General features: G+C 61.1%; 50 protein-coding genes and 2 pseudogenes (2 of these 52 only partly in view). 20 read left to right on the top strand and 32 right to left on the bottom strand.

The features are described 5' to 3' along the window. From RlegSU303_RS26160 to RlegSU303_RS26145, 4 genes are all read left to right on the top strand, one after another. Positions 1 to 493: the 3' portion of a GNAT family N-acetyltransferase gene (locus RlegSU303_RS26160; protein WP_094087998.1), read on the top strand. 17 nt of this gene lie to the left of the window's left edge; only the last 493 of its 510 coding nucleotides appear in the window; its start codon lies beyond the left edge, outside the window; it ends in the stop codon at positions 491 to 493. A gap of 267 nt (positions 494 to 760) precedes the next feature. Further along, positions 761 to 1,672 (top strand): protein-L-isoaspartate O-methyltransferase family protein, encoded by a 912-nt coding sequence (locus RlegSU303_RS26155; RefSeq protein ID WP_131718381.1) that lies wholly within the window; start codon positions 761 to 763, stop codon positions 1,670 to 1,672. Positions 1,673 to 5,043: 3,371 nt separating this feature from the next. Next, entirely contained in the window at positions 5,044 to 6,123 is a 1,080-nt protein-coding gene (locus tag RlegSU303_RS26150; protein WP_131620860.1) for a YihY/virulence factor BrkB family protein, read from the top strand. A 73-nt stretch (positions 6,124 to 6,196) separates the two neighbouring features. Beyond that, entirely contained in the window at positions 6,197 to 7,480 is a 1,284-nt protein-coding gene (locus tag RlegSU303_RS26145; RefSeq protein ID WP_131718382.1) for a cystathionine gamma-synthase family protein, read from the top strand. 45 nt (positions 7,481 to 7,525) lie between these two features. Here the strand turns inward: RlegSU303_RS26145 and RlegSU303_RS26140 are convergent, their stop codons facing one another. Together RlegSU303_RS26140 and RlegSU303_RS26135 are read right to left on the bottom strand one after the other, a co-directional pair. Then, the gene (locus tag RlegSU303_RS26140) at positions 7,526 to 7,939 is read right to left on the bottom strand and encodes a cupin domain-containing protein (protein WP_027664498.1); all 414 of its coding nucleotides are present in this window, start codon (positions 7,937 to 7,939) and stop codon (positions 7,526 to 7,528) included. 49 nt (positions 7,940 to 7,988) lie between these two features. Next, positions 7,989 to 8,753, bottom strand: coding sequence for an SDR family oxidoreductase (locus tag RlegSU303_RS26135; RefSeq protein ID WP_131718383.1), 765 nt, complete (start codon positions 8,751 to 8,753; stop codon positions 7,989 to 7,991). 305 nt (positions 8,754 to 9,058) lie between these two features. Here RlegSU303_RS26135 and RlegSU303_RS26130 point away from each other — a divergent pair. Then, positions 9,059 to 9,308 (top strand): annotated as a pseudogene (locus tag RlegSU303_RS26130) (carboxymuconolactone decarboxylase family protein); the annotation flags it as partial. A 21-nt stretch (positions 9,309 to 9,329) separates the two neighbouring features. Here RlegSU303_RS26130 and RlegSU303_RS26125 read toward each other — a convergent pair. From RlegSU303_RS26125 to RlegSU303_RS26115, 3 genes are read right to left on the bottom strand one after another with little or no spacing between them, the layout of a single operon-like run. Further along, on the bottom strand, positions 9,330 to 10,535 hold the full coding sequence (locus RlegSU303_RS26125; RefSeq protein WP_131718384.1) for a thiolase family protein: 1,206 nt from the start codon (positions 10,533 to 10,535) through the stop codon (positions 9,330 to 9,332). Continuing rightward, positions 10,513 to 12,042: a class I adenylate-forming enzyme family protein gene (locus RlegSU303_RS26120; protein WP_131718385.1), complete on the bottom strand. Its 1,530-nt coding sequence runs from the start codon at positions 12,040 to 12,042 to the stop codon at positions 10,513 to 10,515. The genes RlegSU303_RS26125 and RlegSU303_RS26120 overlap by 23 nt, the downstream gene beginning before the upstream one ends. 29 nt (positions 12,043 to 12,071) lie before the next feature. Continuing rightward, the gene (locus tag RlegSU303_RS26115; protein ID WP_131718386.1) at positions 12,072 to 12,488 is read right to left on the bottom strand and encodes an acyl-CoA thioesterase; all 417 of its coding nucleotides are present in this window, start codon (positions 12,486 to 12,488) and stop codon (positions 12,072 to 12,074) included. 50 nt (positions 12,489 to 12,538) lie between these two features. Between RlegSU303_RS26115 and RlegSU303_RS26110 the strand changes: the two genes are divergently transcribed. Further along, a complete protein-coding gene (locus tag RlegSU303_RS26110) occupies positions 12,539 to 13,513 on the top strand; it encodes a zinc-dependent alcohol dehydrogenase family protein (RefSeq protein ID WP_131718387.1) in 975 nt (324 codons plus the stop codon). 13 nt (positions 13,514 to 13,526) lie between these two features. Here RlegSU303_RS26110 and RlegSU303_RS26105 read toward each other — a convergent pair whose 3' ends face one another. Continuing rightward, positions 13,527 to 13,898, bottom strand: coding sequence for a winged helix-turn-helix transcriptional regulator (locus RlegSU303_RS26105; RefSeq protein ID WP_017957322.1), 372 nt, complete (start codon positions 13,896 to 13,898; stop codon positions 13,527 to 13,529). A 137-nt stretch (positions 13,899 to 14,035) separates the two neighbouring features. Here RlegSU303_RS26105 and RlegSU303_RS26100 point away from each other — a divergent pair, with 137 nt between their 5' ends. Next, entirely contained in the window at positions 14,036 to 14,503 is a 468-nt protein-coding gene (locus tag RlegSU303_RS26100; protein ID WP_017957323.1) for a nuclear transport factor 2 family protein, read from the top strand. Positions 14,504 to 14,554: 51 nt separating this feature from the next. On the opposite strand, the gene RlegSU303_RS26095 is transcribed toward RlegSU303_RS26100, so the two are convergent. The 4 genes from RlegSU303_RS26095 to RlegSU303_RS26080 all read right to left on the bottom strand — a co-directional run bounded on the left by RlegSU303_RS26095 (position 14,555) and on the right by RlegSU303_RS26080 (position 18,797). Then, positions 14,555 to 15,022, bottom strand: coding sequence for a response regulator (locus RlegSU303_RS26095; protein WP_017957324.1), 468 nt, complete (start codon positions 15,020 to 15,022; stop codon positions 14,555 to 14,557). Positions 15,023 to 15,091: 69 nt separating this feature from the next. Continuing rightward, entirely contained in the window at positions 15,092 to 17,014 is a 1,923-nt protein-coding gene (locus tag RlegSU303_RS26090; protein WP_131718388.1) for a sensor histidine kinase, read from the bottom strand. Beyond that, positions 17,011 to 17,673 carry a response regulator gene (locus RlegSU303_RS26085; RefSeq protein WP_131718389.1) on the bottom strand — a complete coding sequence of 221 codons (663 nt, stop codon included), beginning with the start codon at positions 17,671 to 17,673 and terminating at the stop codon, positions 17,011 to 17,013. The genes RlegSU303_RS26090 and RlegSU303_RS26085 overlap by 4 nt, the downstream gene beginning before the upstream one ends. Then, positions 17,670 to 18,797 (bottom strand): sensor histidine kinase, encoded by a 1,128-nt coding sequence (locus RlegSU303_RS26080; RefSeq protein ID WP_131718390.1) that lies wholly within the window; start codon positions 18,795 to 18,797, stop codon positions 17,670 to 17,672. The genes RlegSU303_RS26085 and RlegSU303_RS26080 overlap by 4 nt, the downstream gene beginning before the upstream one ends. Before the next feature lie 191 nt (positions 18,798 to 18,988). On the opposite strand from RlegSU303_RS26080, the gene RlegSU303_RS26075 reads away from it, so the two are divergent. From RlegSU303_RS26075 to RlegSU303_RS26065, 3 genes are all read left to right on the top strand, one after another. Then, positions 18,989 to 19,447 (top strand): SgcJ/EcaC family oxidoreductase, encoded by a 459-nt coding sequence (locus tag RlegSU303_RS26075; RefSeq protein WP_017957328.1) that lies wholly within the window; start codon positions 18,989 to 18,991, stop codon positions 19,445 to 19,447. Positions 19,448 to 19,674: 227 nt separating this feature from the next. Next, complete coding sequence (locus tag RlegSU303_RS26070; RefSeq protein WP_017957329.1) at positions 19,675 to 20,232, top strand: DUF3299 domain-containing protein; 558 nt, start codon at positions 19,675 to 19,677, stop codon at positions 20,230 to 20,232. Between the two features lie 70 nt (positions 20,233 to 20,302). Further along, a complete protein-coding gene (locus tag RlegSU303_RS26065) occupies positions 20,303 to 20,563 on the top strand; it encodes an antitoxin (RefSeq protein WP_131718391.1) in 261 nt (86 codons plus the stop codon). A 98-nt stretch (positions 20,564 to 20,661) separates the two neighbouring features. Here the strand turns inward: RlegSU303_RS26065 and katG are convergent, their stop codons facing one another. Then, on the bottom strand, positions 20,662 to 22,842 hold the full coding sequence (gene katG / locus RlegSU303_RS26060) for a catalase/peroxidase HPI (RefSeq protein WP_131718392.1): 2,181 nt from the start codon (positions 22,840 to 22,842) through the stop codon (positions 20,662 to 20,664). A 143-nt stretch (positions 22,843 to 22,985) separates the two neighbouring features. Between katG and RlegSU303_RS26055 the strand changes: the two genes are divergently transcribed. Next, a complete protein-coding gene (locus RlegSU303_RS26055) occupies positions 22,986 to 23,900 on the top strand; it encodes a hydrogen peroxide-inducible genes activator (RefSeq protein WP_131718393.1) in 915 nt (304 codons plus the stop codon). 21 nt (positions 23,901 to 23,921) lie between these two features. On the opposite strand, the gene panB is transcribed toward RlegSU303_RS26055, so the two are convergent. Next, on the bottom strand, positions 23,922 to 24,743 hold the full coding sequence (gene panB / locus RlegSU303_RS26050) for a 3-methyl-2-oxobutanoate hydroxymethyltransferase (RefSeq protein ID WP_094088012.1): 822 nt from the start codon (positions 24,741 to 24,743) through the stop codon (positions 23,922 to 23,924). Then, positions 24,740 to 25,669, bottom strand: a complete 930-nt coding sequence (panC, locus tag RlegSU303_RS26045) for a pantoate--beta-alanine ligase (protein WP_094088013.1) — start codon at positions 25,667 to 25,669, stop codon at positions 24,740 to 24,742. The genes panB and panC overlap by 4 nt, the downstream gene beginning before the upstream one ends. A 276-nt stretch (positions 25,670 to 25,945) precedes the next feature. Here panC and RlegSU303_RS26040 point away from each other — a divergent pair, with 276 nt between their 5' ends. Next, positions 25,946 to 26,419, top strand: a complete 474-nt coding sequence (locus RlegSU303_RS26040) for a ProQ/FINO family protein (RefSeq protein WP_131718394.1) — start codon at positions 25,946 to 25,948, stop codon at positions 26,417 to 26,419. Positions 26,420 to 26,583: 164 nt separating this feature from the next. Here RlegSU303_RS26040 and RlegSU303_RS26035 read toward each other — a convergent pair whose 3' ends face one another. The 6 genes from RlegSU303_RS26035 to RlegSU303_RS26010 all read right to left on the bottom strand — a co-directional run bounded on the left by RlegSU303_RS26035 (position 26,584) and on the right by RlegSU303_RS26010 (position 32,983). Beyond that, positions 26,584 to 27,645 (bottom strand): ABC transporter ATP-binding protein, encoded by a 1,062-nt coding sequence (locus tag RlegSU303_RS26035; protein ID WP_094088015.1) that lies wholly within the window; start codon positions 27,643 to 27,645, stop codon positions 26,584 to 26,586. A 22-nt stretch (positions 27,646 to 27,667) separates the two neighbouring features. Next, positions 27,668 to 28,522: a sugar phosphate isomerase/epimerase family protein gene (locus tag RlegSU303_RS26030; RefSeq protein WP_131708229.1), complete on the bottom strand. Its 855-nt coding sequence runs from the start codon at positions 28,520 to 28,522 to the stop codon at positions 27,668 to 27,670. 46 nt (positions 28,523 to 28,568) lie between these two features. Continuing rightward, positions 28,569 to 29,807, bottom strand: coding sequence for an ROK family transcriptional regulator (locus tag RlegSU303_RS26025; RefSeq protein ID WP_094088017.1), 1,239 nt, complete (start codon positions 29,805 to 29,807; stop codon positions 28,569 to 28,571). Positions 29,808 to 29,845: 38 nt separating this feature from the next. Next, on the bottom strand, positions 29,846 to 30,688 hold the full coding sequence (locus RlegSU303_RS26020) for a carbohydrate ABC transporter permease (protein ID WP_011649125.1): 843 nt from the start codon (positions 30,686 to 30,688) through the stop codon (positions 29,846 to 29,848). Further along, positions 30,685 to 31,614 carry a carbohydrate ABC transporter permease gene (locus RlegSU303_RS26015; RefSeq protein ID WP_003550501.1) on the bottom strand — a complete coding sequence of 310 codons (930 nt, stop codon included), beginning with the start codon at positions 31,612 to 31,614 and terminating at the stop codon, positions 30,685 to 30,687. The genes RlegSU303_RS26020 and RlegSU303_RS26015 overlap by 4 nt, the downstream gene beginning before the upstream one ends. Before the next feature lie 70 nt (positions 31,615 to 31,684). Beyond that, positions 31,685 to 32,983, bottom strand: coding sequence for an extracellular solute-binding protein (locus RlegSU303_RS26010; RefSeq protein WP_131718395.1), 1,299 nt, complete (start codon positions 32,981 to 32,983; stop codon positions 31,685 to 31,687). Positions 32,984 to 33,350: 367 nt separating this feature from the next. Here RlegSU303_RS26010 and RlegSU303_RS26005 point away from each other — a divergent pair, with 367 nt between their 5' ends. Next, the gene (locus RlegSU303_RS26005; RefSeq protein ID WP_094088019.1) at positions 33,351 to 34,397 is read left to right on the top strand and encodes a Gfo/Idh/MocA family protein; all 1,047 of its coding nucleotides are present in this window, start codon (positions 33,351 to 33,353) and stop codon (positions 34,395 to 34,397) included. An 8-nt stretch (positions 34,398 to 34,405) separates the two neighbouring features. Here RlegSU303_RS26005 and RlegSU303_RS26000 read toward each other — a convergent pair whose 3' ends face one another. Beyond that, on the bottom strand, positions 34,406 to 35,545 hold the full coding sequence (locus tag RlegSU303_RS26000; protein ID WP_094088020.1) for an ROK family transcriptional regulator: 1,140 nt from the start codon (positions 35,543 to 35,545) through the stop codon (positions 34,406 to 34,408). A gap of 210 nt (positions 35,546 to 35,755) precedes the next feature. Continuing rightward, positions 35,756 to 35,944 (bottom strand): hypothetical protein, encoded by a 189-nt coding sequence (locus RlegSU303_RS25995; RefSeq protein WP_094088021.1) that lies wholly within the window; start codon positions 35,942 to 35,944, stop codon positions 35,756 to 35,758. Between the two features lie 337 nt (positions 35,945 to 36,281). Between RlegSU303_RS25995 and RlegSU303_RS25990 the strand changes: the two genes are divergently transcribed. The 3 genes from RlegSU303_RS25990 to RlegSU303_RS25980 all read left to right on the top strand — a co-directional run bounded on the left by RlegSU303_RS25990 (position 36,282) and on the right by RlegSU303_RS25980 (position 40,745). Next, positions 36,282 to 39,308 (top strand): alpha-mannosidase, encoded by a 3,027-nt coding sequence (locus RlegSU303_RS25990; RefSeq protein ID WP_131718397.1) that lies wholly within the window; start codon positions 36,282 to 36,284, stop codon positions 39,306 to 39,308. A 133-nt stretch (positions 39,309 to 39,441) separates the two neighbouring features. Beyond that, positions 39,442 to 40,164, top strand: a complete 723-nt coding sequence (locus tag RlegSU303_RS25985) for an antitoxin Xre/MbcA/ParS-like domain-containing protein (protein ID WP_131718398.1) — start codon at positions 39,442 to 39,444, stop codon at positions 40,162 to 40,164. Further along, a complete protein-coding gene (locus tag RlegSU303_RS25980; protein WP_131627157.1) occupies positions 40,161 to 40,745 on the top strand; it encodes an RES family NAD+ phosphorylase in 585 nt (194 codons plus the stop codon). Before RlegSU303_RS25985 ends, RlegSU303_RS25980 begins: the two co-directional genes overlap by 4 nt. Positions 40,746 to 40,805: 60 nt before the next feature. Here RlegSU303_RS25980 and RlegSU303_RS25975 read toward each other — a convergent pair. Further along, positions 40,806 to 41,107 (bottom strand): annotated as a pseudogene (locus tag RlegSU303_RS25975) (LysR substrate-binding domain-containing protein); the annotation flags it as partial. A gap of 106 nt (positions 41,108 to 41,213) precedes the next feature. Next, on the bottom strand, positions 41,214 to 41,852 hold the full coding sequence (locus RlegSU303_RS25970) for a TetR/AcrR family transcriptional regulator (protein ID WP_094088024.1): 639 nt from the start codon (positions 41,850 to 41,852) through the stop codon (positions 41,214 to 41,216). Positions 41,853 to 42,054: 202 nt separating this feature from the next. Between RlegSU303_RS25970 and RlegSU303_RS25965 the strand changes: the two genes are divergently transcribed. Next, positions 42,055 to 44,538 carry a glycoside hydrolase family 3 C-terminal domain-containing protein gene (locus RlegSU303_RS25965; protein ID WP_231283895.1) on the top strand — a complete coding sequence of 828 codons (2,484 nt, stop codon included), beginning with the start codon at positions 42,055 to 42,057 and terminating at the stop codon, positions 44,536 to 44,538. 76 nt (positions 44,539 to 44,614) lie between these two features. Here RlegSU303_RS25965 and RlegSU303_RS25960 read toward each other — a convergent pair whose 3' ends face one another. Continuing rightward, complete coding sequence (locus RlegSU303_RS25960; protein WP_231283894.1) at positions 44,615 to 45,208, bottom strand: hypothetical protein; 594 nt, start codon at positions 45,206 to 45,208, stop codon at positions 44,615 to 44,617. 23 nt (positions 45,209 to 45,231) lie between these two features. Here RlegSU303_RS25960 and RlegSU303_RS25955 point away from each other — a divergent pair, with 23 nt between their 5' ends. Then, the gene (locus RlegSU303_RS25955; RefSeq protein ID WP_025396923.1) at positions 45,232 to 45,702 is read left to right on the top strand and encodes an Hsp20 family protein; all 471 of its coding nucleotides are present in this window, start codon (positions 45,232 to 45,234) and stop codon (positions 45,700 to 45,702) included. A 313-nt stretch (positions 45,703 to 46,015) separates the two neighbouring features. Here RlegSU303_RS25955 and RlegSU303_RS25950 read toward each other — a convergent pair whose 3' ends face one another. The 3 genes from RlegSU303_RS25950 to RlegSU303_RS25940 form a co-directional block, all read right to left on the bottom strand. Beyond that, positions 46,016 to 46,507 (bottom strand): OmpA family protein, encoded by a 492-nt coding sequence (locus RlegSU303_RS25950; protein WP_205920643.1) that lies wholly within the window; start codon positions 46,505 to 46,507, stop codon positions 46,016 to 46,018. A 59-nt stretch (positions 46,508 to 46,566) separates the two neighbouring features. After that, complete coding sequence (locus tag RlegSU303_RS25945) at positions 46,567 to 47,241, bottom strand: L,D-transpeptidase (RefSeq protein WP_094088026.1); 675 nt, start codon at positions 47,239 to 47,241, stop codon at positions 46,567 to 46,569. A gap of 163 nt (positions 47,242 to 47,404) precedes the next feature. Further along, positions 47,405 to 48,376, bottom strand: coding sequence for an alpha/beta fold hydrolase (locus RlegSU303_RS25940; RefSeq protein WP_017957356.1), 972 nt, complete (start codon positions 48,374 to 48,376; stop codon positions 47,405 to 47,407). 142 nt (positions 48,377 to 48,518) lie between these two features. Between RlegSU303_RS25940 and RlegSU303_RS25935 the strand changes: the two genes are divergently transcribed. Both RlegSU303_RS25935 and RlegSU303_RS25930 read left to right on the top strand, forming a co-directional pair. Further along, positions 48,519 to 49,568: an AI-2E family transporter gene (locus tag RlegSU303_RS25935; RefSeq protein ID WP_017957357.1), complete on the top strand. Its 1,050-nt coding sequence runs from the start codon at positions 48,519 to 48,521 to the stop codon at positions 49,566 to 49,568. A 332-nt stretch (positions 49,569 to 49,900) separates the two neighbouring features. Next, positions 49,901 to 50,326, top strand: coding sequence for a CBS domain-containing protein (locus RlegSU303_RS25930; RefSeq protein ID WP_027664465.1), 426 nt, complete (start codon positions 49,901 to 49,903; stop codon positions 50,324 to 50,326). Between the two features lie 50 nt (positions 50,327 to 50,376). Here the strand turns inward: RlegSU303_RS25930 and RlegSU303_RS25925 are convergent, their stop codons facing one another. The 5 genes from RlegSU303_RS25925 to ggt form a co-directional block, all read right to left on the bottom strand. After that, a complete protein-coding gene (locus RlegSU303_RS25925) occupies positions 50,377 to 51,381 on the bottom strand; it encodes an ABC transporter ATP-binding protein (protein ID WP_131627162.1) in 1,005 nt (334 codons plus the stop codon). Then, positions 51,381 to 52,358 carry an ABC transporter ATP-binding protein gene (locus tag RlegSU303_RS25920; protein ID WP_027664463.1) on the bottom strand — a complete coding sequence of 326 codons (978 nt, stop codon included), beginning with the start codon at positions 52,356 to 52,358 and terminating at the stop codon, positions 51,381 to 51,383. Before RlegSU303_RS25920 ends, RlegSU303_RS25925 begins: the two co-directional genes overlap by 1 nt. Further along, complete coding sequence (locus RlegSU303_RS25915; RefSeq protein ID WP_131627166.1) at positions 52,355 to 53,269, bottom strand: ABC transporter permease; 915 nt, start codon at positions 53,267 to 53,269, stop codon at positions 52,355 to 52,357. The genes RlegSU303_RS25920 and RlegSU303_RS25915 overlap by 4 nt, the downstream gene beginning before the upstream one ends. Positions 53,270 to 53,273: 4 nt before the next feature. Then, the gene (locus RlegSU303_RS25910) at positions 53,274 to 54,248 is read right to left on the bottom strand and encodes an ABC transporter permease (protein WP_072641174.1); all 975 of its coding nucleotides are present in this window, start codon (positions 54,246 to 54,248) and stop codon (positions 53,274 to 53,276) included. Between the two features lie 127 nt (positions 54,249 to 54,375). Beyond that, positions 54,376 to 55,905: the 3' portion of a gamma-glutamyltransferase gene (gene ggt / locus RlegSU303_RS25905; protein WP_131627168.1), read on the bottom strand. The gene runs 81 nt beyond the window's last position; 1,530 of the gene's 1,611 nt are visible here — the last part of the coding sequence; the start codon falls outside the window, past its right edge; the stop codon is at positions 54,376 to 54,378.

Genomic DNA, 55,905 nt, shown 5'->3' with positions numbered 1-55,905 from the left:
CGTCTCCGCCGACGCAGCGGAGCTGAGCAGTCTCCTGAACGAGATCATCCTTGCTGGTGGAACGACCGCACTCGAAACGCCGCTTTCGGCTGCCGAGTTCGCGGACTGGTTCATCGACGGCGAGTTTCCTCTTACCTGCCATGTTGCAGAGCACGATCAGTCACTCGTCGGCTTTCAATCGCTCAGCTTATACGGCGACCCGCCGAAAGGCGTCGCCGACATCGCGACCTTTGCCCGCTTGAACCCAAGAACCCCAGGCGTCGGCAGCGCTCTCTTCCCCGCAACCCGAGCCGCAGCGGAAGAGTTCGGGCTCGAATTCATCAATGCCACCATTCGCGCCGACAATGTCAGCGGCCTTGGCTATTACGCAAAGATGGGCTTCGAGACCTATGACCGGCTGGTCCAGGTTCCGCTTCAGGACGGGACGCCCGTCGACAGGATCAAGAAGCGTTTCAGACTAGACGCCAGACACCTCACGATACCCGACGCCTGAAACGTGTCGATGGCGCTGTGGGAGCGCTTGGCATCCAAGGGCCGGACCGCCTTGCCCAGCGTCGCCTGTTGTAAGGGAACGAGGCCGATACTGCATCGTTGCAGGCCACCCTCGAGTATTAAGCTTGTGAAGTAACAGCGTAATTTTCCACAATGGAAGAGAAGTGAACTTTAACTTCCGTCATGAGTTCCTAGCCGTGAAATCAAGCATTTGGGATAGAGATGGATTTGGAGCCGCAAGGACGTAAAAAGGGAAAAGGTCAAAGCCATGCCCGGAGATTTGTCCATGCCAACTGCGATGTTTACGGCCGACGAACTGGCGGCGATCCGCCGCGCTTACGCCCATCAGGTGGTGGCAACCGCCGCAACCACGAACCCGCGGATCGAAGCCGCCTTTGCCACCGTCCCGCGCGAAAAATTCCTCGGCGCGCCGCCATGGCAGATCGCCAATCTGGGCGGAGGATATCGCCCCCTCCCCTCCTCCGACTTGGTTCTCGCCTATCAGGACGTGCTATTTGCCTTGCAGACCGACAAAGGTGTCAACAATGGCAGTCCCTCACTGCATGCCCGACTCCTGGCAGAGCTGGACATACAAATCGGCGATCGCATCGCCCATATCGGTGCCGGCACCGGCTATTACAGCGCCATTCTTTCGGAGCTTGTCGGCGCTTCCGGTCATGTCTATGCCGTCGAGATGGATCCCGATCTGGCTGCCCACGCTCAAACAGCACTTGCCGATCGCGCCAATGTCAGCGTCATGAACGCCGACGGCAGTCAATGGCCGCAGGAAGAGGTGGATGCGATCTATGTGAATTTCGCCGTCGCGCGGCCCGCGGAACCCTGGATCGAAAGGCTGCGGCCTGGAGGGCGGCTCGTGCTGCCACTCGGCGTACCGCGCCAGGACCGACCGCCGAAAGGCGGCCGTCATGCATCCCATGGTGCTGCACTTCGGATTGAGCGCGGCGAGGATGGATTTGCGGCGCGTTGGATCGGCACAGCCTATTTCGTCTGCGCCAATGGTGGATTGTCAATCGACGATAACGAGATCGAGGCGCTGACAGCCGCGTTCAGGCGCGGCGGCATCGAGTTCGTCAAAAGTCTGCTCTGGAAGACGGAGCCGCGGATAGGACGTTGCTGGTATATCGCCGACCAATGGGCGCTTTGCTACGACGACGTCTGAACCATCCACGCCGGTTCCGCGAAAGCCGACCGCCTGACCTGAGCGAGCAACATAGCGCGCCGTGGCACCGAAGAGCTCGACGTCCTCGACACCATCCTCCTTTCGACCGGCGCGATCAGTTCGCCGCACATCCGACCGACGATGAGTCGCCACGCTCAAACATCCGGGGGCAGCCATGGGCGATAACAAGCTCAGGGGCGCCGACATCAGATCTAGCCATCTCAAAGCTTAGTGCAGACTCCCCACCGGCGCCCCTCCCCTGTCCGACACCGAAAAGCCTGCTGTTGAAATTTTCTGCCCATCATCATTGATGTCGGACCAAGCCTGCCAAGGATCCGAGCGCGGCCATGCCGACTGAGATGAGGCAGGATTACGCACCACCGGCTTATCGAAATCAGTGATACGCATGAGCCGGACAGGCCGCGCCGTCGGGTGACCTGCTGGCCGATCCGAACTTGCCGGCGCGATCCCCTCCGGCATTCGACGCCCCCTCCTGGACGGCGGCACTCAGACTGGCGGTGAAGACCTGCAAGCGACGGCCCTCGATTGGCGGCGTTTTCGGCTCGCGGTTCCTCTGAGGCGGCAGCACGGCAGCAGCGACACAGATTGGCGACGCACGCAATTAATCGCCGCCGCCGGCGTCCAAAATTGCCGACACACCTCGCTTGAGGACCAGAGCGATAGGAATGAAGGACAGGGAGACGTTCCCTGCCCGGCGGCGACAGTGGGTCGCCGAGACGACAAAAGCCCGGCGCGGGAGAGATGCGCCGGGCTTCGATAGTGACCGACAGCTTGGGAGGAGAAGTGCTGTCCGTCGGACCGAAGCGGCTAGGAGGGGAAAGCGCTTCGGTTCATCACGAGGTAATGCCGCAATGCGGCAAATTCAAGCCTGGCGGTTGCCGTGGATGTCGCAGACGAGGGTCAGGCACATGCAGCCTTCTCACGTACGGGACCGGGGCTAGGCGCAGGGTTGTCCGCGGACAACCTGCCGAGCAGCGATCCCAGCGGAGGGAGATCTCCAGCTTTCAGCGGGCCGGTCTACCCACCGCAAAGTGATTAATGAGGGCAGGGGACCGCACCGCTGATGCGCCAAGAGCCGGACGCGCGAATGGAGATTGCCTCATGATCGACGACGATCCACTCTGGATCTGCCCGCCCCTTCGCCCGAGGCCGTGGCCTTGCTTATCCCCACCTGACTGAAGGCAGAATTGCCCGGGATATCGAGCAGGGCCATCACCAAACTGACCGACCTGCCGCAAAGCACCAACGACGGCGACAACATCCAACCATCCGCCCCCACATGCGGACGCTGCCGCGGCTTCCAACCATCCGCAGTATCACTCGAGGCTTCGGCCTTTGACCTGCAAAAACTCAAGAAGGAAGACCAATCGGCATAGCTTGGACGTATGAACCGATCGATGCAGCGCAAGCTGACAGGACATTGGATTCGCCGCCGTTACGTGCCACTCCTTTTAGTCTCGCCCGGAGATGCCCGCAGGGGCCTCGAAGGAAGGGGCTTATCACTTCCGCCCGATCAACTGAGTTAAACGGACCAACGAAGTCACCTGATCTGAGATTGCCGCCGAAGCGCTGCCGCTGGCCATGCAGCCTCCCGCCGAGCGACGGACGACCTCGTTGCCGCCTAGCCTAGGAGACGCGAGAGCGGCGAGGATGACGGCGTCGCGAGCACCCCGCCATCCGTTGCCGCGCACCCTTTTCGATGAGCGAAGCCGCAGCGCCAGCAGCCCCCCAGCTTCTTCGAATGCATTCAGCTCCCCCTTAATTGGGGACCCGGTTTCGGCATTACTGACCTGTCGACAGACCTGACGAGGCTCTTCGGCCTTTGGAGCCGGCGGCGTCCACGCCCGTTCGGCAAGGGGCACGAAACCGCTGCGCTGCGACCCCAGGCAGAGCCATCGAGGCGGCAGCAATACCGCAAGTCCATAGCATCCATCAGCAGGGCGAGATCAGGGATGTTTTCCCGGCGATGCGAACCGATTGCTGCAGGGATCGGTACATGTGCAAACGGCCTGCCGGCTACCATGTTGATCATCCGGTTGTCCGCGGACAACGGCACGATCAGGCAACATTCGGCGCGCAACTGCGGCTCACGGATACGCCTGGGAAGGCCGCAGGGCCAGCTGCCCATCGCCACTGAAGCCAGCTCCTGTGGCGATGGCCGGCCGACACAACGCGGCCTCACTGCCACCGCATTCGGCTCCTCCTGCGACCGATCCGAAGGATGACGCGACGGGGGAGGGGCTGCCTTTCGATCCGAGAGCATTGGCAGTTCACAGCCGAGGCTCGCGGGCGCGCCAGCCCATTGCGACGGGTGGCCGCTGATATCGACCGATCGTCCGTCAACGCACGTGACACATCAGCGGCTGTTGCTGATTGCCTGCGGCAGCGAGCCGAGCGCGTGCCGGAACGGCAGCATCGGGTCCGCTCTATCCTGGGGTAGCCGACCGCGGCGGCAAGGCCGCACCGTCACGTCAGATGGGTGGCGCCGTCATCGATGCACGCTATTCGATGACGAGCTGCTCCTCGCTCTCTGGCGATGTGGAAGGCCTGTTTATCCCGGCCGAAATGCCAGGAGATAATCCCACGCCTTTGGCAGTGCGCCGGAGATGCCCAGCACTGAATGGCCGGAGCAGCGCCTCCAGTGACGGTCGGGGAAGGGCCGCTTGGTCGGTATCTGGAGCAGCGCGCATCCTGTCGCCGCCTCCTTGCTGCGCAGTTGCTTTCGTGTGGCGACCTGGTCGATTGCGACGCGTGTTCTGTCGATTGCCGAGACGCCATCAAGCAACCGCCGAGGCCATCGAGATCGCGTCCGCAGACCGGTAGTGTCTCGGTCCTTGACGGCGCTTGGTCATGAGGTACGCCGAGCTAAGGCAATGGACCCATCAGGCACCGGTATTGCCCGTTGATAACGTAAACGGCTATTGCAGGCCATTGTCACCGGCGCTATTGTTTTGTCAGGCTTACTGCACAGCGCGTCGCCTGCAGGCACCCGCATCGGATCGCAGCAGGTGGAATTCAGATCCAAGCCGCGCCTCAGATACGGGCTGCGCAGCAATCTACCGCTTCGCGGCTGCCAAGCCGCCCATCGGTAGACTTGTTGAAAAGACCCCCAGCACTGCAGTAACGAAACTAAAGTCCGGATTTGCTTCCGTAGCAGGATGTGACTGCAGTTATATCAATAGCTTACGGGCGTAGCGGCGGCGCGACTCAATCGTTCCAATCCCTGCTTCCTGACCCGATTGGAGAAGCGGGCGACCTCGGCCCTGCATCAAATGTCCGCGAGAAAGCAACGGCTTGCATCCTTTAGCGGCACCCTGCGTTATCTCCGCACCAGATCGGAGAACATCCTCATGCCAGATGTACTTCACCTCAAGAGATTCCCCATTGCGGCGACAATGATGGCCGCAGCGATTGGCGCACTTGTCTTGATGCAGGCAACTGAGCGCAGGTCGGTCGCCCCGTCTGCGGATACCGGCCGCGCAGGTGACGATCATGGCCGCAGCGCCAGCACGCCCGAGGCTATCCCTTTCAGCGGTCTTCGCGACGTGTTCTGGCGCGTCTTCCACGAAGTCCTCGCCGACCGGGTCACTTTGATTGCCGCGGGCGTGACGTTTTATCTGCTGCTGGCGCTGTTTCCCGCCATGGCGGCTTTGGTGTCACTCTACGGGCTGGTTGCAGATCCGGCCACCATATCTGAACATCTTCGCGAATTGGCCGGCCTCATGCCATCAGGAGCGTTCGATCTTCTTGCCGACCAGATCAAGGAGCTCGTCGAGCGGCGCGACGCGACGCTCGGCATCACCTTCTTCGTCGGCCTCGGCATCGCCCTCTGGAGCACGCATAGCGGCACGCTGGCGATCTTCGACGCGATGAACGTGGCCTATGAGGAAGACGAGAAGCGGGGGCTCGTCCGGTTGAACCTGATCGGCCTCTGCTTCACCTTGTGCGCGATGCTTTTCACGGTTGTCATGGTGGCGCTCGTCGGGGTCATGCCGGTTGTTCTCTCTTACCTCTGGCTCGATCAGTTCAAGGAGCACATGGCCCTTCTCATGCGATGGCCGCTGCTTCTGCTGATCGTCGCAGTGGCCGTTACATCGGTCTACCGCTTCGGCCCCAGCCGCGAGCCTGCTAAGCTCCGGTGGATGACGTGGGGGGCGGTTCTGACCACGATCGCCTGGGTCGCCATGTCCCTCGGCTTCTCTTTCTATCTGGATCATTTCGCCAACTACAACGCGACATACGGCACGCTCGGCGCGCTGATCGGCTTTCTCGTCTGGATCTGGCTTTCCGTCGTCATTCTCATCGTAGGAGGAGAACTCAACGCCGAACTGGAGCATCAGACCGCGAGGGACACGACGACGGGAACGCCGCTGCCGATGGGATCGCGCGGGGCCTATGTCGCGGACACTCTGGGCAAGACTATGAGCTGACCGCGATGATTGCTCCTCTCATATGGTTTTGATGTATTCTGCCACTTCTGCAGTCCCGACACAGGAGACGATGATGACCGCCCCGCATCCTTCCAAAACTCATATCGGCAATCATGCGCTGCATCCCGAGACGCAGATGCTGAACTACGGCTACGATCCCGAACTTTCGGAAGGGGCGGTCAAGCCACCGGTGTTTCTCACCTCCACCTTCGTTTTCAATACAGCCGAGGATGGCCGCGACTTCTTTGATTACGTGTCGGGCCGCCGCGAGCCGCCCGAAGGCAAGGGGGCGGGCCTCGTCTACTCGCGCTTCAACCATCCGAACAGCGAGATCGTCGAAGACAGGCTCGCCGTCTACGAACGGACGGAAAGCGGCGTGCTGTTTTCATCCGGCATGGCGGCGATCGCCACGACTCTGTTCGCCTTCGTCCGGCCGGGCGATGCGATCCTGCATTCGCAGCCGCTCTACGGGGGAACCGAAACGTTGCTGGCAAAGACTTTTCTGAACTTCGGCGTCGCCGCTATTGGGTTTGCCGACGGCGTCAGCGAGGGATCGGTGCAAAAGGCGGCAGAAGAGGCGATGGCCAAGGGTCGCGTCTCTGTCCTCCTGATCGAGACGCCTGCCAATCCGACCAACAGCCTGGTCGATGTCGCGATGATCCGACGCGTGGCCGACATGATCGGTACAAGACAGGGCCATATGCCGATCATCGTCTGCGACAACACCCTGCTCGGACCGGTCTTCCAGCGGCCGATCGAGCACGGCGCCGATATCTCGCTCTATTCGCTGACGAAGTATGTCGGCGGCCATTCGGATCTGATCGCCGGCGCCGTTCTTGGCCGCAAGGCGGTGATCAAGCAGATCAAGGCCCTGCGCGGCGCGATCGGCACCCAGCTCGATCCGCATTCCTGCTGGATGCTCGGCCGTTCGCTGGAAACGCTGCAGCTCCGCATGGAACGGGCAAACAGCAACGCGCGTGCCGTCGCCGACTATCTGCGCGATCACCCGAAAGTCGAGAAGGTCCACTATCTGCCCTACCACGATCCGGAATCGCCGGCCGGCCGGACCTTCATCGCGCAATGCACCGGCGCCGGCTCCACCTTTTCTTTCGACATTCGCGGCGGTCAGCCAGCCTCGTTCAAATTCCTGAACGCGCTGCAGATCTTCAAGCTCGCGGTCAGCCTCGGCGGCACGGAATCGCTTGCGAGCCATCCTGCCACCATGACGCATTCTGGCGTGCCCGCCGATGTCCGTCAGCGCATCGGCGTTCTGGAATCGACGATCCGTCTTTCGATCGGCATCGAGCATCCGGACGATCTGATCGCCGACCTGGAGATAGCGCTGCAGGCTGCGTGATCGGGGGGAAACGATGCCCGGCGGCGCCGGGCATCGTGTACTACGTTATTTGTCGTCGATCGTCAGTTCCGTCTCGTCCGTGTCAAGCACGAAGACCGCAAGCAGGCGCGCCGGCTTGGTGTCGCTGGCGTTTGCGCTGACGCTGTGGTGATCGCCGGGAAATTCGGCGAAGCTTTCTCCGGCCTTATACGTTTTCACCGGGCCGTCGTTCACCGCGCTGCGGATCGCCCCTTCGAGAACGGTGGCGTAGATGAAGGCCGAATCCGGATGGGTATGGCCAGGCGACATGCCGCCGGGCTCATATTCCACCATCACAGCCTTCATGCTCTTGCCGGGAACATTGGGAAGCTTCTGGTCGAAAACGACGCTTATCTTCGCTTTCCCACCTCCGGCGTGAGCTTGAGTGCCGGCGGCAAGGACAAGCGCGAATGCCGCTGCCGAGATCATTTTCCTGAGCATGTCTGGTCTCCTCAGTTGATAGAATGGGTCGACGGGCGCAGCCTCGCTGTCAGGCGCTCTTTTTCTGCGGCGGCTGTCGGCTGAGCCAATCGTCGAAGCGGATCTGGCCAAGCCGCGCCTTGGCGCCGGCCACGAGCGAATTGTCCTCGAGCTCGACGCCGAAATAGCGGGCGTGCGGATCGGCGACCACCTCGCGCGGATCGTTCGTCGCCTTGAAGAGACGCGTCACGATTTCGGTGAGGCGGACTTTCTCCGGTCCGCCGATCTCGATCGTGCCGTTCACGGGCGTACCGAGCGCCACCTCGGCCATGACGTCGGCGACGTCATCCGAGGCGATCGGCTGTACGTAGGCCGGCGACAGATGCACGGTCTGACCGACGGTGCCTGACTGGGCGATGCCAGCCATGAATTCATGGAACTGCGTTGAGTGCACGATGGTGTAGGGTATGCCGGACGTCTTGATCAGCTCTTCCTGGGCCATCTTGGCACGCATGTAGCCGCTGCCCTGCAGGCGCTCCATGCCGACGATCGACAGCGCGATATGATGCTTGACGCCGGCGGCAGCCCCTGCCTTGAGCAGATTGCGGCCCGACGTCTGGAAGAATTCCAGGACGGCCTTGTCCTCGAACGAGGGCGAGTTTGCGAGATCGAGAACCACCTGCGCGCCAGCGAGCGCTTCGGCCACGCCCTTGCCGGTGATCGTGTCGACGCCCGAATTCGGCGAAGCCGCCAAGACGTCGTGCCCCTTGTTGCGCAATCTTTCCACGGTCTTCGAACCGATGAGGCCGGTGCCGCCGATAACGACGATTTTCATGGATAGTCTCCTTGTCCTTTACGAGGAGTTTCCTCTGTTGACCTGAAAGCGAGCAGGCAACTGCTCGGCATGCCCCCGCGCCCTCGATGAGCGAAGCGACTTCATCGGGACCGTTGCCGGTGCGGCCGGTGTAACCGATGGGCAGGAGGATGCGCCGGATCGCGGGCCCAAACTATTCTTCCTCAGTCGCTGTCACCCTATGCGAACGTAGTAGGCGAGCTGGCTCTGCGGTCGAGGCAGTCGGCCGAAATGGGGAACACGACGTCGACAGGCATCGGCCCGAGGGTGATTTCGGCCACCGTTAGGACGCGCTGAGGCTCGGCGAAACGGATGATCGCCTGCTGCTTCTGACGTGTGGCGGGAGTCGCAGCTTTTCGGCATGCGGGAGCGGGCCGCGCTAGCCTGGGCTGAGGCGCTCACTCACATAGCGAAAAGCCATGCGCCGGATGATGTCTATGAAGAGGCGAATGCCAACTTTTCGGATGACAAGCTCGTGGCGCTCTCGATCGGCTTCCGTCTTCAAGGGCCGCGGATCACAAACGCGCCGCCGCCTGATGGTTCGGCGCCTTCGGCAGGTCAGGAAAGCTCAATAGCCTCGAACATGGCAGTCAGCCCAATGCCTCCGCCGATACCGATCATGGCCAGGCCGGTCGCGCCGGGCGCCCAGCCTTCCTCGGTGTTGCGGATCAGCTGGCTGTATAGTCGGGTAACGAGGATTGCGCCGGACGCCCCGAACGGATGGCCCAAGGCAATCGCTCCACCGTTCCTGTTGATCGTGTCGGCAGGGATCTCGAGCTGGTCCAGCGATGCCAGAACCTGGGCCGCAAAAGCCTCGTTGAATTCGATGGTATTGATCTTGGAAAGCGAGAGCGCGGGCTGACGCTGCAGCAGCCTCCTGGTCGAGGCGACCGGACCGATGCCGAGCAGGTTGGGGTCGACGCCGGCAGCGGCGCTGTCGATGAAGGCAAGGCCCTTTTCGAAGCCCAGGCTTTTCGCCATGCCGCGGCTCATAACAAGCACCAGGCAGGCGCCGTCGTTCAGCGGGCAGGCATTGCCTGCTGTCACCGAACCATCGGCCAGGAAGACCGGCCGGAGGTTTGCGAGAGCCTCGAGGGATGTGGACTGGCGCGGGCATTCGTCCCGTTGAACCAGCCCGTGGCCGGTGGAAATGTCAACGATCTCTGGCCGAAAGATGCCTGCCTCGGCCGCCGCTACGGCGAGCCTATGGCTGCGCAGGGCGAATTCATCCTGTCTCTGCCGCGATATGCCGAATTGACGGGCGACGTTTTCGGCGGCAATCCCCATTTCCGGGTCGCCGACCGTGTCAGGCGAAAACCGGGCGCGCCCGTAAAAGCGCGGCAGCGTCCCATTCGCCTTTGGTCTTTCGACGCGCCATGGCGCGGTGCTCACGCTCTCCACGCCGCCGGCCAGAAAACACGAACCGGCTTTCGCTTGGATCAGCCGGGCTGCCATGATGATCGCTTCCAGGCCCGAGCCGCATTGCCGATCGATGGTCACGCCCGGAACCGCCATGGGCAGACCTGCGGTCAGCGCCGCCAGCCGCGCGATGTTTCCGCCGCCGCCCGCCGCATTGCCCACCAGAACGTCGTCTATGGTGTCGGGCGCAATTCCCGTTTCGGAAAGGATCCGATGAATGATCGGCACAAGCAGGTCTTCCGCCGCGACAGTTGCAAGCGATCCGAACGCCCGGCCGATCGGCGACCGGTAGGCGGCAACCACGACTGGCTGCCAATCCTCGTCAGGCTGAAAGGCGTAGGACAAGATCGTCTCCAGAAACCACGGCCCGCTCCACTTGCCCCCTCGAGATCTTGCCGCTGCTCGTCATCGGCCAGGACCTTATATGGTAGAATTGCTTGGGGATCTTGTACTTCCCGAGCATCTGCGCGCAATGATCAGCCAGGATTTTCGGGTCCATCGTCTCTCCCGAGACGACGGCGACGATCCGCTGACCGAAATAGGCGTCCGGCAGCCCGAAGACAACAGCATCCTCTACCCCGGGGCAGGCTTTGAGCGCGCTCTCGACTTCGGCGGGATAGATGTTGTTGCCGCCTGATATCATCATGCCGCCGGCCCTGCCGATCACCCGCAGCATGCCATTGGCATCGAGTTCGCCGAGATCTCCGACCGTGGCTCCAACTTCAGTGACCCGGAAGGCCTGACCGTCATCGCCCCAGAGATATCCATCCGCGATCAGGTCGCTCCTGACGAATATGGTTCCCGGCACATCGGTCCCAACGTCGTTTTCATCGGGATCGCGAATGGAAATTTCCACGCCGAGATAGGCTTGCCCCACCCGGTCGATCGGAAAATCGATCTCGCCGCCGACAAGGGTCGAGACCGTCATGAAACCGATCTCGGATGCACCGTAATATTCCCGGATGCGCGCCTTCGGGAAAAGGCGGCGCATGGATTCCACCCCGTTCACATCGAGCTTGGCGCCAGCAGTCAGGACATCGCGCAGGGAGGCCAGGGCAGGTTCGCCCGTCCAGGCCCTTGCAATGCCGGCTATATGGGTGGGTACGGCAACCAGCCGTTCGACTCTTTCGGAAGAGAGCGTGCGTGCGGCCGCGCCCGGATCCCATTTCCGGACCGAATGAAAGGTTGCCCCGACATCAACAGCTTCGACCAATGCATAAAGCGCCAGGCCATGAGCCAAGGCTCCTGGGCACATTGTCGACGGCGCGTCTTCAAGCTCGAAAACGACGCGCCCGCGATCGAGGCTCCGGCGCCACTGCTCACGCGAGCGATAGTAGGCCTTCGGCTCGGCGGTGGTTCCCGAGGTGAAGCCGATCAGAAAGATCTTGTCAGTATCGGCCGGCAGCTCGGCTTCCTCTCCCGCCGCGGCGAGGTCGAAAGCCTCTGCTCCGGCGGTGACGACGGGAATGCCGAATCTCCGGGCAATTTCAGCACTCGGCCCGGCATCGTCGTCGACGATCAGAACGTCAGGCGCCAGGCGCTCGATGATGCGTTCGATTCTTTCCGCCGGCATCATCGGGTCGATGACCGCGCAGGCATTCGGGGAGGCGGTCGCCGCCGCAAAATACTCGGCAAAGCCGATATGGTTGCCAAGGCTGAGAGCGGCAAGTTTCTCCACGCCGGGCAGGTCGAGCATGCGGCAGTTCGAGCGGGGCAGATCTTGGAGAAACCGATAAATTGCCTTGGCGCGCAAATAGAGCTCGCCATAGCTGAGCGAGTGCCCGTCGATTACCAGCGCCGGCTTGTCCGGTGTCTCCGTTGCATGTCGAAGAAGCTGCGCATGGATCGGCATGGACACCCGCTGGTTTGAATGATCGGCCGTCAGCCGGGAGACAGAGCGGCTCTGGTCGCTTCGGGAATCGGCGTCGGGCGGCTGTCGGAGAGGCCGACGCAGACCCAGACGAAATGCGTCGAAGCGCAATGGGCGCGATCGCGCTGGCGAAAGAGTTCTATGGCAAAGGATAGGCTCGTGCGCCCGATTTTTTCCACGTCCACCTTTGCCTCGACAACATCGTCGAGGTCGATCGGGCTGTGAAAGGTAATCTCCGCCTTCTTCACGTGATAGGCAACGCCGGAGGAAGTGTGACGGAAATGGCTGAGAATTTGCCGTTGCCGCAGGAACTCGACGACCGCATCCTCGCAATAGTCGAGATAACGGGAATTGTGGACATGACCATAGATGTCGATGTCTCGCATCGAGACCCGGAACGATGCTAAAGGCCTGCCGTCAACGCTCATTCGATCACCAATTCGACGGGGTGATCTAACCGCAGTGTGTGGGGGATGCAATGCAATATCAGGCGGTCGTGCGAAAATTCGGCCCGGCTCAGGATGTCGTCGAGCTCGAGCGGGCTGCGCTGCCGCCGCTGCGGCGTGACCAGGTGAGGGTGCGCCTGCTGGCGCGGGCGATCAACCCGTCCGATATCATCACCATATCAGGAGCCTATAGCGGACGCACGACATTGCCCTTCATTCCCGGCTTCGAAGCGTTCGGCGTAGTCGAACGGTGCGGCGAGGAGGTTCATGGGCTTTCCCCGGGAACACGCGTGCTGCCAGTGCGCAGTGCCGGTGGCTGGCAGGAATTCAAGGATACCGATCCCGATTGGTGCCTTCGTGTTCCAGACGATCTCACCGACTTCGAAGCTGCAACGAGCTACGTCAATCCGATGACGGCCTGGTTGATGCTGCATGCCAAGATCGGGCTGAGGCCGGGCATGCGCATCGCCATCAACGCCGCCGCCTCTTCGATCGGAGCGATATTGATCAGTCTCGCCAATGCCGCAGGCGTGGAGCCGGTCGCCATCGTCCGCAGCGAAGGATCGCTTGAGCGCCTGCGCGGTCGGCTCGAGGCTGTCATCATCGATAGGGAAGAAAGCGAAAGTTATCTGGTTGCCCAGCTCGCCGGCCGGCATGGGCTCGACGCGGTGCTCGATTGCGTCGGAGGTGCGCGCGCCGCAGTCCTCGCCGATGCGCTGCGGCCGGGCGGACGCTTCGTGCATTACGGCCTGCTTTCGGGCCAAAGCATTCCGAATTCATTCTGGGCGTCCCATCCCGATATTTCCTTTTCCTATTTTCACCTCAGGGAATGGGTTCATTCCGAAGCTATTGACGACGTGCAGCACGCCTATTCCAAGGTCGCGGCGCACATCGTTTCGAAGGTCATCGCGACCGAGGTGCGGGAGGTATTCCCCTTGGAAAAGGTCCGGCAAGCCCTGCAGTCCGCGCTTCCCTTGCGAACGGGCGGCAAGGTGCTCTTGGCCTGACAGGGCTTCGCCGCTAGGCGTTTTCGTGTCGTTGCCGCGCACTGGTAATTGCCGGGTGGTTCTGCTCGGCCCATCCGATCAGGGTTTTCATGGGAATGAGGAAGGATTGCCCCAGTTCCGTCAGCTCATATTCCACGCGAGGCGGAACCTGCGGATAGACGGTGCGCCGCACGAAGCCGTCCTGCTCCAGATGCCTCAACGTCTTGGAGAGCATCTGTTTCGAGATGTCCCCGATCTCGCGCATCAGCTCGTTGAAGCGTTTCTTTCCGCCTTCCAGTGCCTCGAGGGTGAGCAGGCTCCATTGATCGCCGATACGATCGAGCACGCCTCTGATCGGGCATCCCGCCCCGGGCTGTTGTTTCGGCTCGTCCGTTTCCTTGGGCATGCTCCGTCCTCGGTCATCGTCGGCTGACCTTGCCACTAAAACCTGCCTTCTTGCTCGGCATGCCCAGGTTTCATAGACCAGCTCTCATAGTCTGCTTTCTAGACTAGATCGCGAATCCATACCAAGGAGCTTGATGCATGACATTCGGGAAATCGCTTTTCGCACTCGTCATTTTGGCAGGCGTCGCCGCGCCGGCCGGCGCTTTTGCTGAATCGGCCTCGCGGGATTTGAAGATCGAGGAAGCCAACCGGAAGCTGGTGGTGGAATTCTACGACAGGTTCTTCAACAAGCACGATATCGAGGCCGCCTCGGTCGTCGCTGACGACTACCGGCAGCACAATCCCCAAGTTCCCGACGGGAAGAAGCCCTTGATTTCCTTCTTCACCGGCTTCTTCAAGGACAATGCCCAATCGAAGGCTGAGATCGTCCGCAGCGCCGCCGATGGCGATCTCGTCTGGCTGCATGTGCACGCGACGAACGGCGCCGATGACCGCGGCCAGGCGATCGTCGATATTTTCCGCGTCAAGGACGGCAAGATCGTCGAGCACTGGGACGTGATCCAGGCCGTTCCGAAAGAGGCGGCAAACAAGAACACCATGTTCTGAGTTGTGTGGGGCCGGCGTCATGGCTGGCCCCCATTGTCGGCGCGATCCGCATCAATCAATCCGGGGACGCTCCGATTTCGGCGTTGCCAGCCCGTGTTTGGCAAGTTCCAGGGTCAGGATGCGGGTTTCCAGAAGGTTGAAGATGCGCAGAATGGCCTCGATCGCATCGAAGGGCTTCGTCAGAAAATCCTTCGCGCCGAGAGAAAGCGCCCGCCGGCGCGTCGGCAAGGTCGCATCGGCAGTGAGCACCAGGATCGGCAGATAGCTGTTTTCGGGAATGAGCCTCGCAAAGGTCTCGAGCAGGGCGAAACCGTCCAGATCGGGCATCATCAGATCGAGAAGAACAAGATCTACAGGATGTTCGCGAAAGAGCCGCAAGGCCTCGCGCGGTTCGGTGGTGCTGATCAGCGCCGTAAAGCCTTCGCGCTTGAGGATACGCTCCAGCAGCGAGACATTGGCGGGCTCGTCGTCGACGATCAGGATCGTCGATCGGCGCACGATATCGGTGGAATCTGTCATGGACCCAATATTTCGTTGAAGCGATGCCGAACTGATATCAAGCGGCGCGGCCAAATCAAAGGCGATGCCTTACGGCGGGCTTCCCATCGCAACCGGTCTTGCCTCTGCCGCTGCAGGCGCGCGCGGCAGATCGACGTAGAAAGTGGCGCCGCCTTCCCGATTGCTGAAGCCGAGCGTTCCGCCCATTGCGTCGGTCAGATGTTTCGACAGCGCGAGCCCGAGACCGGTTCCATCCTGGCTGATCCGTTCCGCTCCCAGCCGATCGAACGGGGTGAAAAGCCGGGAGACGCGTTCGGTCGGAATGCCGGGACCGGTATCGCTGACCTCGATGCGGATACGGCCGCCATCCATCGCGCGGTGGCTGACTGTTACGCTTCCCTGGGGGCGATTGTATTTCACTCCATTGGAGAGGAGGTTGAGAAACACCTGCAGCAGACGCCGTCGGTCGGCGAGCACCGAAATATCCGGCTCGGCCGGCTCGACGACCTCGATCGTGATCTGCTGCTTGCCGCAGAGCGGTCTCGCAAGCGACACGGCTTCATCGATCACCTCGGCGACGGGCTGTGCTTCGACAGCGAGATCCATGTGCCCGGCCTCGATCCTCGCCATGTCGAGAACCTCGTCGATGAGGCTGAGCAAATGCCGGCCGGCCCTCAAGATCTGCGCGACGCTCTCCCTGGACTCGGTATCGGTGACGTCCATTTCCAGAAGCTGCGCGAAACCGAGCACGGAATTCAGCGGCGTGCGCAGTTCGTGGCTCATGCGCGACAGAAATTCGCTCTTGGCGTTGCTCGCGCGGATCGCATCCTCACGGGCGCCAAGCAGGGCCTCTTCGATTTGCTTGCGCTCGGTTATATCGCGCGTGATCTTGGAAAAGCCGCGCAACCGCCCCGTCTCGTCATGGAGTGCGGTCACGACGACGTGCGACCAGAATTGCGAGCCGTCCTTGCGAAGGCGCCAGCCTTCCGCTTCGGTGCGTCCGTGAAGAGCTGCTTCGGCAAGCTCTTCTGCCGGAAATGTGTCCCTGGTTTCCGTGGGATAGAAGCGGGAAAAATGCTGCCCGACGATCTCCTCGGCGCCATAACCGGTGATCCGCTCGGCCCCTGCATTCCAGCTTATCACCCGCCCTGAAGTATCGAGCCCGAAGATGCCGTAGTCGCTGACGCCTTCGACCAGTTGCCGAAAACGCTCCTCGCTCTCGGTCAGATCAGCCTCGCGTTTTTTCAGAAGCACGCTCGCATCTTCGAGCGCCTGTCCGAGGCTTCCGAGTTCATCGCGGAAGGGATCCGCCACCGTGACGACCTCGCCTTGCGACAGCCGATGCGCCTCGGCTTTCAGCGCATGCACACGGCGCACGATGCTTGCCGAAAACAGGAAGACGGCGACGAGCGCGCCGGCAAACCCAAGAAAGCCGGCGGCGATCATCAGGCTTCGCGACAGAGTGCGAACCCGCTCCGCGGCCTCGGTCCTCGCGTGAAGCAGATCGGCCTCCCGCCGGCTCATCGCGTCGATTTCCTGTCTCAGCACATCGAGGACCTGCTTGCCCTCGATGAGCTTGGCCGCAAGGTCCTCGCGTCCGCCGGCGCGCAGGATGTCGGCCTGTTTCAGGAGTTGGAGACGATCGACTTTCGCGATGACGAGGGTGCGGATGCGTTTGAGGCGGCTCTTTTGCTCGTCATCCCGCAACCGGCGACCGACTTCATCGAGCACGACGGGCAGCCTGTCTTCGGCCCGGTTGAAGGGATCGAGAAAGTCGGCTCTGCCGGTCAGCAGATAACCGCGCATCGCGGTGGCCGCTTCGGCGATCGAGGCATGGATCTCCTGAATGCCCGACTGGATCTCGAGCGTGACCCGCACCTGATCCTCGGCAATCCGGCTTTGCCGGTCGGCCACGAAGACGGAGGCGAGAGCCGCAAGCAGCAGCGCCAGCGGCACGGTGATGATGATGATGCCCTTCGCCCTCAGCGGCAGATCGGCGAACCGCAGGGTCATGGCTCTTCTTCCCGGGATGCTGCGACGAGCCCGCCGCGAACGGCCATGACCGCGGCCTGCGTCCGGTCGCCGGCGCCCAGCTTGCCGATGATGCGCTCGACGTGGATCTTCACGGTACCGGGCGAGATCTTCAGGGTCCTGGCGATCTCCTTGTTCGTCAGACCCTCGGCCACCTTCGACAGGACTTCGCGCTCCCGGATCGTCAGCGTCTCCAGGGCGCTGTTGTTGGTCTGCGGCTTGGTGGCGGCGCGGCGCAACAGCTTGGCGACGAGCGGACCGTCGAAGAAGGCGTCGCCCTGAAGGACGCGGCGGATCGTGCGGAGAATGTCTTCCCGGCTGGCGTCCTTGAGCAGATAGCCCGTGGCGCCTGCTTCGATCGCCGCTTCCAGATAATCGAGGCTGTCATGCATCGTGATGATCATGACACGTGTTCCCGGCGACACGCGCCGGATCTCCCTCGTCGCGGCGAGGCCGTCCATGCGCGGCATACGGATGTCGAGCAGTGCCAGATCCGGCTTGTGGTGAGCCGCGGCTTCCACCGCTTCGACGCCATCGCGCACATCTAAGGCGACATGGAAATCGTTCTGACCGCCGATCATGGCGATAAGACCTGCGCGGGCGATGTCGTGATCGTCGGCGACAAGGATCGATGCCGTCATTCTGATGTCGTCTCCTGCGCAAGCGGGGCGGCGGCGCGGACATGCGTGCCGCCCGAAGACCCGGCCTCGATCTCGATCCGGCCACCGAGCAGCGCCAGCCGTTCCCGCATGCCGACGATACCGAGTTGCCCGCCCCGCATCTGGGGATGTTGCAACTCGCCGATGCCTTTGCCATCATCGATCACTTCGAGATGCGCTTCGCCCTTGCCGTCCTCGAATAGCCGAACGACCAGGCGGCTCGCCTCGGCGTGCTTGATCACATTGGTGATCGCTTCCTGCGCGATGCGATAGAAGATAATCCCGGTCGATGCCGGCCAGCGGTCGGAGGCGGCATCGAGGTCGGCGATCACTTCGAGACCGTCGATCGCATCGAGACGCGTGCGCAGGGCCGCGGCGACACCGAGATCATCGAGTTCGGGCGGGCGAAGGTCGGCGATGGCCGCCCTGAGATCGGCAACGGAATGGCGCGCCAGTGCAGCGAGTTGGTCGATCTCGGGCTTCAGGACATGCGCCTCGCCGATGCGCGCCGCGAGGTCCTGCAGGCGATAGCTGAGGCCTGCGGCCAGCTGCGCCGAGCCGTCGTGAAGATCGAGCGCCACCCGCTGCCGCTCCTGTTCCTGCGCCCGGATCAATTGCGCGACAAGGGCCGCGAGTTCACTTCGCTGCCGCTGGAGATCGCCGAGAAGCGCTTGGTTTTCCGCTGCCTGCCGATTGAGATTGTAGGCGTCGGCGAGCTGCCCCGCCACCACCTCCAATGTCTGCCGGTCGTCGGGATCCATGGCGCGCCCTCCCGGCGATCCGATAAGCATCAAGCGAAGATTGGAACCGGCTTGCGAGGTAAACAAGATGCTGTCGCTTCCGGGGCTCGTCGACTTGCCCACCGTCATCTGCACAGGCAGCTCTTCTTGTGAGGACGGGAAAACGAGCTCGGCAAAAGATGCTCCCGCGAAGTCGGCGAGACGGGACAGAACCTCCTGAGCAGCCCCTTCGAAAGTTTGTGCGTCAAGCAGGTTTCGCGCCTCGATGATGAAGCGCAGACGAGCCGCGCGCGCTTCCGCTGCCCGGTAAAGGGCCTTCAATTCCGTTACGTTCGGCGAATGCGTCGCGCCTGTATCGTGGTTCATGCCTGACGGGACTGCTCCGATATGAATGACGCCGGCACGATAGTCATTCCGGCGGGAATGTCATCTATGCCGTTCGGCAGACCCGATCGGAGCCACCCGGCAGATGGGGCGGCGGCACTGGGCACCTTAGATGTCGGTCATGCGGTCGACCGATGCGATGTCCGCCGGAACCGCCACATAGGAAAGTCAAAATGCGTACCATCATTGCTGCCGCCCTCATTCTCGGTTTCGTTCAGGTCCAGTCAGCCGCGGCGGCTGCCGAAACCGCAACCTGTGCGCCGACAAGCGAGGCGGAAATCGCCAAGCTCTTCGACCGCTGGAATACCTCACTCGCGACGCTGAGCCCCCAAGAGGTCGCCAAGAACTACAGTGAGGACTCCGTGCTGCTCGCGACGCTGTCGAACAAGCCCCGCCTCACCCAGGCCGAACGGATCGATTATTTCGAGCACTTCCTGGCAAATGAGCCCAAGGGCCATGTCGACAGCCGCGACATCAAGATCGGCTGCAACTGGGCCGTCGACCTCGGCACCTACACCTTTACCATGAAAAACGGTTCGAAGGTTCCCGCCCGCTACACCTATACCTATGAGTTCAAGGACGGGAACTGGCTGATCACCTCGCACCACTCTTCGATGATGCCGGAGAAGTAAGGCTTCACCAGCCCGCCGGTCCGGCAGGGAGATCCCGCGTTCACCCCACGCGGGGTCTCTTAACTGCCAACCAATCGGTTCGCCATTTCCCCGCGCTATCGCTCCGGTCGATGGCACTTGCTGAACAGCAGGACGGGCTCAAAGCTTTGACGGCTAAGCGGGATCGGGAGTAGCATCCATGCGGCAGCTGCAGGGTAGTAAAAAGCGGCCGGCCCGATGGAGATGCAATGATGAAACACAAACCTTTCCTCCTGACGTTCGCGGCGCTGGCATTTTATTCCGCATGGCCAATTTCTAACGCCTTCGCTGCCGCGCAGCCTATCTTCTGGAGTGCTTTGCGGCCGGCCGATCAGGCCAAAGCGACGGTGCCGCTGTCGGGCAAGGGGGTGAGCGGCCCACAGGGCGAAACACTCGCCTGGCATGGCGAGGGGCATCCGATCGAATTGACGGGCTTCGTTCTGCCGATCGACCAGGATGGCGATCTTGTCTACGAATTCATGCTGGTGCCTTGGGCCGGAGCCTGCAGCCACATGCCTTCCCCTCCGCCCAACCAACTGGTTCGTGTCGTTCCGGAAGAGCCTTTGCACCTGGCAAGAATGTACGAGACCGTCACCGTGACGGGTACCCTGCGGCCCGGCCTGGATCAGGCGCAATTTTTCATGATCGACGGTGACCGCGTCCTCACCTACGGCTACAGCATAAACCATGCCCAAGTAGCGACAGTAACGGCGACGACGGATCCCGATCTGCTGTCACTTTCGCCTTTCGGCATCCAGCCTCGCTAGTGGAAGTCTCAGAGACGGTTTCTGGCATGGATGCCGCCAACTACGGCATATATAAGCTGCGGAGGTTCTCATGCCGCAATATGCGCGCGTATTCCAATCCGGCAATTCGCAGGCCGTCCGGCTGCCGAAGGAGTTCCGCTTCGACGTGGACCAGGTGGAGGTGACTCGGGAAGGGGATGCTGTGATCTTTCGGCCACGGGCAGATCGCGGCGTGCGGTGGGCATCGTTGCATAGCGCCTTGGAGCGCGGCCTCAGCGACGATTTCATGGCGGAAGGGCGAGAGCAGCCGAAGGGGCAAGAGAGGCCTGGTCTTCAGGATCTGTTCAAGTGATACCCATCTCATCGACTGGACGGTCGGGCGGTAGGTCCGGTCTCCGATGAAAAATGCCCGGGCGCAGCCGAAACTGCGCCCGGGCAAAATGCTGCCGATCAGACGAGATCGAAACGATCGGCGTTCATGACCTTGGTCCAGGCCGCGACGAAGTCCCTCACGAACTTCTCCTTGGTATCGGCCTGGCCATAGACTTCGGCAAAGGCGCGCAGCTGCGAGTGCGAGCCGAAGATCAGGTCGACGCGGGTGCCGGTCCACTTGACTTCGTTGGTCTTGCGATCACGCCCTTCGTAAACGCCGTCCTTGCCGGCAGCGGGCGACCACTGCGTGGCCATGTCGAGCAGGTTGACGAAGAAGTCGTTGGTCAGTGTTTCCGGACGGGAGGTGAAGACGCCATGTTCGGGCGCGCCGGCCTTCAGCACACGCAGGCCGCCGACGAGAACGGTCATTTCAGGTCCGGTCAGCGTCAGCAGTTGGGCACGGTCCACCAGGGCTTCTTCCGGCTTCATGAACTGCCGGCCGCCGATGTAGTTGCGGAAACCATCAGCACGGGGTTTCAGCGCCGCGAAGGAATGCGCGTCGGTCTGTGCCTCGGAGGCGTCCATGCGGCCCGGCGTGAACGGCACGCTGACGGCATGACCGCCGGCCGCTGCCGCTTTCTCGACGCCGGCTGCACCACCCAGAACGATCAGGTCGGCGAGCGAGATCTTCTTCGCCCCGGTCTGGGCGGCGTTGAAGTTTTTCTGGATGCCTTCGAGAACGCCGAGGACCTTGGCGAGCTGCGCCGGCTGATTGACTTCCCAGTCCTTCTGCGGGGCAAGGCGGATACGCGCGCCATTGGCGCCGCCACGCTTGTCGGAGCCGCGGAAGGTCGAGGCGGACGCCCAGGCGGTCGAAACCAGTTCCTGCACGGTGAGGCCCGTTGCGAGCACCTTTGCCTTGAGGTCGGCGATATCCTTGTCGTCGACAAGCGGATGATCGACGGCCGGGATCACGTCCTGCCAGATCAGGTCTTCGGCCGGAACCTCCGGACCGAGGTAGCGCACCTTCGGTCCCATGTCGCGGTGGGTCAGCTTGAACCATGCGCGGGCGAAGGCATCGGCGAACTCGGCAGGGTTTTCCAGGAAGCGGCGCGAGATCTTTTCGTAGATGGGATCGAAACGCAGTGCCAGGTCGCTGGTCAGCATGGTCGGCAGATGCTTCTTCGATGCATCATAGGCATCCGGAATGGAGGCATCGGCGTTCTTGGCCTGCCACTGATGCGCGCCGCCCGGGCTCTTGGTCAGCTCCCATTCGAAAGCGAACAGGTTTTCGAAGAAGTAGTTGCTCCACTGGGTCGGCGTCTGGGTCCAGGTCACTTCGAGGCCGCTGCCGATGGCATCGCGACCGACGCCTGTGTTGAACTTGCTGGTCCAACCCAGGCCCTGAGCTTCGAGCTCGCCGCCTTCCGGGTCGACACCGACAAACGACGGATCGCCAGCGCCATGGGTCTTGCCGAAGGTATGCCCGCCGGCGATCAGCGCCACGGTTTCTTCGTCGTTCATCGCCATACGGGCGAAGGTTTCACGAATGTCGCGGGCAGACGCCAGCGGATCCGGAGTGCCGGTAGGGCCTTCCGGGTTGACATAGATGAGGCCCATCTGCACGGCGCCAAGCGGCTCTGCCAGCTCGCGTTCGCCGCTGTAGCGCTCGTCACCCAGCCAGGTACCCTCAGGACCCCAGTAGAGTTCTTCCGGCTCCCAGACATCGGCGCGGCCGCCGGCGAAACCGAACGTCTTGAAACCCATGGATTCGAGCGCGACGTTGCCGGTGAGTATCAACAGGTCAGCCCAGGAGATCCTGTTGCCGTATTTCTGCTTGATCGGCCACAGCAGGCGGCGGGCCTTGTCGAGGTTCACGTTGTCAGGCCAGCTGTTGAGCGGCGCAAAACGCTGCTGGCCGGCCCCGGCGCCGCCGCGGCCATCCGTGATGCGGTATGTGCCGGCGCTGTGCCAGGCCATGCGGATGAACAGGCCGCCATAATGACCGAAATCGGCTGGCCACCAGTCCTGCGAATCCGTCATCAGCGCGTGAAGATCCTTCTTGAGGCCGTCGAGATCGAGCTTCTTGAACTCCTCGGCATAATCGAAGGCCTGGCCGAGCGGGTCGGCTCGGCCGGAATTCTGGTGAAGAATCTGCACGTTCAACTGATTGGGCCACCAGTCGCGGTTGGATCTGCCGCGAGGCGTATTGCCATGTGCAACAGGACATTTGCCTGCGCTGTCAGTGGGGTTGTCCATGATCGTCTCCTTGATTGCTTGATCTGTCTGCGGTCCAAAAAGATGAGCCGAGCTGGCGCCCCACTCTCTCCCTGCAGTCTTCATATCGGAAGCGCTTCATAAATTTAAGTTTGATTTACTGATCGTTGCGATAAGCTAAGGTTATGAAGAACCTTACCCTGAAACAGCTACGTTATTTTGAAGCACTGGCAAGAGATGGCCGCTTCCGACGTGCCGCCGACGCCTGTGCGATCTCCCAGCCGGCATTGTCAATGCAGATCAAAGAACTTGAGCAAGAGTTGGGCGGTGAGCTTTTCGAACGCAACGCACGCGAGGTGAAGCTGACCGCCTTCGGTCAGACCGTCGCTCTCAGGATCCGCGATATCCTGCGTGGCGTGGACGAACTGGCGGAACTGGCGCGCGCCGCGCGCGATCCTTTTCTGACGCGGCTGCGCATCGGCATCATCCCGACGATTGCGCCCTATCTGTTGCCGGCAATCATCAACGATCTGAACAGGAGCTTTGCAGGCATTCAGATCGAAGTGCGCGAAACGCAGACGTCGAAGCTGGTTCAGGAGCTGGCGCAAGGTCAGCTCGACACGGCAATCGTTGCCTTGCCCGTGTCGGAACCCTCCCTGGCAGAACTCGAGCTCTTCAAGGAAGAGTTCGTGCTGGTTCGGCGGCCCGAAGACGAGGGTAAGCCGGTGCCCGAACGCGAGGCGCTGCGCGAAATGCGATTGCTGCTGCTCGAGGAAGGCCATTGCTTCCGCGATCAGGCCTTGTCGTTCTGCAAGATAGGGCAGGCCCGTCCCCGGGAAGTCATGGAAGGCAGTTCTCTCTCCACCCTGGTTCAGATGGTCAGCGCCGGTATCGGCATCACCTTGATTCCCGAGATGGCCGTTCCCCTCGAAACGCGCTCGGCGCATGTTTCGATTTCGCGCTTCCAATCTCCGCAGCCGTCGCGAACGATCGGCATGATCTGGCGCAATTCGACGCCCATGGCCAATCAGCTCCAGCAGGTTTCCGAGGCGGTTCGCCGATCAGCCGACAGCATGCGCGAACAGTATATCGCGCGGTGATGGAGCTCACATCGCCTCGCCTCAGGATCGCCGTTTGAACGTATGCTCCGCTGCCGGAAACTGTCGCGATCGGACCTCGTCGGCATAGGCGGCAGCCGCGGCCGAAATCCTCTTGCCGAGTTCGTCGTAGCGCTTGACGAAGCGCGGGGTGAAATCGCTGAAGAGCCCCAGAATATCGTCGGAAACCAGAACCTGACCGTCGCAGGCGGAAGAAGCGCCGATGCCGATGGTCGGGACGTGCATGGCGGACGTCACCTCCCGGGCGAGCGGCTCCACCGTGCCCTCGATGACGACGGCAAAGGCGCCCGAGCCGCCAACGGCGTGGGCATCGCGGCGGATCTTCGACGTCTCGTGTTCGGAATGGCCGACAGATCGATAACCGCCTGCGGTTTGGACCTGCTGCGGCATCAGGCCGATATGGCCCATAACCGGAATCCCCCGCTTGGTCAGAAAGGCGATGGTCTCGGCCATCTCCTCGCCGCCCTCCAGCTTGACGGCATCGCAGCCGGTTTCCTGCAGGATGCGGACAGCATTGCGAAAGGCGATCTCCTTGGATTCCTGATAGCTGCCGAACGGCATGTCGACGACAACGCAGGCCTTGCCGACACCGCGCATCACCGCCTTGCCGTGCGCGATCATCATGTCGAGCGTCACGCCGATGGTGGACTCCATGCCGTAGAGCACCATGCCAAGCGAATCCCCGACCAGCAGGAGGTCGCAATGCTCATCAAGCAGCCGCGCCATGGGCGTCGTATAGGCGGTCAGGCAGACGATCGGCTTGCCGCCCTTCATGGCTGAGATGCGCGGTGGCGTAATGCGCTTCTGAATTCCGGCCGCGCTCATCTGGTCACTCCCTTTCCCGGCAAGCTCTGCCCGCCGATAACCCTTTTGTTCCCGACAACCCGGTTGTCTCCGACAACTCGGTTGTTACTGACGACCCTGTTGTCGAGCAGTCGTGTCGAGCCGACCCGAACGAAGAGCGCCACGACGACAGGCTCTGCGATCGATGTGATCGGCTGCAGCGTTGCGGCATCCCTGACGGCGACGACCTCGGGCTTTGCCAGAGGCTCGCGATTGAGAAATGCCGTGAGCTTTGCCTCGAGCTCCACCGGATCGGTCAGGCCGCCGGCGACCAGACGCTCGGCCTCGTCAAGGGTCTGAGGGACGATCACCGCGGCATGCCGCTCCGCCTCGCTGAGATAGACGTTGCGCGACGACAATGCGACGCCGTCGCTGTCTCTGACCGTCGGCACCGATATCACGCGCACCGGCACAGCCAGATCGTCCACCATGCGTTTGATGATGACGACCTGCTGATAATCCTTCTCTCCGAAATAGGCGGTCTGCGGCTGCACGATGTTGAAAAGCTTGCAGATAACCGTGGCGACGCCGGCAAAATGCCCGGGCCGTACCGCCCCTTCGAGTTCGCGCCCGAGATCGGGAATGTCGACGACGGTCAACATCGGGCGGGAATACATGTCCTCGACACCAGGCGAAAAAAGGAAATTGACGCCGGCCTGTCTCAGCATGGCGGCATCGCGTTCGAGATCGCGCGGATATTTGCTGAGGTCTTCCGCCGGGCCGAACTGCAGCGGATTGACGAAAATCGAGACGACGACGATGTCGTTCTCGGCTCGAGCGCGCGAGACGAGCTCCATATGACCGGCATGAAGATAGCCCATCGTCGGAACAAGGCCGACGGTTCGCCCCTGCCGCCTCAGCGCGTCGAGCGTGTGGCGCAGTTCGTCAATGCTCGAGAAAATCCGCATATATCCTCCCCTGGCCGGTCACTCCATCTTGGGCGCGGATAAGAAGTGTAATCGATGCGGCAGGTCAATGCATTTTCCTCGATAAAAACGATTAGATGAAACGCCAGCCGATGACACCGGACCATATCGGCCCTGGGGAACGGATTTTCGTCACTTGGCTCCTGTTGCGCGTCTCACCTGCTTGCAGTGGAACCGACGATGTGCGACTTCCGTTACTCGCCCTGTCCGTCAAGATACCATCACAGTCGATCGCTATGGACGTTACATGGAGGACGCATGGACAAGCCCTGGAAGATCAGCCGTGGACCGATTGCGGCAACCGAGCTCGACGTGGAGAAGGCAAACGCGATCAATGTGCTGTTGATCCGGCCGGTCGGCGTCCTTCCGGCCAAGGCGGGAGATCCGATCCTTCCTTTTGCCGTCGGCCTTTTCAATGAACTCCGTCCGCTCCTGAAGCCCGAGGCCGGCGTCACGACGCTCAGACGAGCGACCGCGGCCTATGTCCACGGCCGGCGCTACTATTTCGCCAGCGCCCAACCCGATTCCATGCGCCACAGTCTTAACGGTGAACCTGTCGAACCACTGTCGTCCGAAGACCGGCTGGTCGCGCAAAAACGCTTTCTGAGCCTCAAGCAGACCACCGGTAAGACAGACGCGTCCGAGCAGACGGCACCGGTCCCCGCTCCCCTGTTGAGCAAAAGCGAACAGATCCGCGCAGCCCTCCTCGGCAAAAGGAACGCCGCCAGCTAGAGCGAGATGACATCAGCGTCTCGCTTGCAGTCATTGTGCGGTCTTGGTTGTGCGACCGCCATTCACAAGGGCGACGTAGTCGCTCTCTGCGTTTGGCCGCATCGGGGGCGCGGAAAACGCGCCCCCGGCCGGCGCCGACCGAAGGGGAGGGGCAATCGGCCGGGTTAGTTCAACGGTGCTTCGCCTGATGTGATCCGCTGCTCGTCCGCGCCAAACAGATGGACGGTATCGTGGATCGGCGCGATCCTCAGGACCTCACCGGGGGCTGCCCTGATCCGTTCCCTGAAGACGCAGGTCAGCGTCTGTGCCCCCAGCCGGACGATGACGAGCGTTTCCGAACCCGTCGGCTCGACGACCACCGTCGTGACCTCGATGCCGCCCGGGTCCAACCGGATATGTTCGGGACGAATGCCGTAGATGACGGCATCTGCCGGACGGCGCTCGCTCGGCAGGAGCAGGCCGTCGGCGGTTCGAAACCCATCTTCCGTCATGTTGCCGCTGATGAAATTCATCGCCGGGGAGCCGATGAAGCCGGCGACGAAAAGGTTGTTCGGGCGATCGTACAATTCCAGCGGAGAGCCCGACTGCTCGATCAGGCCGTCCTTCATGACGACGATCTTGTCGGCCATGGTCATGGCTTCGATCTGGTCATGGGTGACATAGATGGTCGTCGTCTGCAGCCGTTGATGCAGTTCCTTGATCTCAGAGCGCATCTGCACCCTGAGCTTGGCGTCAAGGTTCGACAGAGGCTCGTCGAAGAGAAAGACGGCGGGGTCGCGCACGATCGCCCGCCCCATCGCCACACGCTGCCTCTGGCCGCCCGACAGTTGCTTGGGATATCTCTCCAGGAGACTTTCGAGACCGAGGATCTTCGCGGCATTGCCGACCCGCTGATCGATCTCCGTCCTCGGCATCCGTTTCAGCCGCAGCGAAAAACCCATGTTCTTGGCAACGGTCATATGCGGGTAGAGCGCATAATTCTGGAACACCATCGCGATATCCCGGTCCTTGGGGGCAAGCTCGTTGACGATATGCTTGCCGATCTGGATCTGCCCCGAAGTGATGCCCTCGAGGCCCGCAATCATCCTCAAGAGCGTGGATTTGCCGCAGCCCGAAGGGCCGACCAGAACGACGAACTCGCCGTCGCCGATATCGACCGATACGCCTTTAATGGCTTTGAACGCGCCGTAATCCTTGCGCGCATTGTTGACCGAAACATGGGCCATTGCCGTCCTCCCGAAATCGCTGTCAAAGTCCGCTCAGGACATTTCTCAAATAATCGAGGCCGAGGCGCTCGCCGTCTTTGCGAGCGGCTAAGTCCTTGCCCGGCCAGCCAAAGGCCGCATCCTCATGTTCGATCGACAGCGTGCCATCGAAGCCAGCCCCGCGGGCCTGGCGCAGAAACCTCGGCCAATCGATGAGGCCGAGCCCGGGCAGCTTGTATTGCCACCAGCCCTTGCCGTGATAGCCGACAGCCTGCAGGCTCTCCGGATCGATCGCCGTGTCCTTGGCATGAAGGATGGCGATGCGATCCTTCACTGCCTCCATCGCCTCATAGGGATCGACGCCAATGCGGATGAGGTGCGAAGGATCGAATTCCAGCCCGAAGCGGGGATCCGGGATCCTCTGAAAAAGCTCCTGCCATCCTTTGGGCGTCGTTCCAATGAAATTGTCCTTCGGACCCGGCCAGTTCTCGATTGCGAAGGTGAGGCCATAGGGCTGCGTCTGCGCGATCAGCTCATTGGCGAAATCGGCGAAGTCATCATAGTTGGCTTCGTCGCTTGCGGTGTCGTCCCGGCCCGGGAAGATCACGAAGATCGGGACGCCGGCTTGCCCGATCGCGCCGGCAAATTCGGCAGTCTTCGCCCGAAGTGCATCACGCTTTGCCCGGTCAGCATCGAGCTGATTGCCAAAATAGGTGATCGACGACACGAAGAGGTTGCGGCTACGTGCAAGTGCGACGGCGGCTTCCACCCGATCCGGCGTCTTGATATGACCGCCGACATCGATCTCGATGGCGTCGAAACCGGCCGATGCGGCGAAATCGACCACCTCCTCCAGGGGGCGATCGTTGAATGTCGAGGTGTAAAAGCCGATCTTCACCCAAATCCTCCCATCTTCATCAAATCCCTGAGGCCATACGGCCGTTTCAACTGTTCAGACGGTCCATGTTCTTGAGTGGCGAACGTATGCGTTGAGCCGGGTCCGCCGACGCGAGCATGAGGGCCGCCGCCATCGGCATGACCGCCGCGCCCATGGCAGAGGCATCCTCTCCGAGCGAGGCGCGATGAAGTGAGGGAAGGTTGGTGTCCTCGGGATCGAGATGCTCGTGCACATAGCGCAGCAACTCGTCGACGATGCGGATCGGCAATCTGCCGCCGACGAGGACGGCGTCTGGGTCGACGACCATGCCGATATGCTTGACGGCGACTGCCAGATGCGCGCTCATTTCCTTCAGCCACTGCGACACGAGGCGCCTGCCATGCGCATCCAACGTCAGGAGATCGTGGGGAACACTCACCTCGACGCCGTGCCGCGCGAGGAAATCATAGAGGAAGAACAACGAGAATATCTCGCCGAGAAGCTGGACCTTATGGACCTTCCCGTCCCCGCCGTCGGCGATCGGCAGCCAGCCGATTTCACCGCTGAGGCCCATGGCGCCACGATGACCGTTGCCGTCGAGCACGAGGCCGCCACCCGGGCATGGATTGATGGCGATGTAGAAGAAGCTGCTGCTTTCAGCGCCCAATCCGTAGTCGAGTTCGGCAAGGGCTGCGGCATTGGCTTCGTTTTCGATGAAGACGGGATGCTGCGTCAGGTTCTCCAGTGCGGCGCGCACATCGAATGCCGTCCATTCCTGATAAGCCTCGGGCTTGCCGAGGAGCGAAATTTCGCCAAGCCAATCCGGCATCGCCAGACCGATGCCGGCGAGGCGCGCGTCGTCGATGAGCCGGCTGCGCTGGAAATGCGAAATCGCATCGGCCGTGAGCTGCAGGAATTCCGCCGGCAGGATGAAGCGTTTCTCGTGGTGCACGCGGGCGCGGACATTGCCGACGGCATCGACGGCCAGGATCGTCAGATGGTCGCGATCAATGTTGATGCCGATGGCAAAGCAGGCATCCGGATTGATTTCGAGTTCGATCGCCGGCTGGCCTCTGAGCCCATGCCGCCGGCGGGCTTCCATGATCAGGCCCTCGTCCAGCAGGCGGTCGACGATCCGGGCGATCGCCGGTTTGGTAAAGCCCGTCCGCCTGGCGATTTCGGCTCTCGAAATCGGCGCCTGGCGATGAATGCAGCGCAGGACGACGGCCCTGTTGTGCTCACCTGCATCTTCGACATTGGCGCCCGTCAGATCCGGGGACAGCCTGGCGCCGAGTGTCTGGTTCATGCTCGAAATCCTTCCTTGCGCATAGCCTGAACCGCTCGTCATCCCTTGACCGCGCCGCTGGTCATTGCCCCGAGGATCAGCCGCTGGAGCGACAGGAAGGCGACGATCGCCGGAACGACCGCGATCAGGCAGGCGGCGGCAAGCAACTGAATGGACGAGTCGGTCTGCATGCCGCGGAAGTTAAAGATCCCGACGCCGATCGGCATCAGGTCATTTTTCGTGAGCAACAGAAAAGGCACCAGAAATTGCGACCAGCCGGCAATCACGGTGATGATGAAGACGGAGGCGATGCCCGGCGCCGATAGTGGCAGAATGATGCGCCAGAAGACCGAAAATCGATTGCAGCCATCGATCATCGCCGCTTCGTCGAGGCTGCGCGGGATGCCGTCGACCGAACTCTTCAGAAGCCAGGTCGCCAGCGGAACGCCAAGCGCGATATAGACCATGACGACGGCAAAATGCGTATCCAGCAGGCCGAGGCGATTCATGTAGCGGTAGAGCGGCACCATGATGACAAGCGGCGAGATCATCTGGAAGAGCAGCAAACCCATCATCGACAGGCCCTTGCCCCGGAATTGAAAGCGGGAAAAAGCGTAAGCCGCGGGCAGCGCGACGATCAGAACGCCCAGCCCGCTGAGGGCAGCAAGTTTGAGGCCGTTCCACAGATAGATCGGAAAATAGCTGTTGTTCAAAACGGTGATGAAATTGTCGATGGTGGGATTGTTTGGAATATATCGCGCCGCGCCGCGATAGATCTCGCGCTTGTCGCGCATCGCCATCGACAGGAGATAGGTGAGGGGGCCGGCGAAGAACACGAACATTACCAGCATGAACAGATAGCTCATGGCATCGCCGAGGCGCGTTCCGGTCCGTCCACTCATTGCTCTTCCTCCTTCGGCAGGAACGACGCATAGATAAAGGCCAGCCCGAGGCTGATGATCAGCATGAGCACGGAGAGCACGCTGCCGCCGGACAGGTCGTAGTTTCTAAAGACGATATTGAAGACGTAGAGCGAGATGACCTCGGTCGCACGCCCCGGACCGCCGCCCGTCAGCGTGATGATCGCATCGAAGGTATTCACCGTCTGGATCGTAATGAGGATCATATTGACCAGGATCGCCGCGCGCAGCTGCGGCAGCGTGACGAAGAAAAACTGCTGTGATGCCGTCGCACCGTCGACCTCGGCCGCTTCATAGAGCGAGGGATCGATCGACTTCAGCGCCGCATACATGACGACCATCGAAAATGCCGTGCCGCGCCATATGTTGGAGATGAGGGTGGACCACGGTGCGATCGCGGGGTCGGAGAGCCAGGCGACAACAGGCATGTGCATCAACCTCAGAATGCTGTTCAGCGCACCATAAGGCGCTTCGGAAAAGAGCATCTGCCAGATGATGCCACCGGCAATTCCGGGGACGACCCAGGCAACCAGCGCCGTCGTTCTGAGTATGGTGGTGCCGAACAGGCCGCGCTTTTCGCCGCGGATGACCACGACGGCGACCGCAAGACCTAAAATTTGCTGGCCGATGACGCTGCCGCCGACGAAGATCAGGGTCGCCCATAAAATGTCGGGTAGCTGCGGCGAGCTCAACGCATTGGTGATCGACCCCAGCGTATAATCCTGATTGTCGCCGATCAGCGTGGCATTGGTGAATGAAAGCCTGAAAACGTCGATGACGGGGTAAAGGTAGAAGATGCCGATGACGACGATCACGGGCATGATCCAGGGCAGGGGCGCACCGGCGAAACGGCGCATGAACGTTCTGCTTTGAGGCGGGCTGTCAGCCTCGATGGCAATGGGGCTCATTGGCTTCTCTGTGCGGGGTTTCGCAATGTCGACGGCGCCCGGCGGGCAGGCGCCGTCACGGTCGGAAGCACTAGAGACGCTTGTAGGCCTCCAGCGCCGCATTGAAGGCGGCATTCAAGGCGTCTTCCGGCTTTTTGGTCCCCGAGAGCACGTCGCCCATCATGATCTGGATCTGGTTGGAGATTTCAGGATAGATCGGCACACCCGGGCGTGCCTGTCCATCGACCAGAGCCGCGGCGAAGGTCTTGTTGGCTTCGGTGGAGAAGACCTCATATTTGTCGAACAGCGACTTCCTGGTCGGCAACTGCTGCTGCAGCGCATTTGCCGGCCCCATATAGACCTCGCGTGCGAGGTTGGCGCACATCTCGATCTTGTCCTTGTCCTTGCTGAAGGAGGCGATCGTCCAGCCACCGGTGCCGGTCGAACGCTGATCGGCGCTGGGGCCGGGGATCGGCGAGAAGGTCCAGTTGTTGAACTCGTCCTCGTCGAGCGTGGCCTTCAGCTGCGCATATTGCCAGTTGCCGCCGATGAAGAGCGCCGTCGTCGCCGCGGCGGCCGCGGCATTCATATCGTCGTAATTCGCGATCGTGCTGACGCGCTTCGGCGCGGCACCCGAATCGACGAGATCCTTGAAATAATTCAGCGCCTTCAGGAATTTCTCCTTGTTCTCGCCTTCGCCGAATACCGGCTTGCCCGAGTCGTCGACGAGCTTGCCGCCGAGTGCCCAATAATTCGCGAGCCAGTCAAATGTCGTCCCCTCCCAGCGCCCGCCATTGAAGAGAACGCCTTCCATGCCTTCCTTGGTGGAGGCGAGCGCGGCCTTTTTCAGGTCGTCCCATGTCTGCGGCGCATCCGCAACGATCGACTTGTTGCGGTAGAGCACACGAAGGTCCGTATCCCACCACCAGGCGCGGACCTTCTGGTCCTGATCGGTGATGCCGCTGCGGATGAAGGGGAACAGGTCATCCACTTCCTCCTTCGAAAAATACGGCGTGAAGTCCGCAAGAACATTATTGACCATGAACTGCGAGAGGACGAAGGAGTCGACGGCAGCGCAGTCAGGCGCATTACCGGCCTTGGCCTGCTCCAGCATCTTGGCCTGTTCGGTGCCGATGTCCGAGGACATGAATTGCAGCTGCAATTTCCAGTCCGGATGCTTCTTGATGAAATCGACGAAGAGCTTCTGATAGCCCTCGGCGATCGCCGGATCCGAATTGTTGGGACTATCGTTCGTCAAACGGACGACGAGGGATTTCGGCGCATCGGCAAGGCCGATCCTGTCCTTTGTGGCAAGTTCCTGGGCAAATGAAACGGATGCTGAAAATAACATTGTGCTCAGCGCAAATGCGCTGACGGTGGCGCTCTTCATGATGGGTCTCCTCCCCATTTTGAACGGATACAGCCTGGCGGTCAGTTGACCTCTCCTCATTTCCGTGCTGCATTAATTAGATTAAGTTACTTTGATTTGATGTCAAGCCACAGCTTGGAAGGCCAGACATGGGAGGTTGGGATGCTGGCGACAATCAACAGCAGCTAGCGCACAGTTCCGGAAAATCGAGATCGATTTCCGCAAAAGAACATGCGCCATGAAAGTGATGGAGCGTCCCGCAGCACGCGCGGCGCATCCACCGCAATTTCCCGAAGAAGGGCACGAGGCAATCGCGGATGGCTGCGATGGTGCGAGTGCGGTTTTGCCCGACTGAACTGCCGCGGGCAGTAATTCCATGGAGGATAGGATGCGTCTACTCATTCTCGGTACCGGCGGAATGGCCAACCAGCATGCCGCCAACTTCAAGGCGATCGAAGGCGTCAGTGTCGTGGGCGGCGTCGATGTCGTCCCGGAAAGGCTCGCCGCCTTTTGCACCGAACATGGCATCGCCAATCATTTCACGACCCTCGAGGAGGCTCTCGCCTGGGGCGAGTTCGACGCAGTGGCAAACGTCACGCCGGACCGCATTCACCACCCGACGACGCTGCAGGCGATCGAAGCCGGCAAGCACGTCTTCTGCGAAAAGCCGCTCGCCACCGATGCCGTCAAGGCCATGGAGATGACCGAGGCCATCGAGCGATCGGGCAAGGTCGGCATGGTCAATTTCACCTATCGCAATTCGCCTGCTCTTCAGAAAGGCCGGCAGATGGTGCTCGCCGGCGAAATCGGGGAGACCAGGCACGTCGAGGCCTCCCACCTGCAAAGCTGGCTGGTCGGCCGCCATTGGGGCGACTGGAAGAGCGAGAGCAAATGGCTGTGGCGGCTGAGCAAGAAGCACGGATCCAACGGCGCGCTGGGCGATATCGGCATCCACATCGTCGATTTCGCATCATACGGCTCCGGGCTCGACGTTGCACATGTCTTCGCGCGGCTGAAGACCTTCGACAAGGCGCCGGGACACAAGATCGGCGAGTATGATCTCGATGCGAATGACAGCTTTACGATGAATGTCGATTTCGCCAATGGCGCGATCGGGACGATCCAGGCGACGCGCACGGCGGCCGGACAGATGGATCAGCTGCGCCTCAGGGTCTATGGCGAAACCGGCTCGATCGAGATGATCTACGATACCGGAAAATCGTCACTTCGCGCCTGTCTTGGAGAAGACGTGCACACGGCGACCTGGCGTGACGTCCCGTTCGATCCGGTCGAGACGAACTACCAGCGTTTCGTCCAGGCTGTGCGGGCGGGCAGGACCCAGGAACCCTCGTTCCGGCGGGCGGCCAATATCCAGAAAGTCCTGGACAAGGCGCTGGCCTCCGATCTCAGCCACGCCGATGAAGCGCTCGCCTGACCCGGCCATCAGGCCGAAGCCGGCGGCAGCAGCAAAGTGTTGAGGAAGGGTAGGAGCGCTGCACCGAGCGCAACGCCGCCGCCGCTGAAGCTCGCGGGTTTCATCGGCGAAATCCAGGGTGTCAGCAATGGTCTCGTCGAGGTGTCGCGCCGCTCGATGGAAAGCTGATGGATCAGCGCTTCGATCACGCCCTGCGGCAGATCGCTGCCGATCATGACAACGCTCGGAGCAAGGAAGCCAGCCATGGCGATGATCGGGTCGAGCAGATGGCCGGCGGCTTCCCGTATCCATTGCGACAATAGTGGCGAGGAGATTTCCTCGCCCTTCAGCAGGCGGGTGAAGTCCCGGTCGCCGATCCGTGATCGCAGGGATTCGAAACCGACGACGGTGTTCAATTGGACATTGTCCGGGCCTGTCAACATTTCGCCGATGCTGCCCGCCCGGCCATGGACGCCGGAATAGGGAATACCGCGAATGAGAAAGCCGGCCTGAACATCGTCGTCGATGATGATCATCGCAAGTCCGCCTTCCCTGCCGGAACTGCCGATCGTGCGTTCGGCGAGAAGGCTCGCCGTGCACTCGTTCTCGACATAGGGGCGCGCGATCGTCGACATCGCGGCGATCTGATCGCTTTGCTCCTCTGTCCAGTCGTTGGCGGCGATGCCAAGGCCGATGATCGGCAAGGCGGCGTGGCGATCGACCATATCCCTGACGGCCGCATGCAGCAGGCCGACTTTGTCAGCGGGGTCCAGCTCGATATAGACCCGGTCATGGACCTGGCCACTCAGATCGATGAGCACAGCCTCACCACGCCTTTGGCGAAGCTTGACGCCGATCGAGAAGGCGCCTTCCGGGCGCAAGGCAAATTCGGTCGCGGTCGCACCGCCGCCAGGGCCAGTGCGACGGTTGGAGGTGACAAGCTTTTCGTCAGCCAATCGGCGTAGAATATTGGTAATGCCGGGGCCGGTCAGGCCGCAATGCCGGCCAAGCTCCATCCGCGTCAACGGGCCATGGCGGCGGATGGCTTCCAGAATGACGCGAATGTTTCGATCGGCGATTTCGCCGGACCGCAGGCCGACCGTTTTGGCGCGCTGGGCGCCCATCTCCTGAGTGTGAAGCCGACGCGGCCCTGACCGAAGATACCGCATGACTGTCTTTCCTAGAGCACCATCTCGGTTGTGTACTTCATCCACGGGCTATGGGAAAGCCGGGCTTAGCGGCCGCTTTTTGGGCTGAATGTCCTATCAACCGGGATCAGCGCCATCAAGGCGCTGACGACGCGCGGCGGGGCGAATGCCGCGCAATGCGTCAACAGATCGTCGAAACGACATGGCAATAGGAGCTCACTCTATCGATCGTTAGTAGCTGCAAGGATGATCGTTGCCGAATCCATCGCGGCAGGCAGGTCTGAGCGAATAGTCGGTGCCGGTATATCCAACCGAGCCGGTTTGCATCGAGCCATTCGAGGTTGTCGTGCAGGATGACGACGATACGGCAACCACGATGACGGCTGTGGCGGCTGTCAATAATTTGCGGACTTGAAGCATCCCAACCTCCCCAGCGCTGCCTGAAATCTGCCATATCAGTGCAATTCTCGGTCAAATAGGGCCGACGGGAGTTTCGATAACTGTTGTTGTCGATCAAGATCTCGTTATTCGGTGAAGGTCCAATCACCGTTTCCGATCGGGAACGGCTGGGACTCCCGCAAACCCGGAGTGGTTCACTTCATTCGCACTTGACGGCAAATCAAAGTTACTTAATCTAAGCGCCAGTAGGACCCACTGGGAGGAGGAGCCGGCAAAACGCGATCCTTGTCGCACCATCTTCATCTCCCAAAGCGATGACTCCGGATCGTTCTCCGTCGATTTTTCAACAGGATAAGCCATGCCTCTGACCATTGCCCAGCGCCTCGATCGTCTGAAAGTTCGCATTGCCGAGTTGGCGCATTGGCGAGATCGACAAAGTGCTGCGATCGACGGCTGGACTTTCGAGGGCGAGCCGATTGGCCATCACCAGGATTGGCCGCACCGCCAGGGAGTGGTGCATTTTGCCGCGACCGCTGAAGCGCCGGAGGCGTGGCCTCTCGACGATATTCGCCTGCAGCTCGACCTCGGCGGAGAGAGCCTGATCACTCTCAGCTACCCCGACGGTGAGACGGAAACATTCGGTCTCGATCCCTATCATCAGGAATTCCCCGTGAGGGGCCGCCGCTTTTCGATCGCGACGGAAACCGTCGCCCGCTTTCCGTTCGGCGAGCCCAATCGAGCGCCCAAGCTCAACAAGGCCCGGTTTATCTGGCTCGACAGTCCCGCTCACCGTCTGCATCTTCTGTTGAAGCAGGTTGCCGAGGCGATCGATGCGCTCGGCGAGCATGAAGTTGTGCCGCACCTGATGGATGCCGCCGAGCATGCCTTGCGCAGCCTCGACTGGCCGTCGGATACGGCAGCCTATATCTCCCGCACATCGAGCGCCGTCATGCAGCAGAAGATCTGGGAACTGCCGGAGCTTGAGGTTAATCCGGCAGGACTCACGGATGAGCAGAGCGGCTCGGCAGCCACGGCCTTCGAGGCTCTGACGGCGCGGTTGAAGGAGCTTCAGAAGCGCTTCCCGCCGAATGGAGAACTGCTGCTGACGGGCCATGCGCATATCGATCTCGCCTGGCTTTGGCCTTATCGCGAGACGCGGCGGAAAATGCGGCGCACCTTCAATACGGCGCTGTCGCTGATGGAACGCTCCGACGATTTCCGCTTCAATCAATCGACCGCCCATTATTACGCGCAGATGGAAGAGGAAGACCCGGAGCTTCTCGAGCGCATCAAGAAGAAGGTCGCGGACGGAAAGTGGGAAACCGTCGGAGGCATGTGGGTTGAGCCCGACACCAACATGCCGACCGGCGAAAGCCTCGCCCGTCAGGTTCTCTATGGCCAGCGTTATTTCGAAAAGACTTTCGGCACACGCCATACGGTCTGCTGGCTGCCCGATTGCTTCGGCTTTTCAGGCGCGCTGCCGCAAATCCTGAGACAGGGCGGCATCGACAGCTTCTTCACGATCAAGGTCAATTGGAGCGAGACCAACCATATCCCCTCCGATCTCTTCTGGTGGAAGGGCCTCGATGGCAGCCGGGTGCTGACCCACACGTTCGACAATCCGATGCAGGGTTATAACGGCTTCGTGCAACCCGATTGCTACGTGCCGACATGGAAGAATTTCCGCGGCAAGACCCAGCACGATACTTCGCTGCTGGCTGTCGGTTACGGAGACGGCGGCGGGGGCGTCACGCCCGAGATGGTCGAGCGCGAAGTGCAGTTGCGCGATTTCCCGGCAATCCCGCAGGCGCGATGGGGCACCGTCAAAAGCTATTACGAGCAGGCCCACCGTACCGCATCGAAAAAGAACCTTCCGGTGTGGGATGGTGAAATCTATCTCGAACTGCACCGCGCCACGCTGACGTCGCAAAGCGGCGTCAAGCGCAAGCACCGCCAGGCCGAACGGGCGCTGATCACCGCCGAAACCATCGCTTCGCTGGCGCATATGCTCGGAGCAGACAGGCCCCGAAACCTCGAAGCGGATTGGCGCGTTGTTCTGAAGAACGAGTTTCACGACATTCTGCCGGGCTCGAGCATCCGTGAAGTCTATCAGGATGCGGAGCAGGAACTGGGCGGCGTCATCGAACATGCCAAGGCCGAGCAGGCAAAGTCATTGCAGGCGCTGTCGGCCAAGCTGCCGAAGGGCGGCGTTGGCGGCGCCCTCGTCGTCGTCAATCCGTCGCTTTCGCCGAGGCCGCTCAGCGCGACACTCTCTGACGGCACGGTCATTGCGGCCGCCGATCTCGTCGCGCCCTTGTCCGTCGCAGTCTTCGACAAGGGCTCGCTCAAGCCGGCGGGCGGGCTGAAGGCCGGTCCCGACCGTCTCGAAAACGAGCACCTCTCGGTCTCCATCGGCAGGGACGGGGCGGTTGCAAGCCTCGTTCACAAGGCCACAGGCCGGGAGGCGGTCGACGGCTCGGCAAATCAGCTCTGGGTCTATCCGGCCGACAAGCCGCGCAACTGGGACGCCTGGGATATCGACGCGGATTATGCAGAAAAGGCCGTCCGCCTCGACGCGCCGGACAGTATCACCCTCGTTGAAGAAGGGCCGCACCGCGCGGCGATCCGCGTCGTTTACCGCTACCGGAATTCGAGCGTCACGCAGACCTATGTACTGACGGCCAACGCCAGGCGGCTCGACATTGAAACGACGATCGACTGGCATGACCGCCGCACCCTTCTACGCACGCTGAACCCGGTCGCCGCGCAGGCCCGCAAGGCGACGTTCGAATGCGCCTTCGGCATCGTCGAGCGGGCAACGCACACGAATACGTCCTGGGAGCAGGCGATGTTCGAGGCCGTCGCGCACCGCTTCGTCGATATCAGCGAGCCGGACTTCGGGGTCGCGCTGCTCAACAATGCCAAATACGGCCACAGCGCGCGCGGCAACGTGATCGGCATGAGCCTCGTGCGCGGGCCGATCTATCCCGATCCGCTGGCAGATGAAGGCGAGCAGAGCTTCACCTATGCGCTGATGCCGCATGAAGGCGCCTGGCATGAAGGCGGCGTTCTCGACGAGGCGATTGATCTCAACCAACCGCTCGTCTCGGCTGAATCCAGCAGTCTCTCCGCCGGCACTTTCGCGCCGCTTGCGGTCACCGGCATCCCTGTCGCGTTCTCAGGCCTGAAGCCGGCGGAAGAGGGCGACGGCCTCATCCTGCGCCTTTATGAACCGGCCGGCCGGCGCGGCAGGCTCGCCCTCAACTTGCCTTCCGGATGGGCAGCATCGCAGCCGCTGAACATTCTGGAAGAGCCGATGGAGCGGAAAGGGCCCGCCGATATCATGCCGTTCGAAATCCGGACGTGGAAGCTGCAAAGAGCCTGATGTTCATTTCCGGGCAGACCGCGCCTCGCCACTTCGATGCCGCGGGGCGCTATGGACTCACCAGAAATGAGACAAACTGGACAAATGGGTGATTTGAGACTATATCAGCTCCTGTAAGAATGGAGATTGTTTCATGGCTGGTTCCCATGTGCATTTGGATCGCGCTCGTCAGGCACAAGTCGCCGATCGTGTTGCCGCCAAAGTCGCCGATGTCCTGAAAGCCGACGCTGCATTCGAGTCCGGCTCGGTTGCCCTGTCCGCCAGAATTGCGGGAGCGGCGGCCGCGGCCATTGTCGATCTTCCCGTTAGCGTGCGACGCGAACTCAGCAAGCGACAGGGCGAACTTGCCCGCCGCATTCGCGGTCTGGTGGAGACCTTCAGCGATGCACCTGATGGCGGCAAGATCGCGCTTGAAATTCCGAAGGCCGTGGATCCCTCCAAAGGCGAAGGGCTTGGGAAGATTGCCACGGCGGAGGAAGGCGAGCGATTGCTGGGCGAGCTTGCGGTTGCCCGCAAGCTCGAGGAATGGGCGGGGCCGGTCGCCGGCGCAAACGAACTCCTGCGCGATTTCGGAATAGCGCGCTCCACCCTCAATCGCTGGCAGCATGCCGGCGAGGTCATCGCACTGCTGAAAGGAACGAGGAAGCATGTCTATCCGATCGAACAATTCATCGACGGGCGTCCGGTAAAGGGCATTGGAACGATTGCCGCTCTCGTTTCCAATCAGCGGGTGGCATGGCTGTGGCTCAGCCAGCCGAACCCCATGCTGGGCGGGCGCAGACCCATAAACCTCTTGAAACAGGATCATGCGGACGAGGTCGTCGACGCGGCCCAGACCTATTTCGCCGCGCAATGACGCTCGACAAGGCCGTCCTGCAGCGCCTCGCCGTTCGCGCCGACGTCACCGGCTATGTCAGAATCATCTCGCGCGCTCACGCCGCGACGCCTCTCGGTATGGGCTTCGGCAAGACGCGGTTTTCGAGCCCGAGGGATAAGTTCCGGTTGCTCTATCTCGCTCAGGATCCCGCGACGGCGATCGCCGAGACGATCGTTCGTGACCGGTTTCAAGGCAAGGCCGAGCGATTGATACTGCGGGAGGAGTTCGACCGCTATTCGATCGCCGTTATCCGAAACCCCAATCCGCTTTTCCTGCTGGACCTGCGCTATGAAGGCGCAAACCTGCTCGGGGTCTCGACAGATGCCATTCGAGCCAGAGCACAGACCAGCGGACGCCGACTCAGTCAGGAAATCTACGATCGCACCGATTTTGACGGCATTCTCTACATGTCCCGGATTACCAACAAGCAGTGCGTTGCCATCTATGATCGCGCTACGGCCAGCATTGAGGCCGACAGCCCCGCATGGGATCTCATCCGCTTGTCCGCGCTCGGCTCCATACTCGATGCCTTGCACCTTACGGTCGTAGATAGGGAATGATGTCCCATCGGTGAGAAGGACGCGCGGCGCTGTCGTGCTTCGGCATTCGGCCGATCTCGATCATCGCGACAAACTTGGCGCCGGCCGGAAAGCGTCGGGGTCCGGCGGCAAAGTTTTTGACCACGAAATCCACGAAAGCGCGCACTTTCGGTGGCCAGACGAGCGAGAGGGCGCCGAACGGCATCGTCAAGGAGGTGAGGACGGGGACCAGAGTTCCGGCTCGCATGTGCGACTCTGCGACGTAGACCGGGCAAATGCGCGAGGCCGAGACCATCTTGGGCTAGCCGCAGCCCTGCATCCGTATTGTTGAATGTAAGACTTCTCGGCAGAAGCAGCCGCTCGTATGGCTTGCTGGTCGGCCAAAGATATCACGAAGCCGTAAACCGCATCATGATCTGGTTGGCCCGCTTTGACGGGTGCTAGATCTCTCTTCTAACGAGGCGTCGACTGGAAGCCGCAAGCCGAAGCTCAACCGTCGAAACCAAGGCTCGCCAGCAGGCGGCTGACATAGGCTTCCAACCCGCCGACCATGTCGAAGCGGGTGGGATCGCGCAGCCAGAGCATCTGAAGGCCGTCCATCACGGCGATCAGCTCGGCCGCCATCGCCTTGCCATTAATCTTGCCGTCGATCGAGCCATCGGCGACGGCCTGCTCGAAGGTGGCGGCGATGTCGTTCTGCAGCTGGGTGGCACGATCGAGAAACCATGCCTTGGCCGGGTGATCCTTCATAAGGCTCTCGGCGTTCAGGATGGCGAAGGCCCTGACGACCTCGATCATTTCGGCGTTGCGGCGGAAGACCTCGACCATGCCCTTGAGCAGGCCGCGGAGGTCGGAACGATAGGGCCCGATGAAGCTTTCGCTTTCGAGATCGCGCTTGTCCAGAATGGCGAGCAGCAGATCAACCTTGGTCGGGAAATGGTGCAGCAGGCCGGGCAGCGACAGGCCGACGTCGCGGGCAACATCCGCGATGGCGGCACTCTGGTAGCCGTCTTCGGCGAAGCGCCGCATCGCAGCCGTCAGGATCTCCGCGCGGCGCGCTTCGCCCTTGCGGGATCTGCGTCGTCGCTTTTCGTCCTGTCCGGTCTCCGATTCGAATAACTCTGCCATCGTCTCTCCCGTCGATTTCTCCGGCGCTCTTTATCCATACATCAGGCTTCGCCAGTTGACATCTTAAAAATACCGAGTAATCGGTAGGTTTAAGAACTGCCTTGCGTGCTGAGAAGGCCGCGTTTGCCGCCGGTTGAGTTAGCACCGCGTATGCTCCGGTAATACTTCGCAGCACCCGAATTCCATTGAAGGGGAGGTTTGCATGATAGATTCCATTCTCGACAAGATGACGCTCGAGGAGCAGGTCTCCCTGCTGTCCGGCGCCGACTTCTGGACGACGGTTCCCGTCGAGCGTCTGGATGTGCCGAAGATCAAGGTGACGGACGGGCCGAATGGGGCTCGCGGCGCGGGTTCGCTGGTTGGCGGCGTCAAGGCGACCTGTTTTCCAGTCGCCATCGCGCTCGGCGCCACCTGGAATCCCGATCTCGTCGAGCGCATGGGCGTGGCCCTTGCCCACCAGGCAAAGAGCAAGGGTGCCGCCGTGCTGCTCGCGCCCACGGTGAATATCCATCGTTCCGGCCTCAACGGCCGGAATTTCGAGTGTTATTCCGAGGATCCGATACTGACCGCGGAACTCGCTGTCGCCTATATCAAGGGCGTGCAGAGCCAGGGGATCGCTGCGACGATCAAGCACTTCGCCGGCAACGAATCCGAGATCGAGCGGCAGACCATGTCTTCCGATATCGACGAGCGGATACTGCGCGAAATCTACTTTCCGCCCTTCGAACAGGCGATCCGCCGCGCCGGCGTGATGGCCGTCATGTCTTCCTATAACCGCCTCAACGGCACCTATACGAGCGAGCATGCGTGGCTGCTGACCACGGTGCTGCGCGAGGAATGGGGGTTCGACGGCATCGTCATGTCCGACTGGTTCGGTTCGCATTCGACGGCCGAGACGATCAATGCCGGTCTTGATCTCGAAATGCCCGGTCCGGCGCGCGATCGCGGCGAGAAGCTGGTTGCCGCCGTGCGCGAGGGCAGGGTCGAAGCCGCAACCGTGCGCGCGGCGGCGCGACGAATCCTGCTGCTGCTCGAGCGGGTCGGCGCGTTCGAAAAGAGGCCCGACCTCACGGAGCAGGCAGTCGACCTGCCGGAAGACCGGGCGCTGATCCGGCGTCTCGGCGCAGAGGGCGCGGTCCTCTTGAAGAACGACGGCATCCTACCGCTTGCCAAAACGTCGCTCGACCGGATCGCCGTCATCGGACCCAACGCCGCGAGCGCGCGCGTTATGGGCGGCGGCAGCGCGCACATCGCCGCCCATTACACAGTCAGCCCGCTCGAAGGGATTCGAGCCGCTCTTTCCAATGCCAACAGCGTCAGCCACGCCGTCGGCTGCCGCCACAACCGTCTGATCGAGGTGGCGAAGGGAAAGATCACCGTCGAATATTTCAAGGGGCGTGGTTGCCAGGGCACACCGCTTCATGTCGAAACCGTCGACAAGGGTGAGTTCTTCTGGTTCGAGCTGCCATCGGCCGAGCTCGATCCCACCGATTTCTCGGCTCGGATGACGATGCAATTTGTGCCCGAGGAGAGCGGCGATCATGTCTTCGGCATGACCAATGCCGGACTGGCGCGGCTCTTCGTCGATGGCAAGCTGACGGTTGACGGCCGTGACGGCTGGACACGCGGCGAAAACTATTTCGGCACCGCCAATGACGAACAGCGCGGCACGGTGGCGCTCGATGCGGGCAAGGCCCGTACCGTCACCGTCGAGTACGACACACCGGTGGCGAACGGGGAGGGGATCAACCTCACGGCCATTCGCTTCGGCGTCGAAAAGCCCTTGGGCGAGGCCGATATGCGGGAAGCCGTCGACACGGCGCTGAATGCCGATGTGACGTTTCTCTTCGTCGGCCGCGACGGCGAATGGGATACCGAGGGTTTGGACCTGCCCGACATGCGGCTTCCGGGCCGGCAGGAAGAGCTGATCGAGCGGGTTGCAGCCGTCAACGCCAACACCGTGGTCGTCCTGCAGACCGGCGGCCCGGTGGAAATGCCCTGGCTCGGCAAGGTTCGCGCCGTGTTGCAGATCTGGTATCCCGGGCAGGAGCTGGGCAATGCCGTCGCCGATGTCCTGTTCGGCGATGTCGAGCCCGGCGGACGCCTGCCGCAGACCTTCCCGAAGGCGCTTGCCGACAATTCCGCCATGACGGGCGATCCAGCCGTCTATCCGGGTAAGGATGGGCATGTGCGCTATGCCGAGGGCGTGTTCGTAGGCTACCGGCACCACGATACACGCGCCGTCGAGCCGCTCTTCCCCTTTGGTTTCGGCCTTGGCTATACGCGCTTCGGCTGGGGCGAGCCGCGCCTGTCGGCCAGCGACATGGGTGCCGAAGGCGTGACCGTCAGCGTCGATCTGACCAATATCGGCGACCGGGCCGGGTCGGAACTAGTCCAACTCTATGTGCGTTCGCCAAAGTCCAAGGTGGAGCGGCCGGACAAGGAACTGCGCGCCTTCGCAAAGCTTTCGCTGCTGCCCGGTGAAACAGGGACAGCCGTGATGAAGATCCTGCCACGTGATCTCGCTTATTTCGACGTTGAGGCCGGCGCCTTCCGCGCCGAGCCCGGCGACTACCAGCTGGTCGTTGCGGCAAATGCCGCGGACATCAGGTTCATCATCGATCTGTCGTCACCGCTCGACACCCTGTTGCCGCCTGCATACGCACCGGCCAGCGTCATCGGGTAGCTCGCTGCCTCGACTATGCCGACTATTCGACCGGCGAGGTGCGCGCTCGACAGGGCAGTTCGGGCGCGACGATCTCTCACCGGAATTTCAACCGGCTTGGACCCTGGACGTCACCCAGGGAAGCGAGCGTCGCAGTCCCTTGCCTAAGGTGATCCGCGGTAGCGCCTTCGTCATCAAGGGCTTTGAGCGCCGCGAGGATGTCGGCATAACGCACCGGGGATGGTACGCCAGGCGGCTGCCGTAGAGCCGGAACGGACTCTACCGCATAGAGATCTGAAGCCCACGACGCCAGGATCGCTCTCTTCTCCTGCGCGGAGATGTCGGCGGCAAGAACTTCGTTCGGAGAGGTGAAATGAAGATGGGGATGAAGAATGTGCGAGGCGGAGATCGCCTCGATAACGCCATCCGGAGGGGTCGTGCTGATGCTTTTGCCGGTCATGAACTTCTCCCAGAAAATTCCACGCAAGCGAAGAACATCTTCAGGCACCATTCGATTTAGGTGAAGGAAAACAGCGTTCAAGAGGCTTGCGGTCTGCCGGAAGCGTCGACCAAAAAATTTTTTAGATGTCCTCTTGAATCGAAAAACGCTCGAAACCAGATCATTTTCGTCGACAGCGCAAAGGCGGGTCGACCAGACCGGAGACGCGTTTTCGACGCGTCTCCATTCCATGTTGCTTTACGGAGGATATGGCTATGAGAAACGAACTTGACTTCGCACCCCTTTACCGGTCCAGCATCGGCTTCGACCGGGTCTTCAACCTCTTGAACAATGCGCAGCGGCTGCAGGCGATCGAGACCTGGCCACCCTATGACATCGTCAAGACGAGCGAAGACGACTATCGTATCCAGATGGCAGTCGCCGGTTTCGCCGAGGCCGATCTCGAAATCACCCAGGAGCGGAACGTGCTCGTGGTGAAAGGCCAGAAGGCCGAAGGGAAGGATGGCGAATATCTGCATCGCGGCATTGCCGGGCGGGCGTTTGAACGTCGCTTCGAACTGGCGGACCACGTCAGGGTCGAGAATGCGTCCCTGACGAACGGTATTCTCTCGATCGCGCTGAAGCGTGAGGTGCCGGAAGCCATGAAGCCGCGCAAGATCGCAATTGGAGACGGCTCCTTTCAGCAGGCGCCTCTTCAGATCGAAGCCGAGCGCCAGGTGGCTTAAGGAGGGCTTCTCGATGAAGTCCCGGAAAAAGCCGTTCACGGTCGAAATCAGGAAACGCCGCGGGGCAAGTGCAAAGGACGCGGGAAAGCGTGTGCTCTCGAAGCTTCTTGACAAGCTCCGCTCCGGAGCCTCGGTTCCGGTAGCGCGATCCTGAATTGAGTTGGATGCAGGAGGGCCGGCTTGGTGGCCGGCCCTTTGTCCGACGGACCACCCTACTGGCTTCGCCGCATCCCCCAAATGCTCCTACGCCACGTCGTCTTGCCGCGAATTACCTGGCTTCGTCCCCTGTTGCACAAGGGCATTCGCGAAGAGATCAGACGGCGTCGGGCTGCTTGCGGAGATTGGAGACGACGCGCCGGTTCTGCACTTTGCAGGAGCGCTCTGTGCAATCGCGGACTTCGCGCTCGTTCCCGTAACCCTTGGCCCACATCCGTTTTGCGTCCACGCCCTTTGAGATAAGATAAGCCATTGCCGCGTCGGCACGCTTCTGCGACAGCGTCTCCATGTTGGACGCGGACCCTGAATCGTCGGCGAATCCTTGCAGCTTGAGCATCCAGGTCGGGTTGTTGTTGAGCCAGCTGGCTTGTTTGTCCAACGTCGCCATGGCGACGGAATCGAGCTTGGCAGAGTCCTGTGTAAAATAGATCCGTCGGCCGACATTCAGGATAAAATCTTCCGCGCTGCCAGCCGCGACGTTTTCGAAACCAGGCGCCGGATCGTTCGTCTGGCCGGTCATTGGCACCGCCGCAGGTTCTTCGAGCGAGGCGAGTTCGGTGGTAGAGCAGGCGGCAAGCGCCAAGAGCATTGTCGCGGCGAGAAGGCGCCAGGTAAATCCGGTCGCAATAGAGATCAAGGTGAAATTCCTTATTCGACCGGGGTTGTCTGGCTGACCTGAGTGGCGCTTTCAGCCTGGTCTGCAATATGCGGCAGAACCTGCACCGCAGTGCCGATGGGGCAACGCTGGTAAAGATCGATGGCGTCTTCGTTGAACATGCGGATACAGCCGCTGGAGGCATCCTTGCCGATACTCCAAGGCTCCAGCGTGCCGTGGAATCGATAGCCGGTGTCGACGCCGTCGCGATGCAGGTACATGGCGCGGGGGCCGAGCGGATTCTTCGGTGAGCCTCCCGCCACGAATTCGGGCAGTTCGGGGTGGCGCTTGCGCATCTCCGGCGGTGGCGTCCAACGCGGCCAAAGCGATTTGGCGTCGATCGTGGCACGGCCAAACCATTTGAAGCCCTCGCGGCCGACGCCGACGCCGTAGCGGATGGCCGTCTTGTTCTCCATGATCACGTAGAGAAAATGGTGCCGCGTATCGACCACAACGGTGCCGATCGGCTCGCTGCTGAAATATTTGACGACCTGGCGGTGCCACTTCCTGTCGATCTTGGAAAAGTTGGTCCTTCGGAACGTCACGCCATTGTCGACGGTGGTGCCGTCGAAATAGGAAGACGCCGCGGCGAAGACCGGTTTCCGGACTGCACCGGCGCCAAGTAACGCCAATCCACCAAGCACAATATTTCTGCGAGTCCACGGCATCGGCAATATCCCCCTTAGAGCCAAGCAGCGAAGCGTCAGTAAATCAGATTTTTCATTTGCGACAATAGAAAAATCATCTCCACCCTAAAGGCAGAGATCGGGTCGCGGGCCTCCTGTGTCTGGTATTGCCCCATCTTGCTCTGGAATGCCGCAGCGCTTCGAGTTAAAGGGCCGGGGATTCATCTCCTCTGAAGACCGGCATGTACTCTTTACGAGATGGCGCTTCCGCAACCGCCTGCGAGCCGATGCTCCTCACACGCGGGAGTTCCGTTTGTTGTGCGGATGCCTTCGCAAGATCACCAAGCATCCGTCGCGCCACGCCAGGGACCACATGATGGGGCAAATGCCCGACACCTTCCAGCAATCTGACGATCGGCCCCGGATGCTTCCTGCAAAGCCAATCGATATGCCAGTTCGGTGAAATCACGCGGTCCGCCATCCCGAAAAGAACGTGCAGGGGAAGATCGCCAGGCAGATCTGGAAGGCGCTCCATGTCTCGGTTGAAGGCGCGCAACTCGTCGGCCATCGTGCGGATGGTAGTGGGATTGACCACGTGAGAGGCCGGCAGGTCCGAGAGATGGGAAGGTAGTGGATTGGGAAAAAAGGACGACCGCAGACCTCGATCAAGAAAGAATGCTGGCCACCGGCCGATGACGTGCTGGCGGATCAACGGCCCGACCACCGGAGCGACCGCCGATCTAAGCACAATCAATGGCTTCGAAGGCACAGGCGCGCAACATGGGGAAATGAGAAAAAGTCCGCTGACGAGGTCTGGTCTTCTTGCAGCAAGGTGTAACGCCGCTGCGCTGCCGATCGAGTGCGCCACAATCCTCACCTCCGGCAGGTCAAGAGACGCGAGAAGGCGTTCAAGCCAGAAGGACTGTCCCTCAGGTCCACGCTCAGCCGGTGCAAGCGGCGTGCTTAGTCCATAGCCAGGCCGGTCGGGTGCAATGATCCGGAAATCGCTGTTGTCGAAGGGAAGCAAAATTTCCTGCGCAAGGCTGCCGCAGCCATGCAGGAGGACGACTGGAATGCCATGTGAGTTGCCACCGTCAAGGATGTGAACATCCTGATCTTCAACGTGAATTGTTGTTCCGAGCGTCGGCTGGAGTGGCTTCACTAACATGAACCGCATAACTAAAATCGGAAGAAGAAGTTCCGGCCGGTTGCGGGACGGCGCCTACGGCAATGAGCCGTTAGAGTAGGGTGGAAGGGAGGCCCAGCGTTGCCGCCTTATCTGTGCTACCATCATCGCGGTCTCGAAGCGGAAAGATCGAATGCTCCTTCAGCGTGTCAGTTTCTATGTGCTTCTGGTCCTCGTGACCATTGCGTTCGTCGCCGTCGTGCTACCGTTCTATTCGGCGATATTCTGGGCAGTCGTCCTCGCTATCATCTTCTTCCCGCTTCACGCCCGTATAGAGGCTCGGCTGGGTGGGCGGGGAAACCTTGCTGCAGCGCTGTCTGTGTTGATCTGTCTCTGCGTGGTTATCATTCCCGGGCTGATCGTCCTCAGTTCACTCGTCCAGCAGGGCAACCATCTCTACCAACGTATGGACACTGGCGAGATCGACGTCCGGAGCTTTATTCATAACCTGCAGGAAGCATTGCCCTTGTTCCTTCGCGACTGGCTCCGGAGCATCGAGCTGAACGGCGTCGATACGTTTCAGGATCGCGTTTCCTCGGCATTGATGCAGGGCGGCGGTTTTTTTGCCGGACGCGCCTTAAGCCTAGGTCAGAACACCCTGCGGTTCTTCGTCACCTTCGGCGTGATGCTCTATCTCCTGTTCTTCATGTTCCGGGATGGGCGCGCCCTTGCCCGCGCCATCAGAAGAGCGCTGCCTCTCAGCGATGCCCATACCCTTCGCTTCACTTCCAAATTCACTTCGGTCGTTCACGCGACCGTGCGAGGCAACATTATCATCGCCATCATCCAGGGTTCGATCGGCGGCATCGCCTTCTGGGCCCTCGGCGTCGAGCCAGCCCTGCTGTGGGGCGTACTGATGAGCTTCCTGTCGCTGCTGCCTGCGGTCGGCGCCGCATTGATCTGGGTGCCCACGGCCATTTACCTGGCCCTGGCCGGCTTTTGGGTGAAGGCGATTGTGCTGGTTGCGGTCGGCGCCCTCGTCATCGGTCTTGTCGATAATCTTCTGCGGCCGCGCCTGGTCGGCAGGGAGACCAAGCTTCCCGACTATGTTGTCCTCATTTCCACCATTGGCGGCATTTCTCTACTAGGCATCAATGGTTTCGTGATCGGGCCGCTGATAGCCGCTCTCTTCATCGCCGCTTGGGGGATATTCGTGGAGGAGGAGGGCACGTCGGATTCCTGACGATGCGGCCGGAGCAATTAACGATGGCTTCCGGAACTTTCGTCTCCCTGGCTGGTTTGATAGATTCGAACCATCATCATGTTCAATCGACGCCAACCGCAAGGTCGGTTTTCGGGGCCTATGTTACTATAGTGATCCGAGCAAGGTGCGGAAAGTGCGCCACGGACTGCCGGCAGAAGTCCAAGCCCTCTGGTCGGATCCTGATAAGCCCCGTTGAAGATGGGTCGAGGAGTGACCAGGAGGAGTGGGCATAAATGGAGCCGCCTCCTTTCGGAACGACTCTCACCGCAACGTTTGACGTTCCGCTAACCGCACAAGCAGGAGGAAAGACCATGAAAGTGTCAGAGATCATGTCGCGCGATGTAGAAATCGCCAACCCTAATCAGACGATAGCCGAGATCGCGAGATGCATGGCCGACAGGCAGATCGGCTTCCTGCCGGTCGGCGACAACGACCGGCTCGTCGGAACCATCACGGACCGCGATCTCGTCGTGCGCGGGCTTGCCGGCGGACTCGGGGGCGATGCAAAGGTGCGCGAAGTCATGTCGCGCGATGTCAAATATTGTTTCGAAGACGAAGATGTCGACGACGTGACCCGCAATATGGGGCAGGTCCAGGTCCGCCGCCTTCCCGTCGTCAATCGTGACAAACGGCTTACCGGCGTCATCTCGCTCGGCGATGCGTCCCTGGCGGACACCGCTGCAGCGGGAGCCGGGTTGAAAAAAGTGTCCCGCCCGGGCGGCGCTCATGCACATTAGAACAGGGATGATTTTAGGCCTGAAGCAATCAGCAATCCTATCGTTTGAGATCATTCATCGTTGAGGTGGCAAGCCGACAAGTGCCCCGGTGCAATTTCCTTTTTCACCGGCGCTTCCATATGACAGCGGTCCATCGCAAACGGGCATCGCGGATGGAAGTGACAGCCTTTTGGCGGGTTTATCGGGCTGGGGAGTTCGCCATCGACGGGCTTGAACTGTCGCTTGCCGGGTTCGATGCGCGGCACCTCGGCCAAGAGCGCTTTCGTGTAGGGATGATTGGGCCGCGCGAAGACCTCCTCGACGGGCGCCTCTTCGACGATGCGGCCGAGATACATGATCGCAACGCGATCGGAAATATGTTCCACGACGCCGAGATCATGGCTGACGAACAAATAGGTCAGGTCAAGCTTGTCACGAAGTTCCATGAACAGGTTGATGACCTGGGCCTGAATGGAAACGTCGAGTGCGGCGACGCTTTCGTCACAGACGAGGAATTTCGGCTGCACGGCGAGCGCGCGCGCAATATTGACACGCTGCCGCTGGCCACCGGAAAACTGGTGCGGGTATCGCTTTTTCATGGCCGGGTCGAAACCGGCCAGCATCAAATATCTGTCGACATAGGCATCGCGTTCCGTCGAGCGGGCAAGCCCATGCGTTCGAGGCGCCTCCCAGATAAGCTGCTCGACGGTCATCCTCGGATTGAGCGCCGCCATCGGGTTCTGGAAGATCATCTGGCTGGCGAGACCGAACTGATGCTGCTCGCCTTTCGACATGGCGCTTCGATCCATCCCCTTCCAGAGAATCTGGCCCTGGCTTGGCGAGGTGATCCCTGCAATGGCGCGGCCGAGCGTCGACTTCCCGCAGCCGCTTTCACCGACAAGGCCGACAACCTCTCCGGGCCGGATGCTGAGGCTGACATTATCAAGCGCGTGAACGACAGGCGCCGGTTTGGCCAGTTTGAGCTTGAGCGCGATCTTGGCGGCGAGATCGGGCTTGGCTCCGAAGCGCTGCGACACGTTCCTCGCTTCGATCAGGGGCGCGGCGATCGCCGTCATCATACTACCTCTTTCGTTACGGGATGAATGCAACGGAAGGAACGATCGCCTTCCGGCATGAGCGCCGGCATGACCAGACAGCCGTCGGTTGCCCGATCACAGCGCGTACGAAAACTGCATCCCTGTGGGAGGCGGTTGATGGCCGGCGTCATGCCGCGGATCTGGCGAAGCGGCTCTCCGCGTCTGTTTTGCGAAGGAACGGACGCGATCAGACCGGCGGTGTAGGGATGGTGAGGATCGGTCAGAACCTTGCCCACCGGTCCGGTCTCGACGAGGCGGCCGGCATACATGACGGCGATCTCGTCGGCCAATCTTGAAACGATCGCCAGATCGTGGGTGATCCAGATCACCGCCGTATTTCCCTCTTCGGTGAGCTTCTGGAATTCGGAAATGATCTGGCTCTGGATCGTCACATCAAGCGCTGTTGTCGGTTCATCGGCGATGATAAGGTCCGGCTTGTGAAGAAGCGCAATGGCAATCGCCACGCGCTGGCGCATTCCGCCGGAAAACTGATGCGGATAGGCGGCAAGCCTTTCTTCAGGGCTTGGTATTCCGACCAGCGCCAAAGCATCCCGAGCCCGCTGCCGGGCGGCATCCTTCGAGACTCGCTCGTGTGCCTGGACGGCTTCCACCATCTGCGTTCCGACCGTCAGGACCGGATTGAGCGTCATCATCGGATCCTGGAATACCATGGCGATCCGCTTGCCGCGCAGCTGCCGCATTTCTTCGTCCGAATATTTCGCGATGTCGGCGCCGTCGAAGATGACCCTGCCGCCAACAACCCGGCCGGGCTTATCGAGGAGCCGCATGATCGAGAAGCCGGTCACCGACTTTCCGGATCCGGATTCTCCCACAAGACCAAGGACCTTGCCGCGCTCCACCGTAAACGACACATCGTTGACGGCGCAAAGGCTGGGGCGTCCCCTGCCGCCGCCGAATTCGGTGACGAGATTGCTCACTTGCAGCAATGGGGTCATGACATGTTCCTCGGGTTGAGGACATCGCGCAGCCGGTCGCCGACGAGATTGATCGCCGCGATCGTGACCAGAAGGGCAATGCCGGGAAAGAAGCTGATCCAGTAAAGGCCCGTCAGAAGATACTGGTAGCCCGTCGAGATCAGCATGCCGAGCGAGGGTTCGGTCACGGATGCACCGAGACCGAGGAAGGACAAGGTTGCTTCGAGGCCGATTGCCCGGGCGATCTGCATCGTGGCGATGACGATGACCGGCGCAAGACAGTTCGGCAGCAGATGCCTGAAGAGGATGCGCCATCCGGGCAGGCGCAGCATCCGGGCCGCCTCGATATATTCCTTCTCGCGCTCGACCAGAGCGGTGCCGCGGACGGTGCGGGCATAGGTCGCCCATTCGGCGATGATCAGTGCGATCACCACATTGGGCACGCCCTTGCCAAGCACGGCAAGCATCATGAGCGCCATCAATATGGTGGGAAACGACAGCTGCAGGTCAACGAGCCGCATCATCGCGGTTTCCGTGCGCCCTCCCACGTAAGCGGCGAACAATCCGGCTGAGGTTCCGATGATGGCAGCAGCGAAAGCCGACAGAACGCCCACCAGCAACGAGGTACGCAGCCCATAGAGGATGGCGGACAGGATATCGCGGCCCTGGCTGTCGGTACCGAGGTGATAGACAAGCCCGGTCATGGATTCGGACCCCGGCGGCAGTCGTCCATCCATGATGTCGAGCTGCATCAAATCATAGGGATTTTGCGGAGAGATCCATGGCGCAAACAGCGCCAGGCAACAGATGATCACCAGCGTGAGGAAGGCGATCGCGGCTGCCGGAGAGCTGAAGAAATCCGCGATCCCTTTCGACAGACGACTGGGTTCGGGCGTTGGAGCGCTGGTATCTTGCGTTTGTGGTTCGGCCATGGGGTCAAGCCTTTCCTTCCAGCCGGACCCGCGGATCCAGAAGGGTATAACAGATATCGATGATGAAATTGAGGACGACGAAGAGCAGCACCATCATCATGAGGTAGGCGACGATGACAGGGCGATCGAGAAGGTTGATCGAGTCGATGATGAGCTTGCCCATGCCCGGCCAGGCAAAGATGCTTTCGGTGACGACCGAAAAGGCAATGAGTGACCCGAACTCGAGACCGATGATGGTCACCACCGGGATCATCAGGTTCTTGAGAACGTGCACGGAAATGATCCGCCGCTCTCGCAATCCCTTGGCGCGGGCAAACTTCACATAGTCCTGGGGAAGGACCTCCTGCACGCCGGCGCGGGTCAGCCGAAGAATGAGTGACGTCTTGAACAGAGCCAGGTTGAAGGCCGGCAATAAAAGGTGCCGGATGCCGTCCCCGGTCAGAAACGACCATTGTGCGCCGAGAAGCTCCTGCGTCGGGCCGCGGCCATTCGTCGGCAACCAGCCGAGCTCGACGGAAAACACCATGATCAGCATGAGACCGACCCAGAAGGTCGGAAGCGAGAAGCCCAGAATCGAGCCGCTCATGATGAGCTTGGAGGAAATCCGATTGGGGTAGAGCCCTGCATACAGCCCAAGCGGCAGGCCGAACAGCAGCGCGATGCCGAGAGCCGTGATCGCCAGTTCGAGTGTCGCCGGGAGACGTTCGAGGATCAGACCCAGCGCCGGCCGCCCATAAACGAAGCTGTTGCCGAAGTCCCCGTGCAGAAGTCCTTGAAGAAACAGCAGATATTGTTTCCACAGCGGCTGATCCAGGCCGTAATGGGCGATGACGAGTGCCCGCTCCGCCTGATTGGCGTCCGGGTTGATGAGGATGTCGACCGGGTTGCCGATCACATTGACGCCGATGAAGACAATGATCGTCATCGCGACAACGACGAACAGCGCCTGTATCAACCGCCTGATAATGGATGTGACCATTGAACCTCTCCCTACAGCGCCGCGCGTCTTTTCGAGAGCCGCAAAGGACGCTGTAATTTTGAATCGACGTCTTTGTTTTTACGCATGTCGTTGTCGCAAAACCGCTGCACACTTTTGCGCGACATGCTTAGCCGACGGAGATCGCCATCCCGTCGCGTTGCGGATCGGCCGCGCCTTTCGAGATGCCGCCGTCAATCTTGATCGCGTGGACTGCGGCGAACGCATATGTCTGCGGCGACCGCGCCACCTGGTAGCCCTGCGCCCGCAACTCGTCTTCGACAGAGTGTCGAATGCGATTGCAGATGTCGATCGTGTTTGACACCCCTACGATCCTCGGCGCCGAGACGGCTTCGAGCACGGACATGTCGAAATCGATCATGTTCATCAGGCATTGCGCAACGGCGGGCGCGATATAGCTGCCGCCTGGCGCTCCGATGACGATGCTGGGCTCGTCGCCCCTGAAGACGATCGTCGGTGCCGCCGAGCTGGGACGCCGCTTGCCGGGCGCGATGGAGCCGGGCTTGCCCGGAAGCGGATTAAAGCGGCTCATCGTGCCATTGTACATGAAGCCGAGGCTGTCGGTGATCGCGCCCGAGGGACTGCCGAGGGTGTGGGTCATCGCGACGGCATTGCCGTCCTTGTCGATCACCGAGATGTGGGTGGTGTCGCGCTGCGAGCTATCAAGACGCGAAACACTGGCGATCTCGCCCGCCTTGATCGCGCGGGCATGGGCCTTTGCATGCTCTTTCGACAGCAGCTTCTCATAGGGCACGTCGACATAGGCGGGATCGCCCATATGCGCGTCCTTGTCGATCGTCATCCGCTTCATCGCTTCGAACAGGATGCGGACATGATCGGCGCTGCCATGCTGCAGCGAGCCGACATCGAACTGCTCCATGATATGCAGGAGTTCCAGCATCGGGAAGCCCGAGCCTGGTGGAGGCGAGGTGGCGATGCGGTGGTCGCGGTAGTCGCCCCAAACCGGCTCTACCTTCGACAATTCGTAACGCGCCAGATCCTGCTGATCGATCAAGCCGCCATTTGCCTTGAAATCGCTGGCGATCTGTTCGGCCAGTTCGCCGTGATAGAAAATGTCCGAGCCACCGCTTCGCGCGATGCGTTCGAGGGTCTCTGCCATGTCCGTGTTGACGAGCAGGTCGCCGACATTCTTGAGCGTGCCGTCATCGTGGAAATAGGTTCTCCGGCCCGTTGCAGAAAATCGCAGCTTGTCGAGCGTGTTGGCAAAACCGTCATTCGACTGGTCCTTGGCCCAATACCAATGCATATGGTTTCGGATCATGAAACCGTTACGGGCAAGGCGGATAGCCGGCTTGATGAGATCGGCCCAATCGAAGGTGCCGTAGTCGCGCAGCGCGGTCTCATAGCCCTTGAGCGAGCCGGGGGTGCAGACGGCAAGATAGCCGATATCGGAAATATTGCCTTCAAGCACATAGCCGAAGCCGTCGCGGCTCTGGTGCTTGATCTTGTCGAGCCACATGTCCGGCGCAGCCTTCAACGGCGCGCGCGCATAAAATTCGAGGACCTCGTGCACGCCCTTTTTCGGCATGTAGACATGCATGGAGCCGAAGCCGCCGATGCCGGCCATCTGCGGGTCAACCACGCCCTGGACGAAAGCACAGGCGAGTGCTGCGTCGAT

It is taken from the genome of Rhizobium sp. SU303, from assembly GCF_021052345.1.
GTDB lineage: Bacteria > Pseudomonadota > Alphaproteobacteria > Rhizobiales > Rhizobiaceae > Rhizobium > Rhizobium laguerreae.
This window is presented reverse-complemented; position numbering and strand designations above follow the sequence as displayed.

Excerpts from the sequence above, each read along its gene's own strand:
- RlegSU303_RS26155 (WP_131718381.1), top strand. The coding sequence starts at position 761 with ATGCCCGGAGATTTGTCCATGCCAACTGCGATGTTTACGGCCGACGAA.
- RlegSU303_RS26150 (WP_131620860.1), top strand. The coding sequence starts at position 5,044 with ATGCCAGATGTACTTCACCTCAAGAGATTCCCCATTGCGGCGACAATG.
- RlegSU303_RS26145 (WP_131718382.1), top strand. The coding sequence starts at position 6,197 with ATGACCGCCCCGCATCCTTCCAAAACTCATATCGGCAATCATGCGCTG.
- RlegSU303_RS26140 (WP_027664498.1), bottom strand. The coding sequence starts at position 7,939 with ATGCTCAGGAAAATGATCTCGGCAGCGGCATTCGCGCTTGTCCTTGCC.
- RlegSU303_RS26135 (WP_131718383.1), bottom strand. The coding sequence starts at position 8,753 with ATGAAAATCGTCGTTATCGGCGGCACCGGCCTCATCGGTTCGAAGACC.
- RlegSU303_RS26120 (WP_131718385.1), bottom strand. The coding sequence starts at position 12,042 with ATGCCGATCCATGCGCAGCTTCTTCGACATGCAACGGAGACACCGGAC.
- RlegSU303_RS26115 (WP_131718386.1), bottom strand. The coding sequence starts at position 12,488 with ATGAGCGTTGACGGCAGGCCTTTAGCATCGTTCCGGGTCTCGATGCGA.
- RlegSU303_RS26110 (WP_131718387.1), top strand. The coding sequence starts at position 12,539 with ATGCAATATCAGGCGGTCGTGCGAAAATTCGGCCCGGCTCAGGATGTC.
- RlegSU303_RS26105 (WP_017957322.1), bottom strand. The coding sequence starts at position 13,898 with ATGCCCAAGGAAACGGACGAGCCGAAACAACAGCCCGGGGCGGGATGC.
- RlegSU303_RS26100 (WP_017957323.1), top strand. The coding sequence starts at position 14,036 with ATGACATTCGGGAAATCGCTTTTCGCACTCGTCATTTTGGCAGGCGTC.
- RlegSU303_RS26095 (WP_017957324.1), bottom strand. The coding sequence starts at position 15,022 with ATGACAGATTCCACCGATATCGTGCGCCGATCGACGATCCTGATCGTC.
- RlegSU303_RS26090 (WP_131718388.1), bottom strand. The coding sequence starts at position 17,014 with ATGACCCTGCGGTTCGCCGATCTGCCGCTGAGGGCGAAGGGCATCATC.
- RlegSU303_RS26085 (WP_131718389.1), bottom strand. The coding sequence starts at position 17,673 with ATGACGGCATCGATCCTTGTCGCCGACGATCACGACATCGCCCGCGCA.
- RlegSU303_RS26080 (WP_131718390.1), bottom strand. The coding sequence starts at position 18,797 with ATGAACCACGATACAGGCGCGACGCATTCGCCGAACGTAACGGAATTG.
- RlegSU303_RS26075 (WP_017957328.1), top strand. The coding sequence starts at position 18,989 with ATGCGTACCATCATTGCTGCCGCCCTCATTCTCGGTTTCGTTCAGGTC.
- RlegSU303_RS26070 (WP_017957329.1), top strand. The coding sequence starts at position 19,675 with ATGATGAAACACAAACCTTTCCTCCTGACGTTCGCGGCGCTGGCATTT.
- RlegSU303_RS26065 (WP_131718391.1), top strand. The coding sequence starts at position 20,303 with ATGCCGCAATATGCGCGCGTATTCCAATCCGGCAATTCGCAGGCCGTC.
- katG (WP_131718392.1), bottom strand. The coding sequence starts at position 22,842 with ATGGACAACCCCACTGACAGCGCAGGCAAATGTCCTGTTGCACATGGC.
- RlegSU303_RS26055 (WP_131718393.1), top strand. The coding sequence starts at position 22,986 with ATGAAGAACCTTACCCTGAAACAGCTACGTTATTTTGAAGCACTGGCA.
- panB (WP_094088012.1), bottom strand. The coding sequence starts at position 24,743 with ATGAGCGCGGCCGGAATTCAGAAGCGCATTACGCCACCGCGCATCTCA.
- panC (WP_094088013.1), bottom strand. The coding sequence starts at position 25,669 with ATGCGGATTTTCTCGAGCATTGACGAACTGCGCCACACGCTCGACGCG.
- RlegSU303_RS26040 (WP_131718394.1), top strand. The coding sequence starts at position 25,946 with ATGGACAAGCCCTGGAAGATCAGCCGTGGACCGATTGCGGCAACCGAG.
- RlegSU303_RS26035 (WP_094088015.1), bottom strand. The coding sequence starts at position 27,645 with ATGGCCCATGTTTCGGTCAACAATGCGCGCAAGGATTACGGCGCGTTC.
- RlegSU303_RS26025 (WP_094088017.1), bottom strand. The coding sequence starts at position 29,807 with ATGAACCAGACACTCGGCGCCAGGCTGTCCCCGGATCTGACGGGCGCC.
- RlegSU303_RS26020 (WP_011649125.1), bottom strand. The coding sequence starts at position 30,688 with ATGAGTGGACGGACCGGAACGCGCCTCGGCGATGCCATGAGCTATCTG.
- RlegSU303_RS26015 (WP_003550501.1), bottom strand. The coding sequence starts at position 31,614 with ATGAGCCCCATTGCCATCGAGGCTGACAGCCCGCCTCAAAGCAGAACG.
- RlegSU303_RS26010 (WP_131718395.1), bottom strand. The coding sequence starts at position 32,983 with ATGAAGAGCGCCACCGTCAGCGCATTTGCGCTGAGCACAATGTTATTT.
- RlegSU303_RS26005 (WP_094088019.1), top strand. The coding sequence starts at position 33,351 with ATGCGTCTACTCATTCTCGGTACCGGCGGAATGGCCAACCAGCATGCC.
- RlegSU303_RS26000 (WP_094088020.1), bottom strand. The coding sequence starts at position 35,545 with ATGCGGTATCTTCGGTCAGGGCCGCGTCGGCTTCACACTCAGGAGATG.
- RlegSU303_RS25995 (WP_094088021.1), bottom strand. The coding sequence starts at position 35,944 with ATGCTTCAAGTCCGCAAATTATTGACAGCCGCCACAGCCGTCATCGTG.
- RlegSU303_RS25990 (WP_131718397.1), top strand. The coding sequence starts at position 36,282 with ATGCCTCTGACCATTGCCCAGCGCCTCGATCGTCTGAAAGTTCGCATT.
- RlegSU303_RS25985 (WP_131718398.1), top strand. The coding sequence starts at position 39,442 with ATGGCTGGTTCCCATGTGCATTTGGATCGCGCTCGTCAGGCACAAGTC.
- RlegSU303_RS25980 (WP_131627157.1), top strand. The coding sequence starts at position 40,161 with ATGACGCTCGACAAGGCCGTCCTGCAGCGCCTCGCCGTTCGCGCCGAC.
- RlegSU303_RS25970 (WP_094088024.1), bottom strand. The coding sequence starts at position 41,852 with ATGGCAGAGTTATTCGAATCGGAGACCGGACAGGACGAAAAGCGACGA.
- RlegSU303_RS25965 (WP_231283895.1), top strand. The coding sequence starts at position 42,055 with ATGATAGATTCCATTCTCGACAAGATGACGCTCGAGGAGCAGGTCTCC.
- RlegSU303_RS25960 (WP_231283894.1), bottom strand. The coding sequence starts at position 45,208 with ATGGAATGGAGACGCGTCGAAAACGCGTCTCCGGTCTGGTCGACCCGC.
- RlegSU303_RS25955 (WP_025396923.1), top strand. The coding sequence starts at position 45,232 with ATGAGAAACGAACTTGACTTCGCACCCCTTTACCGGTCCAGCATCGGC.
- RlegSU303_RS25950 (WP_205920643.1), bottom strand. The coding sequence starts at position 46,507 with ATGCTCTTGGCGCTTGCCGCCTGCTCTACCACCGAACTCGCCTCGCTC.
- RlegSU303_RS25945 (WP_094088026.1), bottom strand. The coding sequence starts at position 47,241 with ATGCCGTGGACTCGCAGAAATATTGTGCTTGGTGGATTGGCGTTACTT.
- RlegSU303_RS25940 (WP_017957356.1), bottom strand. The coding sequence starts at position 48,376 with ATGCGGTTCATGTTAGTGAAGCCACTCCAGCCGACGCTCGGAACAACA.
- RlegSU303_RS25935 (WP_017957357.1), top strand. The coding sequence starts at position 48,519 with ATGCTCCTTCAGCGTGTCAGTTTCTATGTGCTTCTGGTCCTCGTGACC.
- RlegSU303_RS25930 (WP_027664465.1), top strand. The coding sequence starts at position 49,901 with ATGAAAGTGTCAGAGATCATGTCGCGCGATGTAGAAATCGCCAACCCT.
- RlegSU303_RS25925 (WP_131627162.1), bottom strand. The coding sequence starts at position 51,381 with ATGACGGCGATCGCCGCGCCCCTGATCGAAGCGAGGAACGTGTCGCAG.
- RlegSU303_RS25920 (WP_027664463.1), bottom strand. The coding sequence starts at position 52,358 with ATGACCCCATTGCTGCAAGTGAGCAATCTCGTCACCGAATTCGGCGGC.
- RlegSU303_RS25915 (WP_131627166.1), bottom strand. The coding sequence starts at position 53,269 with ATGGCCGAACCACAAACGCAAGATACCAGCGCTCCAACGCCCGAACCC.
- RlegSU303_RS25910 (WP_072641174.1), bottom strand. The coding sequence starts at position 54,248 with ATGGTCACATCCATTATCAGGCGGTTGATACAGGCGCTGTTCGTCGTT.